A 57,235-nucleotide genomic window follows, 5' to 3' on the forward strand; every position below is an offset into this window, starting at 1 on the left:
AAGGCAGCAACCACTCCAGCAGAAGTAACAACAGCTCAAACCAATGGTGTGAACACCATTAAGGGTATTAAGGTTCCAACTGCTTTAGACAAAGCACAAAGCGATGCCAACGCTGCCATCGAAGAAGCTGCAACCAAGAAGAAGCAAGAAATTACTGATGCATTGAACGCCGGCAACATTGATCAAACTAAGGCAGATGCATTGAACGGTACTGTTGATTCAGATGTCACAGCAGCTAAGAACGCAGTAAAGGCAGCAACCACTCCAGCAGAAGTAACAACAGCTCAAACCAATGGTGTGAACACCATTAAGGGTATTAAGGTTCCGTCATCATCTACCTCAATTCCAGATAATTCTTCAGTTGATTCAGATATCACTGGTTCAGATTCAACAGCTACAACAACCACTCCTTCAACTGAAGTAGGTACGATTAAGCTCATCCTTACTCACAATGCTTACATCTACAACAAGGATTACCAAATTGCCTACAAGGATAATAAGCGGGTAGTTCTTAAGAAGGATACGCAAATCATTGCTCTTGATAATGGTAAGAAGTACTTGATTAAGGGCAAGGAATTCTACCGGATTGGTGATAATCAATACGTTAAGGTTTCTAACACGATTAGTTACTATTACCTTGTACATAATTCATTCTTGTACAACAAGCATGGTAAGGCTATCAAGCGTAACGGCAAACGTGTCCTTGTTAGAAAAGGTGTAAGACTTGAAGTTAACAAGGTAAAGGTAGTCAGGATTAATGGTAAGAAATTCTACAAGGTGGGCAAGAGTACTTACATTAAATTTAGAAATGTTAAATTGATTGTAAGTCCTAACAACTAGTTAGATTTTCTGAGCTATTAGAATAGATAAGAAAAAGATGTACGTAGTTTCGCGTACATCTTTTTTGCGTTGCTGATAATGTTATTCTTTAAGACTTTGCCGATATGGCTTAGGACTAAAGGCACTGTAACGTTTGAAAGCTTTCGAAAAAGTAAATTCATCACTATAACCAACTAATTGCGAAATGGATTGAATAGCTTCATCGGTGTTCGCTAAAATTTCTTTAGCTTGTTCCATGCGCAAATTAATCAGAAATTATTGCGGTGACACTCCTAGATTATTTTTAAACAAGGTATATAAATAACTGCGAGAGAGGTCTAGTTTATTGCAAAGATCAATAATTGAAAGATTAGAGTCATTATAATTTTGCCGCAAATAAGTAATTGCAGTTCATCTTTGCCGCTATTATCTGTACTATCGCATTTGTTTCTGCTTGGGGCGTAGGTCTCTTTACTCGCGAAGTTAACAGCGATATTCGTAAGAATAAAAAAGATACTAAAGGTATCGTTGGAATTTTTAAAGCTTTAGCAGGTAATGACCAATTAATGTGGGTTGCATGTGCTTACTTGTTCTCAGTGGCTGGCAGCAACTTGGCATTAGTTTTGTTAGCTGCATCAATCTTTGGTTTCCCACAACAAATGGTCTTCTTGATCGTTTTGATGGTAATTACTGACTCAGTTGAATATGGTCAACTTAAGTTGGGTCACCGTGACGAATCGTTAGCATTGTCAGTTCGTCCGTTAATTGATAAATTCGGGGGTGCCGTTTCTAACGGTGTTGTTAGTCAAATTGCTATTATGGCCGGAATGACTACCGGTGCAACTGCCGCTTCAATTACTGCTGCTGGTAAGATGAACTTCAAATGGACGAGTATTAGCACCATTTGATGCAACTGTTCGTCAGGTATTTACTGCGAAGCATGCAGTAGGATTAGTTGGTGATAACGGTTTAGTATTATTAATTCATATTGGTCTTGGCACTGTTAAATTAAAGGGCACAGGTTTTGTCTCATACGTTGAAGAAGGTCAAAAAGTTAAGAAGGGTCAAGAATTAATTGAATTCTGGGATCCAACTATTAAGAAGGCTGGCTTAGATGATACAGTAATTGTAGTTGTAACTAATTCCAAAGACTTTAAAGATATTAAATTAACTGCTACAGAGGGCAGTGAAGTTAAGGCTGAAGATGATGTCATGACTTTAGAAGCTAAAGAAAAGACGGAAGCAAAATAGGAGAATTACTATGACAAAAGAATTAATTACTTTTGATAAAAAGAACAAAATCTTTCACCTGCATAATGATCAAATTTCATATCTTCTTGCAGTAGAAGATGGTGGTACACTTTGCCATTTATACTTTGGTAAAAAAGTAAATAATTATCATGGCGAGCTTCGCTATCCTAGAGTCGATCGTGGCTTTTCAGGTAATTTACCAGGATCGTTAGATAGAACTTTTTCACGTGATTCCTTACCTAAAGAATACAGTACGGCAGGTGAGATGGATTATCATACTCCAGCTGCAGTTGTTCGCCAAAAAGATGGCTCTAATACATTATTTTTAACCTATAAAGATTATAAGATTGAAGATGGCAAGCCTGATTTAGAGGGATTGCCTCATTCATGGGTTGAAAATAAAGATGGGGCGGAAACTTTAATTGTTACGCTAGAGGATCAAAAGACTAAACTCAATTTTGAATTGATATACACCATCTATCGTGATCGTCCTGTAATTGTAAGATCTGTTAAGGTTAAAAATGCAGGCAACGAGACTGTAAATATTGAAAAAGTTGCATCTATGCAAATTGACTTTGTTGATCGTGATTTTGATTCGATTACTTTGCCAGGTGCTCATGCTCATGAAAGAAGAGTAGACCGTAATCACATAAATCAAGGCATTCATGTTTTTGCTAGTCATCGTGGTACTTCCAGTCATCAAATGAATCCATTTTTAGCTTTGGTTGATCCAGATACTAATGAATTTAATGGAGATGCATATGGTTTAGCCTTTGTTTATTCAGGTAATCATAAATTTGAGGTTGAAAAAGACCAGTTTGCACAGACTCATGTCAATGTGGGAATTAATGATTTTAACTTTAATTGGAAATTGCCTGCTGGTAATGAATTTCAAACTCCTGAAGTATTAATGGTTTATTCGGATCAAGGTTTGAATAAGATGAGTCAAGCTTTCCATAGCATTATTCATGATCGCATCATGCGCAGCAAGTATAAGGATCAAGTTCGGCCAATTGTTGTCAACAACTGGGAAGCTACTTACTTTGATTTTGATGAAGAAAAATTAAAGCCAATTGTTGATAAGGCTAAGGAATTAGGCATTGAAATGTTTGTACTTGATGATGGCTGGTTCGGTCATCGCGATGATGATAATTCTTCCTTAGGTGATTGGCAAGTTTATGAAAAGAAGTTTCCTCAAGGACTAGATCATTTTGCTGACTATGTTCATGGACAAGGGCTGAAATTTGGTCTTTGGTTTGAACCGGAAATGATTTCAATTGATTCTAATTTATATCAAAAGCATCCCGATTACTTAATGCATGTTCCAGGTAGAAAACCAAGTCCATCAAGAAATCAATACTTACTCGATTTAGGACGTAAAGAAGTGCGTGATAACATATTTAACCAGATGGAAAAGATTTTAGACTCAGGCAAGATTGACTACATTAAGTGGGACATGAATCGTCACTTGTCTGATATTTACCAAGTTGATTTACCAGCAGATCAACAAGGCGAAGTCTATCACCGCTATGTATTAGGTTTATATGACTTGCTTGAAAAAATTGTTGATCGTTATCCTGATCTTCTAATTGAAGGCTGCTCCGGCGGCGGTGGTAGATTTGACGCTGGTATGGCGTATTATAATTCGCAAATTTGGGCTAGTGATGATAGTGATGCAATCGATCGTTTAACCATTCAATATGGTACTAGCTTGGTTTACCCTCAATCAATGATGACATCTCATGTATCAGTTAGTCCTAATGAACAAAACGGCCGAATTACACCATTTAAGACGCGTGGTATTGTCGCAATGTGGGGTGATCTAGGGTACGAGCTTGATTTAACTAAATTAAGCGAATCAGATCAAAAGGCTGTTGCTGAGCAAGTGGCTGAATATAAGAAAATCAGAGCAGTTACCCAATATGGTACTTTTTATCGCTTGAAAAATGCGCAAGAAGGCAACCAATGTGCCTGGGAAACTGTTTCCCCTGATAAAAACGAAGTAGTTTTATCAACAGTTAAGGTCATGGCCAGTGCACAGCCATACTTTACTAAAACAAAATTAGTTGGTCTTGACACGAATAAGCAGTATGAAGATCAGGCAAGCCACCAAGTATATGGCGGTGATGAATTGATGAACCTAGGAATTTATGATCCGGTTGAACATGGCGATTTCATGGCTTATCGGTATTACTTTAAAGCAATTAACTGAGGAAATTTGTGATGGCAATTAAAAACAAAGTAATGTTGATTACTTATCCTGATAGTTTAGGTAAGAATCTAAAAGAATTAAACGAAGTTTTACATAAAGACTTAAAAGGCGCAGTTGGTGGCATCCACTTATTGCCATTTTTTCCATCAACTGGTGATCGTGGCTTTGCGCCAACTGACTACACTACTGTAGATCCTAAGTTTGGCGATTGGGCTGATGTCGAAAAATTAGGTGAAGAATATTACCTGATGTTTGACTTTATGATTAATCATATTTCTCGTCATTCTAAGTATTATCAAGATTTTCAAAAAAATAAGGATCAAAGCCCTTATGCTAATTTTATTCCTAAGCTGGGATAAATTTTGGCCTGCTGGTCGGCCAACTCAAGCTGATGTTGACTTAATTTATAAGCGTAAAGACAGGGTGCCATATCAAGAAATTACTTTTGCCGATGGCAGCAAAGAAAAGCTCTGGAATACCTTTGGACCAGAACAGATTGATCTTGATGGTTCAATTGAAGTCTCCACTCCTAATGAAAATGAAATCCAAATTATTCGTAAAAATAAAGAGCAAACCAGCCAAGCTGAATTAAAAGTTAATTTAAAAGATTTAACTTATCAAGTTGTAGTTAACGGTCAAGAAGTCAAATTTTGATCTTTTCCCCCTCTAGATGAAAAATTAAACAATATTAATATAAATAAGCAACCTTGCTCAATTTTAGTAATGGTTGCTTATTTTGGTTTCTTGTGACTTATCACAAAATAAATTAGCTTTATTCAAATAAAAATCAAATAATCTTGTTATGATTAAAAAGGGAAGAAGGGATAAACGTTGAATATTTATGGGAAATACGCCCCAACTTTAGATAAATTACTTGATCAAATGATGACGCGATTTGAGCAGTTAAATAAAAATTATGAAAAAGGACATGGAGAACGTCTCTATGAACATTTACGTGGTCGGGTAAAAAGTGAAGCCAGTATGGAAGGTAAGTGCAAGAGAAAAGATTTACCATTAACGCCACAATCAGCTTTGCGTGCTAATCGAGATAGTGTTGGATTGCGTGTTGTATGCAATTTTATTGACGATATTTATACCTGCATTGACTTTATTAAGCAGTGGGATAATGTTAGTGTTTATCAGGAAAAAGATTATATTACTAATGCTAAGCCTAATGGGTATCGCTCATATCATATGATTCTTGACGTGACTGTACCTGATGAAGATGTTGACGGAAATATACCGGGTCATTATTTTGTTGAAGTGCAATTAAGAACAATTGCGATGGATACTTGGGCTAGCCTGGAACATGAAATGAAATATAAACACCAGATTAAGAATCCTGAGATGATTGGTAATGAATTAAAGCGAGTAGCAGATGAATTAGCTTCTTGTGATGTGTCGATGCAAACGATTCGGCAGTTAATTAGGGAAGAGGATTAATGAGTTAATGAAGATTTTAGTAGCAGAAGATGAACCGCAACTATTGCGGGTTTTAACAGTGGCCATGGAACACGCGGGTTATGATGTGGATCCGGTAGATAATGGCTTAAAGGCAGTCGAGCATGCCAAAGAAAATTCTTATGACGTAATTATGCTGGATATCATGATGCCAGTCATGGATGGAATTACGGCTTTGAAAAAAATTCGTGAAAGTGGCGACAAGACTTATATTTTAATGTTAACAGCTAAGGCCGAGGTTGATGACCGAGTAACTGGTCTTGATAGTGGTGCTGATGATTATCTGACTAAGCCATTTTCACTTAAGGAATTGTTAGCGCGGCTGCGTTCAAAAGAGCGCCGTGAAGATGACTTTACTCCTAATAAGTTGGAATTAGGGGATGTAACTTTGAATGTGACTAAGCAGGAGTTGGCTAGTCATAATTCAATTCGTTTGAGCGGGACTGAAACTCAATTGATGAATTACTTTTTGTTAAATCAAAATAAGGAATTATCAACAGAAGAGTTGCTTAATCATGTTTGGAAAAATGATCTTGATGCCAATAGCGATGTAGTCTGGATCTATGTTTCATACTTGCGGCAAAAATTGCAATCAATTCAAAGCTCAGTTCGAATTGAAGGCGATAAAGGTGGTTCATATAAGCTAGTTAAGTAGGTGAGCAGATGATTCAAAAATTTCGGTGGAAGTTTATTGGTACCTCTGTTGCTGCCTTGTTTGTAGTTTTGTTGTTGACGTTAGGCGGCTTAGTTTGGGTGACTCATGTTCAAAGCCAAAATGAAGTCGATCGCGTGCTAACGGCTTTGGTCAAAAATGAAGGGCGCTTGTCGCCAAAAAATGCCAAACCAGCCTTTGGCGATCAACATGATCCAATTAATCGCAATTTTTTAGGTGGGCAGTATAATCCCGAAGCGGTTTATCAGTATCGCTATTTTGCGGTAACAATTGATGAAAGCCATCGGGTACATGTAGTTAATGATAATAACGTTTATAAAATTAATAATTCCAAGATTCAGACTATTACCAGATCAGCTTTAGAAAATGGCGATAAAAGTGGTGTAGTTGCCTTAGGACAAAATCAATATGCCTTTAGGGTTGTAAAAAATTCTACTGGTGAAATGATGATTGTTTTTTTGAATGAAACTCTGATTTTTAACCGTTTTTGGTTATTATTTAGAGTAGCGTTAGTTTTAGGCTCAGGCGCTTTGATTGTCTTTGCTTTAGTTTTGATTTTAGTTTCGGGCAAAGCAATTAAGCCAACGATTGATGCTTACCACAAGCAGCAGGAATTTATTACCAATGCCGGCCATGAATTAAAAACGCCTCTAGCAGTTATTTCCGCGAATACGGAAATGGAAGAAATGCTGGGCAATAATTCTGAATGGAATAAAAGCAATAAAGAGCAGGTGGCTAAACTAACTAAGTTAATCAATCGGCTGATTTCGCTGGCTCGAGCTGGCGAGACGGGTGAGCTTACCTTAAGCAAAGTTAGCTTTTCAGAAATCGTTGAAGAAACAACTAAAGATTTTAAATCAGTCATGAAGAAGAATGACTTAGTCTACCAAGTATCGGTGCGGGAAGGCTTAAATGTTTTAGCTGAAAAGCATACTTTAGCCGAAGTAGTTAATATTTTGCTAGATAATGCGCAAAAATATTGTGATCCTCATGGCAAGATTCAGGTGAAACTGACTAAGGGCGGAACTTTAAGCAAATATGCGGTCTTGCGGGTAGAAAATACCTATCGTGAAGGTAAAGGCAAAGATTACAGCCATTTCTTTGATCGTTTTTATCGCGATGATGAGTCGCATAATTCTAAGAAAGGTGGCTTTGGGATTGGCCTGGCTATGGCGCAAGAGTTAGTCGAAGCCTTTCATGGCAAAATTTTAGCCCACCACAAAGGTGAAGACATTGTTTTTACTGTTAGTTTAAAAATTGCTAAATGATCATTCTGTGATAGTTGTATAATTAGAGCAGAATTGGGGGATCATTTTGGCGAAGAGAGAATCAATTTATACCAAAGATGTTGTCCTAGTTATGGCAGCATCTTTCTTTTTTATGTTTAGTACAATGTTTGTTAATCCTTTGATCAATGGCTATGCCAAAGAATTAGGCGCTAGCAGTGCTTTTGCGGGGATCATTGTTGGGATTATGAGCTTAGCCGCCATGTCTTTGCGGCCGGTAGCCGGTAATTTGACTGATAAATTTTCTAAATACCGCTTATCATTTATTGGCGGCATTTTGATTTTTATCGGAGTTATGGGGTATGTTTTGACTCCATCAAGTGGCTGGCTTTTGCTTTTTCGGCTGATTAACGGTACTGGTTATGTCCTTTGCACAGTTTGCATGACTACTTGGCTAGCCTTTTTAGTGCCGCGCCAACACGTTGGTGAAGCAATGGGCTTTTATGGCTTAATGAATGCTTTGGCAATGGCGTTAGCGCCAGCAGTTTCGATTAATATTTATCAAAAAATAGGTTATCGCACAAGCTTGCTAGCATCAGCTGTTTCAGCTTTACTAATGATTGTGGCCATTCAGTTTGTAGGCGATCATGCTTTGCCTAAAAAACGAGTTCGAACGCAGAAGAAGAGTTTCAAAATTATTCAGTTTAATGTTTTACCGGTAGCAATTTTGACAACTTTATTTGCTATCCCGTATTTTGTGACGCAGGCAGATATTGTAACTTATGTAGAACAAAAACATTTAACCGTTGCTGTCGGGTCGTATTTTTTGATCTATGCGGTTGTTTTGTTGATTATTAGAGTAGGACTAAAAAGGTATTTTGATACAGTACGTTTTGGCGTCTGGTTTTGGCTAAGTCTAGTTTCAACGGCTGCTTACATTATCTTGCTTGCAGTAATGAACAATGATTGGCAGATGGCCTTAGCCGCAGCCTTAATGGCGTCAGGTTACGGCATTATTTATTCTGTTTTGCAATCAACGGCGCTTTTGTTAGCACCAATTGAAGAACAAGGCTTAGCTAGTGCTACCTTTTATTTGGGACTAGACATTGCGATGGCCTTTGGCCCGATGATCAGTGGTGTGATCGATTCAGTTTTACCGATTGAATGGTTTTATCCAGTAGAATTGGTTTTAGTTCCAGTGATCTTAGTAGTTTACTTTGTTTGGCGCAAACGCTTGAATGGTGCGATTGATCATCATTAAAAAATATGAAGAATTAGGAGAAATATAAATGAGTGAACCATACTATAGGCAACAATACCAAGGCCCGAGAAATGACGAGGCAATTCCTACTTCAGCTTTTGGGCAAATTGTGAAGGAAACCTTTTTGCGACCATTTACTTGGGATGCTCGAACTACGAGAAGAAACTTTTGGATTGGACTTGTAATTACGGAAATTATAATTTGGCTTGGTGGTATTATTACATTTTGTGCAACTATTATGCCAGTTGCTCATTATGAAAATAATACGGAAATTACTGGTTGGGCTTTTAGCAGTGTACCGACAATTTTAATTATTGGCCTGCTTATCTGGGGAATTATTTATATCTATTTAAAATTGTGTCAACTGGGTTTAGCAGTTAGAAGATTACATGATGTTGATTACACCGGTTATTGGCTATGGTTATTAGTTATTCCATTTGGTTGGATTTTCATCTTATATTTTGTGATTCAACCAAGTAAACAGCAGCCTGTACAATGGGGTACTTATCTTTATCTTGATGAGTAAAAAATAACTAGTTAAATATTCGCAATCGTTAGATACCAATTAAAATTTCTGATCGTTGTATAATTGAAGGGAAAACAAGGTAGTATCTTTCTTCTTGATGTTTAGCATAAATTAATAGCTAAATAAAAGAAGTTAGATGCTGGCGAAAGCTATCAATATTTCTATCCAGTAAAATTAGTCTTGATTCCGTTAATCCTGCTAGTTTATTTCATTTAGCGTAAGCGGGTGAATGAGACAATCGATTATCATTGATTTTTAAATAAGGAGTGGAAAAAGGATGAGTGAATATTTAGTTAAATCCAAGCTTGAAGATAAAGAATGGCAAATTAAGAACCAGGCACGTGACCACGTTTTTATTTGTGATGATGCAGGGGATGATCACAATGCTGGTCCTAACCCAGTAGAATATCTTTGCGGTAGTGTGAATTCATGTATTGTAATGTCAGCCGGCATGATTGCCAAATCTCACCAGCTTGATGTGAAGAACTTCCAGGTTGAAAATCATGCGCAAACAGAAAAGCTTGGTCATGGTAAATCTGTAGTTACCGAAATGGAAATTACGGTTTCATTTGATTCAAAGATGAATAAGGATGAAAGAGCCGACTTTTTAAGTCACGTTTTGCATGTTTCAACCGTTTATCAAACACTTAAGGAAGCAGTCAAGATTTATGTTGAATTAGCTTAAAGAGGTGGGAGCGATGACACTATTAGATGAAGCCGTCGTGCTAAATGATGGCAACTTGATGCCTAAAGTAGGAACGATTACTGCAGATGAATCTAGTATTAATCAAGCCATTAAGTCGGGGGTATTGTTTAATGGCTTGTCCAGCTGGTCAAAAAATTACTTGGCAAAGGACTAGTCCACAGGTTTATATGCAAATTGAAATTTTAGAAGGAATTAAGTTGCCTGCTCAGGTGCGGGCTAGCATTAAACGCATTAGAGAAGACCAGCCATGCTGATCTTTGTATGTTGAAGTTGACGACAGATATTGAACGCAACGGATAGATCTGATAAGAACTAGAGCAGCTCAAGATGCATGGCTGGATCAAGACTTTAGGCGTTGAGAGTCCTAGTAAAGAAGCTTTGACTAGTTTGTTAAAAGTGGCTAAGATTGTGCCTGGCGTAATTCAATTAGCTGATGAAAATCCCGCTTTGCTGGAAGTCGCCCGCAAATATAAGATTCAGGTTGAGATACCAGTGACAGAGGATATTGAAGCCTTAGGCGAGATTGCTGGTCACTACGGCAGTAGTCCTTTAGAATTAGTGATGCGCTATTTTAGTCAAAGAAAGATTGTACCGCTAATTATTGCGGAAGACATGCTTGAAAATCCGCAGACTGATTTTTTGATTAATCAAACTGATTTAGCTACGATTGATCAGTTGTTTGCCCAGAAGTAAATGTTATAATGAGGTTATAAAAGATTACGTTAGGAGATCATATTCATGAAAACTAAAAAATTATTTACTTCATTAGCTGCCGCAGTGATGCTTTCAGCTGGTTTAGCTGGCGTTGCCCAAACTGCTCAACCAGTTCAAGCTCAAATTACTAATCAAGCTAAGAAGGGGTCAGTTAGTGTTAAACGCAGAACTGTTTCAGTAACTGTAAACAGTGATAAACCAGTACTTTTTGGCTTAAAAGACGATAATAAATTTGAAAAGGTTGATTCTACTTACACTAAGGGTCAAGCAATTAATGTTTATTATTCAATAGATGTAACTGCAACTTCTCAAAGTGGACAAAGTCAAACCATTACTTTATATTATATTGAAAATCAAACAGTAAACGGAAAAGATACTCCCGTCTTTATTCCTTCAACTGATGTAACTACTTCTGCTTCTGTCCCAACTCAAGAAAATTGGGTAAAGCAAGCACAATCAGATCAAAAAGCTATTCAAGATGCATACAATAACAGAACTCTTGAATACATCGTGGTAACCCCTAAATCAAAGAAGGGTGCCAAGATTTACTATGCTTACAAGAAAACTAGAAAATCTAAGAAAGTTTACTTCAAGGCTACCAAGAAAAAGATCAAGCATGGCAAAAAATTTAAGACCAGCATGATTGTTAAGAACGGTAAGACAAGATATGTCTACATTGGCAAAAAGAGATACGTTAAGCAATCAGCTATGAAGATTACTAGTGCTAAGTACGCTCCAGTTCAATTGTCAGACGACTTAAAGAACTTAATAGTTGAAAACTAAAAATAGTTAATAATTAAGAAGTTCCTTGAAAACGAGATGTTTTTCAAGGAGCTTTTTTAATTTTTCCATTGATAAAAATTATGACTGACCTACAATAGACTTTGTGTTATTTTTAGGGAGTTAGAAGATTAGAATGAAAAAAGTAAAAGTTTATTTGGGATTAATATGTTTGACAATTTTATTGGGCTTGAAGTCACAGCCAGTTTTTTCAAGGGAGATAAATCCTTTTCAAACTAAAATGATCAAGCCGCAGACTTCTGCCAGAATTTATCAACGATTAACACGTAGAGGGCCGTCAAGAAGTTTATGCATGGCACAGACATTTAAGCACAGCAATGTGCAAACTAGCGCAGTAAGAAAAGTTCACGGCAGAAAATATTGCTATGTATGGATTGATGGGCATAAAGCTGGTTGGATTAATCAAGGAGCTTTTTTGAAGAGAAAAATTGCCGTTGTACCGCAAATTAGTCTGGTAAAAAATGCTCATTATAGTTTTCCAACTAGGGATGCAATTAATTATGCAGTGGATGCTGCTGGAAATGTGGTTGATCCAAGTAAAGTTAAGGTATCAAGAGCGGAAATTTCATCAGGAAAAAGTGGTAGTTATCGTGTAACTTATTCGTATGGTAAAGCACGAGCTCATACTATTGTTCACGTAAGAAGCAATGCTAAAGAAGGAATTGCATCAGCAAACAAGACACCACAGACAGGTAAGAGTGCGCGCAGCTGGTTTAAGCACTATAAAACTTCAGGCAACTGGGGTAGAAGTTTTGCTCCGGAAACTAAACCGCATCGTTTAAAAAGTGGTCCATTTAAGTTAAAGACCTATTTTTATCAACCAGCTACTTTGTGTCAAAGTAATTCGGTGACTGGGACTGTAGGCCCCGTTCCTGAAGGGATGACGGTTTCAAATGGCTCGATGTATGCCACCATGTATCACTCTCCTCATGATACGCGGGCGCACATTGTTTCTTATCAGTTAGGTCAGATACCTAACCGTTATATCATGCAAAAATTGCCATGGCTGCCTTGGTCACAATTTGTTAGTTTGGCATCCCACGTGAAGGTTAGTCCTTATCTTAAATTAGGACACGGTCAGGCAATTGGTTCAACTTCACATTATCTTTATGTGATTGCGAATAATCATTTATTACGCAAGACGCCGCAATCAGAAGAACTAATGCAGATTAGTAAAAAGAATTTGCAAATTAAGCGGATTTGGACTTTTAAGGTCTGGAATCATTCAGCTAGAACTGGTCGTTACTTCCATAATGCTACTTTTGTAAATGACCATCAATTTATTGCTGTTTACCATGATGCGACCGACCATCGCTTTGAATACTGGGAAGTTACTCGCAGCGGCAACAGCTGGTATCCTAAAGAAGTCGGCGCTACTAGAGGAGATTTTATGCGGAATGATTCTCCCGTTCAAGGGATTGCCTATGACAAGCATAAAAAGCAGATTTACTTGGCCTTTAATGACTATTTGTTTAAATTGAAACGTTCAGGACGCGTGCTGGCTAGTGGACATTTTCACACCGGTCGTGAATTTGAAGGGATTAGCGTAAATGGTCGCCATCTTTATGCGGAATTAGCTCAGCGACCAGAGTTATTGTGGCAGAGGATAAGATAGATCTTACTTAAGCAGACCGAACAGGCCTGCTTTTTTTATTCAAGACAACTTTTGAAAATGTTGCTCTAAAAGTTCATAATAGAAATTGTTTGTTTATGTTAAAGGAGTTGTTTTATTTTTTATGAAGAATGACGATCACGTTAAGATAAGTCCTAGTAGTCTTGTCTTGATGATTTTTTCTTCTATTTTTGGATTTAGTAATTCACTGACAGCTTTTTATCAAATGGGTTATTCAAGTATCATTTGGTATATTGTCACAGCTATTTTATTCTTCCTGCCATCAGCTTTAATTTTTGCTGAATATGGTGCTTCTTTTAAGGGAATTAAGGGCGGAATCTTTTCTTGGCTGGAAGGATCTACTAATGAAAAAGTAGCATTTATCGGAACTTTTATTTGGCTGGCAGCTTGGGTAATTTGGTTAGTTTCATCAACCCAATTTTTCTTAGTTTCAGTTTCAACGGCAATTTTTGGTCATGATACTACCCAAAGCTGGCATTTAGGGTCGCTGACTTCAACTCAGTTATTAGGTGTGTTGGAAGTTGTTTTCTTAGTAATTGTTACATTTTGTGCCGCAAAGGGAATTGATAAAATAAAGGCAATCAATAATATTGGTGGGGTCTTTACTTTAGGAATTGCCATCGGTTTTACTGCAGTTTCACTTTTTGTTTTTATTTTGAATCACGGACAATTGGCTGAACCAGTAACTGCACAAAACATGGTTCATTCACCTAATCCAGCGTTCCAGTCACCAATTGCGGTTATTTCATTTATTGTTTATGCTTTATTTGCTTATGGTGGTTTGGAAACAACCTCTGGGGTAATCGATTCAGTTGATAAACCGGAAAAAAATTATCCGAAGGCTTTGATTACTGCCATGATTTTGATGACCACACTTTATGTGGTCAATATCTTTATGTGTGGGGTGGCTGTCAACTGGAACAAGTCATTAGGCGGCAAAGGCGTTGACTTAGCTAACGTTGAATATGTTTTGATTAACAATTTAGGTATTGTTACTGGTCACAGCTTGGGCTTATCACATTCTGCTTCACTGGCAATTGGGACTGTCTTTTCTCGTTTATCAGGAATTGCCGACGTGTTATCAGGAATTGCCGCTGCCTTTTTGATGGTTTATTCACCAATTAAATCATTTATTGAAGGCTGTGATCCACGGTTATTGCCTAAGAAAATGGTTAAGCTGAATAAGCACAATATGCCTGAATTCTCAATGTGGGTGCAGGCAATTGTGGTTAGCGTTATTATCTTATTTATTTCATTTGGTGGTAATGGCGCGCAACAATTCTATACGATTTTAATGGACATGATGAACGTTTCATCATCAGCACCATACCTGTTTTTAATTGCTGCTTATCCTTTTTTTAAAGCTAAAAAGGACCTGGATCGTCCATTTGTCTTTATTGAAGGTAAGAAAAAGGTTTGGGCAACGACCATTGTTGTTTGGTTAGTGGTCGCAATTGGGATTATCTTCACTTGTATCGAACCACTCTTTACCGGCGATTGGCAAACCTCATTCTGGACAGCTATTGGTCCAGTAGCCTTTGGGATTATTGCCTGGATTTATTACGCATATAATGAACGAAAAGAAAAAGCAATAGCTTAATAAGACGAAAAAAGCGAAGGAACAAAATCCTTCGCTTCTTTGTTTGCATTGATTTTTACCTTAAACCAGCTACTCTGATAACATCACGTTCAATCATTAATTCTTCATTGGTTGGAATAACCATGCCGACAATAGCTGAGTCTGGCTTAGTAATGATGGTGGCATTTTCTTTATTAGCAGCTAAATCAGGCTTAAGGCCTAAAAGCTTGAGTGAAGTCATAACACGTTCACGGACGCCAAAGTCATGTTCACCAACACCAGCTGTGAAGGCGATACCGTCTAAGCCGCCCATTTCGAGGGTATAAGCACCAACATAGCGAATAATACGATTGATGAAAATGTTTCTAGCTAAGTCAGCACGCTTCTTCTTTTCACCTTCAAGCTTAGTCATATCGCCACGTAAATCACGCATATCTGGTGAAATGCCAGAAATACCTAACAAACCAGATTCATTGTTTAAGACCTTAAGCATTTGGTCAGCGTCAAGATTTTCCTTCTTCATGACAAAAGCAAGTAAAGAAGGATCGACATCACCAGAGCGAGAACTCATCGTAATTCCGGCCATTGGTGAAAAGCCCATTGAAGTATCGAATGATTTACCATCTTTAACAGCGGTAACTGAAGCACCTGATCCTAGGTGACAGATGATTAACTTCAAGTCTTTTAAGTCACGCTTCATAATTTCAGCAGCTTTTTGACTGACATATCTGACTGAAGTACCGTGGGCACCATATTTTCTAGCGCCATATTTTTCATAGTATTTATATGGAAGTGAGTACAAGTAGTGTACTGGGTCCAAAGTTTGGTGGAATGAAGTATCGAAGACAGCAACTTCAGGAACATTAGGCAACACTTTCATGAAAGCCTTAATAACATCAGCTTCAGCGGTATTATGAAGTGGTGCATATTGCTTCAAATCATAAATCTTTTGTAATGACTTGTCATCAATTAAAGTGGAGTCCTTAAATTCTTCACCACCAGCAACAATTCGATGGCCGATTCCGATAATTTCCTTAGGATCGTCAATTAAATCGTACTTCTTTAAATTTTCAAGTAAGATTGTAACTGCAGTTTCGGAATCAGGAATGTCAACTTTTTCTTGGTGTTTTTCACCTTTAACCTTGATAGTAAAGGTTGAACCATCTAGGCCAACTCGATCAGCCATCCCTTCGCTGATAACTTTTTCATCAGGAAAGGTGAAAAGCTTAAACTTAAAAGAAGAGCTACCCGAATTAATTGCTAAAATTTTTTTCATAAATCATGCCTCTTTTTCTTGTTTTTTGTAGTGCGCGAACCTATCCAGTAAGGGAAGGCAACAAAGAAGATACCGCCGATCATGTTGCCGATAGTTACCCATAACAAGTTGTAGCAGAGGCCGCTAATTGAAACAGCTCCGGCAGCTTTAATCAGGTTTAATAAAGCTACGACTAGCGTGGTCATGTTGGCTACTGAGTGCTCAAACCCACTTGAAAAGAAGGCGAGCAAACACCACCAAACCATAATTAATTTTGCAGTATCATCTTTGCTTTGGAAAGTTGACCAAACGGCTAAACAAACCAAAATATTACATAAGATAGCGCGTAGAACTAATTGAAATGCTGGGGCTGACATTTTAGCAGCAGCGGCTTTAGTAAAGACAGCTGCAACAGCAGGTAAATCTAACCCTGAAGCAGTAAAAATCCAAGCGAGTAAGCTAGCACCAAGTAAATTACCGATCCAGCAAACTACCCAAAGAATAATTGCTTAAACAATAGTTATTTTTTTTAATAAACCAGCCTCCATGACGAAATTATTTCCCGTAAATAATTCCGCACCAGGAATGATTACTAAACTAAGAGCAATACCAAAGATTAATCCTTTGATCAGCTTGGCAAAAGGATTGGTTCCTAACTGACTGCCTACAGTAAAGGCTAATAGGACTTCGAACCCAATGTACATTCTGGCGAACATTGAAAGCAATACGTAACCAAGCGGATTGTTTCTTAAAAGATTAAATTTTTTCTTTGATGCACTAGCTGCATTGTCAAAAGCTTCTGCATACATATGTCATACCTCCTAAATTATACAACTTTTGCTGTAAGCTCTTACAGATATTTTTAGAATATAAAAAATTTTATATAAATCCAAACTGAATTTATATAGTTTTGGAATATGCATTTGCGATGAGACCGCTGTACGCTGCTTCTGCGCAAAAGATTGGTCCTGAAGATGTTGAAAGAATTAAGAAAGAATCAGGCTTGCGGTTTTTGTTAAAGGTGTAATGTGTACTGAAGATGCCTACAAGGCAATTGGCACAGGTGCTGACGGAATTTACGTAACTAATCACGGCGGTCGTGAAGTTGACGGTGCTCCTGCTACAATTGACGTTTTGCCAGAAATTGCCCAAGCAGTAAACCAGCGGGTACCAATTATCTTTGATTCTGGCGTTCGTCGCGGTTCCCATGTCTTTAAAGCTTTGGCTTTAGGTGTCGACGTTGTTGGAATTGGTCGTCCATATCTTTACGGTTTAGCCTTAGGTGGTGCTCATGGTGTTGCTTCTGTTATTGAACAATTAAATGATGAGTTAAAGATTGATATGCAATTAACTGGCTGCAAGACAATTGATGACGTTAAGCATGCTAAATTGACGCATATTGCTTATACTGCTGATAATTTACCATCTAATGCTGATCCAAGCAGACGCAAGCCGTATCCAGTAACTGACGAAAATCAAATTAAGCAAACTGATGCCGTTTCAGGCGCTTCTAAGTTGGAAGGAAAGCCAGCTCCTGAACTAGAAGCAGATACTACAACTGGTGCATCAGTAAGATAATTAAAAATAGTAATTAATATTTTCAATATGATTGTCATTGAATAAATGATAGTCGTATTTTTTTACTATCAGAACCTTAGAGGCTACAATCAAAGTGAAAACGGTTCGATTTTTGAGAGGAAAATTAATTATGGAAGAGAATAATGTTTTAACTGATACTGAAGAACTTAAAATCTTGAGTGATCTGGTTGCAATAAAATCTGTTAATGATAATGAAATTTTGGTCGCAAAATATTTACAAAAATTGTTAGGGGAACACGGAATTAGTTCACGCTTACTTGAATATTCCGCAACTCGGGCAGATTTGTTTGCGGAAATTGGGGCAGGGCATCCTGTGTTAGCAATCTGTGGGCACATGGATGTCGTTTCACCAGGTGAATTAGATCAATGGCATACGGATCCCTTTAAACTAACCAATAAAGATGGTAAATTATATGGCCGCGGAGCGACTGATATGAAGTCTGGCTTAGCTGCTCTGGTTATTGCGATGATTAATATTCATGAACATCATTTGCTTAAACACGGTAGTATTAAATTATTGGCTACTTTTGGTGAAGAAGTTGGTGAAAAAGGTTCAGCACTCTTTAAAAAAGAAGGTTATATGAATGATGTTGATGCTCTTTTAGTTGGTGAACCTTCTGGCTACAGTATTGCTATTGCTCATAAAGGCTCGATGGATATTAAGTTAACTTCTCAAGGCAAAGAAGCTCACAGCTCAATGCCTAAAGAAGGTTATAATGCAATCGATCCTTTAATGGATCTGTTGGTTAAAGCCAATAAAGTTTTTAGAGAAACAGATCAGAGCAATGTAGATTTAGGCAAGTTGACCTTCAATACCACTGTCTTTAATGGTGGGGAACAGGTAAATATGATCCCAGGGGAAGCTACGGCGCAAATTAACGTGCGGACTATTCCTGAATTTAATAATAGTTTAGTTGAAGAAAAGTTAACTGAATTGGTTAAGGCAGAAAATAAGCAAGGCGCTAAGATTAAAATGGATATTTATATGTCGGAGCCTTCAATTAAAACTGACGGCAAGTCAGAATTTGTTAAATTAGCCCAAAAAATTGGGGCAAAATATGCAGGTCAGCCAATTCCGACCGTTGCTATTAAACCAGTAACTGACGCTTCTAACTTAATTGCCGATAAAGGTCCTAGCTATCCCTTTGCCATGTTTGGTCCTGGTAATGATACACCGCACCAGGTTAACGAATATGTTGATGAAAAGATGTATTTGAAGTTTGTTAAAATTTATACTGAGTTGTTTGTGACCTATTTGAATAAATAGTTTGGACAAATAAAGAGCCTAGGCAAGATTTTAGCCTAGACTCTTTTATTGTATCTTGAAATATTTCTTAGCTGCATCGCTCATCCGTTCTGGTGTCCAAACCGGGTACCAGACAAATTCTACATCGACATTTTTTACTTCAGGGACTTTTTTAACAGTTGCTGTAATTTCTTTAATCAAATAATCGGTCAAAGGACAAGCAGGCGTTGTTAAAGTCATATTGATGAGACAGATGCCATCTTGATCAAGGTCAATTTCATAAATCAGCCCCAAGTTGACGACATCAACGTTTAATTCCGGATCAATGACTTGGGCCAAATGTTCAATAATATCGTTTTTAATTGTTTTACTATCACGCATTTTATTACCTATGCATCTTTACCAAAAATTTTTGCTTTAATTGCCTGACCTGTTGGTGTGCCAGCAAGTCCGCCAATTCCGGTTTCACGCAGGGATGCTGGCATTTGATGACCAACTTTTTTCATCGCTTCAATACATTCATCAGCAGGAATCACGCTCGTGCATCCCGCTAGCGCCATATCAGCTGCAATCAGGGCATTACCTGCACCGATGCCATTTCTTTTAACGCAGGGCACTTCAACTAAGCCGGCAATCGGATCGCAGACTAATCCTAATAAGTTGGACATGGCAATCGATAGGGCTTGGGCACTTTGCTCAGCACTGCCACCAGCTGCCTCTACCGCCGCTGCAGCACCCATGGCTGAGGCACTACCGACTTCTGCTTGACAGCCGCCAGTTGCTCCGGCAATTTCGGCATTATTGGCGATTACCATGCCAAATCCGCCAGCCGTGAAAAGAAAACGAATCATCTGCTTTTCGCTGAGTTTTAATCTTTTTTCTAATAAAAATAATACGCCAGGCAAAGTGCCAGAAGAGCCGGCAGTTGGAGTAGCACAGACCACGCCCATTGCCGCATTGACCTCATTAGTGGCGATGGCGTTTTCTACTGCGGCCATCATGGTGTCACCAGAAAGGGTGTGGCCCTTGGCGCGATATTTCTTTAATTTAACTGCTTCGCCGCCAGTTAAGCCCGTTTTTGAAAAAACGCCGCGATTTGTTTCACCTTTTTTGACTGCGGCACGCATGGTTTGCAGATTATACTTCATTCGCTGCCAAATTTTTTCACGAGATAAGCCAGATAGTTGACATTCTTGTTCAATAATTAGTTCAGAAATAGATTTGTGCGTTTTTTCTGACGCAGCTACAATTTCTTTGATGTGGTTATACATAATTTTGCCCTATGTTATAAACAAATAATATTCTCAAATTTAGTCTTTAATTCTTGCAATACATCAGGATGAAGATAATTTTTAACATCGTATTCGTAGATATTGCAATCCTTATTATGAAAAATCCGCTTCCGGTTAAAGGGTGCTTTTGTTTGCAAAAGCGCGGTCAATTCTTGTTCAACCCGGATATCTTTTTGCGAGTCAACTAAAATAATAATTGGTAAAGCACCAGCAGGGGTAATTTCGGTATCTTGCAAAACAATCTTGCGAATCTCAATCGCGCCGCCACCAATTGAACAACCAGCCAGCTCAATTTTTTTCTGACCATCAGACATATCTAAAATGGCAGTATTGGGATGACCAATTGGGCTAGGTCCGTCTTCTTCGACAAAACGTAGATCTACTCCTTGCTGACGGGCAATTTCTGGTGATTTTGGTACCTGCAAGTCATCGGAATCAAAGCCTAAAATTCCGGCCGCAATGGCATAATCAGTGCCATGCCCGCGGTGGGTTTGGGCAAAAGAGTCATAATAATGGACGGTTATTTTATTTGGAATTTTGCCAAAAAGTTTATAGCCTGCCTGACCAATAGCGACTGCTCCTGCTGTATGTGAACTTGATGGGCCAACCATTACGGGGCCAATAATGTCAAAGACGCTTTTATACCGATTAGTCATTTTAATCCCTGCTTTGTAAGTATTCTGCTTTTAATTATAACGAATAATGGATAAATAATAAGAAAAGTTAAGCAAGATTTTGCATTTTTTACTGCAATTTTGTCATAATGTAAGAAAAAGGAAAAGGAATAGTTAAATGACTAAAGAAAAATCAGAATTAAAAGAAAACTTAAAGCATCTAGCTGATGAAAAAGGCAGTCAACAAGCAGTTTCTTATCAAGATTTATTTACTCCGCAATTTATGCAAAAGTACACTAGTTTTACAACGATTGAAGTTTTTGTGCAGGCATTAGATGTTAAAGATTTTACGCAAATTGATCAACTAGCAGCGGACAAAATTGATCAATTTGTTAAAAAAGAGACTAAATTTGCTAGCTGGGCCGAAATGCAACAAAAAGCGGTTAGCGAATACATGATAAGTTTATTTTAGGCAAAGAAAAAAAGCGAGCTTTTACTCGCTTTTTTACTTCTCATGATAAATTGCTTTAACTGTCACAATATCGCAAGGCTGGATGAGGTAGGCACGGTCAGGACTGATCGCTGAATTCATGACTGACGGTTGACTATCATCGTGCATTAGACCAATGGCATGACCTAATTCGTGTTCCGCAATTGCTAAGCCAACTTGCGGAGCAGTTTGATGCATAAAGTAGTCATTGAGGTAAATACTTGAACCATATCGGTAACCATCTGGCACGTTAGGCATCTCAGTTAAGCCGCCCCAGCTTGTAGCTCCGTAGTTATTATTGTTGACGCGGATATTAGCCTGAGTAGGATTTTGTGTTTACTTAAATTCAAAGACATTAGTGTCATTCCAAGCTTGCATTGCCGCTAAAACTGTCGCGTAATCAGGTTTGCTCGTACTAATCTTGATGAAGACATTGGCCGCCGGTTTTTGTAATTTCCTGACCTTGCTCTTGATGTCGTCATCAACTTTTAGTTTGCAAGCGGCTTTTTTCTTCTTATTATTTTTCTTAGTATTCTGCTTATTCTTTTTAACTTTTTTAGTGGTCTTTTTGTTTTTACTAGCTGCTTGAACTGGTGCTGGCGTAAAGGCTTCAGTGATTGTAACGGCACTGGTTAAAAGCATTAATAGAACAACTAATTTTTTCAAAAAATTATATAAGTGAGCCATCTACTTTCGTTTTAATTGTTAATCTTCTTGCTTTTCTGCATCTTTAGGATAATTCATTTGTAGACGCAAAGCTTCATAGATCGGTTTGCCACCAAGTAAGTCAAGCACGTAGTAGGCGATAAAAGTGGCAATAATCATTGGCAAGACTTGTTGGACAGTCCCGATCATTTCTGTTAAAAGCATGATTGCGGTAAAAGGCGCTTTTTCAATTGCCCCAAAATAGGCCGCCATGGAGATAACTAAGATGTGTGGGAAGTAAGTTGGCGCAATAATTTGTCCTTTAATCAATAAATTAGCGCAAATTATTCCTAAAAGCGCACCTAGTACCAAAATCGGCATAAAGATACCACCAGGTACAGATGAGCCGTAGGAAAGCATTGAAAAGATAAAGCGAATAACGAAAAATAAAACTGGAAGCAGTAGGAAATCCCAGCCACTATAAATTTTAACGTTCCAGTTAAGGTTGAATATATTGTCAATTAAAACGTGTGACCCGCCAAGTAAGTGAGCATTGAATAACCCAACTGGAATGATCAAAATGAATGGAATAATGCTGTGGTAAGCAGCTGGTAATTTCTTTATTTTGCTAAACCAAGGCTTTAAATTAAGCAAAGTATATTGGTAAAGGTAGGCTAGTAAACCTAAAAAGATACCGATTATCGGTAAAGTCCAATATGCCTTAACCGGTAAGTAGCCGTTTACGGGCAAGTATAAACAAGGCCGGTTGCCAAAGAAGAGAATGGTGACGAAGTCGGCTGAAAACGTTGCTGCTAAGACAGCAACAACGTTCTTCGGCTTAAAGCTAAAAGTGATTTCTTCTACTAAAAAGAGCGCACCAGCAATCGGGGCACTAAAAGCTGCAGCTAAACCGGCAGCGACGCCACATTCTTGCAAGGTTCTGATATTTTCGCGTTTAAATGCTGTTTCTGCTAGACCTTGACCAACCATCGCACCCATTTCAATACATGGACCTTCACGACCTAGCATTAAGCCAGGGCAGATGGCAAGTAATCCGCCAATAAATTTCCGCCATAAAATGGACCACCAAGGCATTTTGTTTTCGTCTAAAAGAACAGCCTCAATTTGCGGAACCCCAGAGCCGATTACCTGGTCGAGGTAAGGGGCGATGATTTTGCCTAGCACAATCGTGATGACGACCATTAATATAATATAAGGCAGAATTAAAATTGGCTTGGCTGCCATTTGCGGATAAATATGGTAGAGTAGCTGCATCGTCTGATCGATGATCCAGCGAAACACACTCACAATTAAGCCGGTCACTAAGCCAACTGCAATTGCCTGAATTAATAACTTAGTAATATTGCTAGAAAAAGGTTTAGCTAAAATTTGTTTTGCATCTTTAATCATTCTCGCATCTCTTTCCCTTATTGCTGATGATACATCCTTTCTTATCCTAACAGAAGAAAATACAAAAAACAGTTATAATTTTGCTAAAACAGCCATTATTTTTGTAAAAATTGAACTTCCCAATCATAAACGTGGCGGATGTGAGCTTTTAAGGCGTTGGAAGCAGCTAAAATGTCTCTTTTTTCAATCGCGGTAATAATATTCATGATCTCCTTAACTGATGATTTCATGCAGCGATCGTTGTCAACAATTGCATAGCGCATGCGATTAGTTTGGGTTCGCAGAAGATCCAACGTTTTCTGAATAGTGGGATTGCCTGTATTTTCAGTCAAAAAAACGTGAAATAACTCGTCAAGTTTAAGATAAGCCTGCCAATCTTGCTTTTGTAAAATTAATTGGAATTTTTGCCCATATTCCTGCACTAATTGTTGATCAAGGTTAGGAAAGTTTTTCTCTAAAGCATAGCTCTCCAGTAGCGAGCGCAGGTCATAATTGTCTTTTAATTCAGCTAAAGTAATTTGACACACGCTCGTTTTTTGACCTTGTCTGGTTAGTAGACCTTCAGTCTCAAGTTGCTTAATTGCTTCTCTAATTGGGGTACGGGACATCTGCAATTTGATACACATTTGATTTTCTGATAATGAGTGTCCTGGCTTGAAATGACCGTTGATAATTTGCTCTTTAAGATATTGGTAGGCTTTTTCTTGATTGTTCATTACTTTCTCCCTTAGTTTCATACTTGATTTTACAATACTTTTTTAGAAAAAACTTGGATACAGGTTCTTCTTACTAGTCCATTGACTTACAAAATATAAGCGTTACTATTTAATTGTAAGTTAAAATGAATGTTAAAAAATTAAGGAGGTTCATCATGACTAAAATTACAGTACTTGGAGCCAGTGGGCAAATTGCTCAATTAGCAGAAAAATTATTTTTAAAAGATAACAATAATGAATTAGTTTTATTCTTGCGTCACCCACAGAAATTGAACCAGAGTGAGCTTGATAAAAGACGGGAAAAGATCATTGTCGGGGATGCCAGCAAGCTTGCTGAATTGTTGCCAGCCATTCAAGGCGCGGATATAGTTTATGCCAATTTAGCAGGATCAAATATTGAAGATCAAGCAAAAACTGTCGTTAAAGCAATGGATGAAGCGGGTGTTAAGCGATTGATCTGGATTTCATCATTAGGCGTTTATGATGAAGTTCCCGGTAAATTCGGCGAATGGAATAAAAATATTTTGGGTTCATACCTAACTACTTATCGAGCTGCTGCGGACCAAGTTACAACAAGTAATTTAGACTACACGATTATTCGTCCTGCTTGGTTAACCAATAAAGATGAAGTTGATTATGAGATGACTAAAGGCGCTAATACACCGTTTAAGGGCACTGAAGTATCGCGTTTGAGCGTAGCCAGTTATGTCAATGATTTGGTCGAAAATCCAAGTAAGGATATTCAAGCAAATGTTGGTTTGAACAAACCAAATACAGATGGTGACAAGCCAGCTTGGTATTAAAGCAAAATAAGACTAGTTTCGTAGGTGAAACTAATCTTATTTTTTCTTTTATTAGTATTTTTTATTTAGCAAACTTTTTGCCCCAAGCCCAAGGATCTTCGTGCCAGGTCTTCAGTACATCATACTGGACAGCAGAAAGATGGCCTGACTCTTTTTCTTTTTGGAGTAGTTCTGGATAAGAGAGAAGCGGAGCGTATTTTACATTCGCTTTAGCAAAGTTTTCTTTAGCATCTGGTAAATAATAGGTAAAAATTGATGAAACACCGATGACCTGACCACCATCTTTTTCGGTAGCTTTGACTGCATTTAAAACAGAACCACCGGTCGTAATTAGGTCGTCAATTAAGACAATTTGATCATTTTTGCTAAAACGGCCTTCAATTTGGCGGCCTTTGCCGTGATCTTTCGGCTTAGGACGGACGTAGATCATTGGCAGGTGCAATTTATCAGCGACCCAGGCAGCGTGGGGAATTCCTGCCGTGGCAACCCCGCCAATGATTGTCGCATTAGGAAATTCTTTAGCAATTAAATTAGCTAGGTCACTAGCGATTATCTCGCGCAATTCTGGGTAAGAAACTGTTAGTCTAAGATCAGTGTAGATTGGTGAAAGCATCCCACTAGCATAGGTAAAAGGCTGATCAGGTGAGATTGTAATAATTTTTTCTTGGATAAGTTGGTTAATAATTTGATTTTGATGCATTTTAGTTAAACTCTTTCTTAATTGCTTCATATGCTGTTTGGGGGTCAGTAGCTAAGGTAATGGGGCGACCAACCACGATGGCACTTGAACCCCATTTTTTAGCCTGGGCTGGTGTAGCAACCCGAGATTGATCATCTTTAGCATTGCCAGCAGGGCGGATACCCGGTGTAACGTATAAAAAATCATCGCCGATTTGCTCATGTAATTCTTTTACTTCAAGTGGAGAACAGATAACGCCATCTGCCCCAGAATTCTTCGCCATTTGCGCTAGCGCCAGCACTTGCTTTTTCATCGGCAGGGCACAATTTTGTTCATGAAGCAGGACCTCATCAGAAATTGAAGTTAATTCAGTTACCGCCAATAATTTAGGCACACTTTTGCCAATCGGCGTACCAGCAATTAGTCCATCTTTAGCGGCTTTAATCATTTGACTGCCACCTAAAGCATGTACCGTAGTAAAAGTAATTCCTAAACCAGCCAAGGCTTTAGCGCCGTTATAAACAGTATTGGGAATGTCATGCAATTTTAAATCTAAAAAGATCTTGTAGCCTTGGTCGGCTAATTGCTTAACTAATTGACTGCCAGTGTGATAGAACAACTCCATGCCGACTTTGATAAAGACATCTTTTGGCTGGCCTAATTTAGGCAAAAGCCGCTGCAATTGCGCTTGGTTATCAATGTCTAAGGCAACTATTACTGGTCTCATAATTTTCCTCCGTCAAAAAAAGTCTATACCCAGCGCAGAGAGACACCAGGTATAGACTTTCCCTAGATAATTTAAGCCAATATTTTGTACTTGCGGTCTCTCTGTACCGTTTAAAGTCTGATCAAAGTGAAGTTTAACATCTCAAAAACAAAAAAACAAATAAATTTTTTGCTTGGAAAAAATAAAAATCGCGTGTAAAATCATTTTTTGAAAAAATAAAGAATGTCCGTGAGCATTCATTTTGGAGGAAAAAATGGTTAATACACATGTTAAATTACCCGGTTTAGATTTGAAAAATCCGATTATGCCTGCAAGTGGTACTTTTGGCTTCGGCGATGTAGCAGCTAAAGAATTTGATTTAAATGAATTAGGAGCAATGGTGATCAAAACAACTACACCACGTGCTACCATGGGTAATCCGCAACCGCAAATTGCGGTGTTAAACGATGGCGTTTTAAATTCAGTAGGCCTGACTAATCCTGGCGTTGATCAGGTGATCAGTGAAAAATTAACTCCATTAAGGCAGCAGTATCCAGCTTTACCGATTATGGCTAGCGTTGGCGGCGAAAGTAGGGCAGACTATGTTGAAGTGGCGCAGAAGTTGTCAAATTCTGGCTTGGTTAACGCCTTAGAAATTAATGTTTCTTGCCCTAATGTGGCCCAAGGCGGCATGAGTTTTGGGGTGCATCCCGAGGTAGTTGAGGAATTGACTAAGCAGATTAAAGCAGTCGTTGATGTGCCAATTTATGTCAAATTAACGCCTAATGTGACTGATATAACATCGATTGCGCAAGCTGCCGAAAAAGGCGGCGCGGATGGGCTCTCCATGATTAACACTGTTTTGGGGATGCGCATTGATGTGAAAGCCAGAAGGCCTTTGTTAGGACACAACTTGGGCGGTCTTTCTGGTGAAGCAGTTAAGCCAATTGCAATTAGAATGATTAATCAAGTTTATCAAGCAACACACCTGCCAATTATTGGCATGGGCGGAATTGGTTCAATCCAAGATGTAGTTGAATTTATGCTGGCTGGTGCTAGTGCCGTAGCAGTAGGAACGGCGCATTTTCAAGACCATCTTGCCGCTAAGGATCTGGCAGAGGATTTACCCCAAGAGCTTGAAAAATTAGGTATTCAAGATATCAATGAATTAGTTGGTCAAGTAAAATTTAATTAACGCTTGACAATCATTGTCAATTACAGTAACTTTAAAGCAATGAATGTCCTTTAAAATTAGTCCCGTGAGGCTAGCAAGGTAGGCTTAAATTTAAGTTTTGACTTTTATGGTGAGCTCCTAGTCTCAAGTGGATTAGGAGCTTTTTTTATGGGCAGATTAGGAGAGAAAAATGGCAAAAGAAATTTGGGATGCAATGGCAATGAAGCGTGCCTTAACCCGGATCACTTACGAAATTATTGAACAAAATAAAGGAACCGATGATTTAGTTTTGGTCGGGATTAAGACTCGCGGCGTTTACTTGGCACAGCGAATTCATGATCGAATCCAAAAACTAGAAGGCGTTGATGTACCGGTTGGTGAATTGGACATCACTTTGTACCGTGATGACCGTCATGATGCTAGTTTGAAGCAAGATCCAGTGGTCAACTCTGATCAAGTTGGTGTAGACATTGACGATAAACGCGTTGTGTTAGTCGATGACGTGATCTACACCGGCCGAACAATTAGAGCAGCCATGGATGCTTTGATGCATGTGGGACGGCCAGCGTCAATTAGAGTAGCAATTCTAGTTGATCGCGGTCACCGTGAATTACCAATCCGCGCTGATTTTGTTGGTAAAAATATTCCAACTTCTGCTGATGAACAAGTTGCAGTTAACGTAATTGAAAAAGACGGCAAAGATTCAGTTGAATTGAAGGCTTTGCCAAAATAAAAAAGAAAATAGTTAAATATCCAACCATTTAATTGACTCCAGAGAGGGCCAGAAGGGTTGATTTCTTTTCGCATACGCAAAAAGACTAGCCTGGAGCAATTAAATGCTTCAGGCTTTTTTGTATAGAAAGAACAAACAATGGAAAATTTAAATCTTGTCAGTTTACCACATTTTGTTAGTGTTGAAGATCTTACTAATGAAGAAGTTGCCGCTTTAATTAAGCGGGCTGAATACTTCAAACAAGGCGGCGCAACACCACGTTTAACTAAGTCAGTTTATGTTACTAATATGTTTTTTGAAGATTCATCTAGAACACATACTAGCTTTGAAATGGCAGAAAGAAAATTAGGTTTGACAGTCATTCCTTTTGATCCAGCACATTCATCAGTTAATAAAGGCGAAACCTTATATGATACTTCATTAGTCATGAATGCCTTGGGCGTTGATCTAGAAGTAATCCGTCATTCACAAAATGAATACTACGACGATTTGATTAACTTAAAGCCTCACCAACATTTAAACATTGGCGTTATTAATGCTGGTGACGGCAGCGGACAGCACCCTAGTCAATGCATGTTAGACATGATGACTATTCATGAACATTTTGGTCATTTTAAAGGCTTGAAAGTGGCTATCGTCGGCGACATTACCAATTCGCGCGTAGCTAAAAGTGATATGGAGCTTTTGACTAAGTTAGGGGCAAAAGTTTACTTCTCTGGTCCTGACTACTGGTATGACCGAGAATTTGACCAATATGGCAAATACGAAGAACTTGATCAATTAGTCCCAGAAATGGATGTGATGATGCTTTTGCGGGTGCAACATGAACGCCATTTGGGTGATCCGAATGAAAAAACTTTTGATGCCAAGGCCTACCATGAAAAATACGGAATTAATCACCAGCGCTATGACCAATTAAAAAAGGACACAATTATCATGCATCCCGGTCCAATTAACCATGACGTTGAACTTAGTGGTGACTTAGTTGAAAGCGACAAGTGCATGTTTGTCCAGCAAATGCAAAATGGCGTCTTCATGCGCATGGCAATGATTGAAGCAGTCTTGCGTGGTAGAAAGCTTGGAGGTTTAGCATAATGACGACAGCAATCAAGAATGGGATAGTTTACCAGAATGGTCGCTTAATTAAAGCGGATGTTTTGCTTGAAGCAGGAAAAATTAAGGCTATCGGGACTAATTTAACTGGGGAGCAAACAATTGATGCAACTGGCAAGTTGGTCAGCCCCGGTTTAGTGGATGTGCATGTTCATTACCGGGACCCGGGTCAAACATATAAGGAAGATATCAGAACAGGAAGCGAAGCTGCAGCTCATGGCGGCTTTACCACAGTTGGGGCAATGCCAAATGTGACACCAGTGCCGAATACGCCAGCTTTAATGAAAAAGATGGTACAAGAAAATCAGGCTAAGGGAATTGTTCATATTTTTCAGTATGGCCCAATTACTAATGGTGAAACCACCGACATCATCCCTGATTATGCCGCCTTGAAAAAAGCTGGAGCTTTTGCCCTCAGCAATGATGGTCACGGCGTGCAGACGGCGCAAACCATGTACTTGGCCATGCAAAAAGCTAAGAAAAATGATTTGATTATTGCTACCCACGCCCAAGATGATTCGCTTTTTAACCACGGCATTGTGAACGAAGGAAGCAAAGCTCAAGAATTAAATTTGCCACCAGTAACTGAACTAGCAGAAACTACGCAAATTGCGCGCGATTTATTATTAGCACAAAAAACAGGCGTCCATTATCACATTTGTCATGTTTCAACTAAGACCAGCGTCGAATTGGTGCGCATGGCTAAAGCGCGCGGAATCAATGTTACTTGTGAAGTTGCGCCGCACCATCTTCTGTTAACCGATGAGGACATTCCTAAGGACAACGGCTATTACAAGATGAATCCGCCATTAAGAAGCAAAGAAGATCAAGCGGCCCTCTTGGTTGGCCTGCTAGACGACACAATTGATTTGATTGCGACTGATCATGCCCCACATGCTAAGAATGAAAAAGAGGGTGGCATGAAAGAAGCAGCCTTTGGCATTACCGGCAGTGAAACAGCTTTTTCTAACTTATATACTAAGTTTGTCAAAGAAGAAAAAGTATTTACCTTGGAGCAGTTGTTATCATGGCTAACTGATCAACCAGCTAAAGTCTTTAATTTGCAAAAAGCTGGAGTACTTGAACCTGGTCGGCCCGCTGACATTGCGGTCTTTGATCTTGATCATGAAACAGAATTAAAAGAAAAAGACTATAAGTCAAAGGGCGTTAATACCCCATTTACCGGTAGCAAAGTTTACGGGGCGACAGTGATGACAATGGTTGATGGTCAAGTTGTCTATAGAAGAGAGGAAGAATAATGCGGTACTTAATCTTAGAAGATGGCAGCGTTTATGCTGGTGAAGGCTTTGGGGCTGACTGCGAGAGTAGTGGTGAAGTTGTTTTTACCACGGGGATGACCGGTTATCAAGAAGCGATTACTGATCAATCTTATGCCGACCAAATTTTGGTTTTTACTAATCCTTTAATCGGCAACTATGGTATTACTTTAGCAGATTATGAATCGCTTGAACCTAGAATTAAGGGCGTGATCTGCCATCAAGTTACCCGCCATCCTGATAATTGGCGCATGCAGACAAGCTTGCCGAAATTTTTGCAACATTTAAATATTCCTGGCATTCAAGGAATTGATACCCGTGAATTAGTCAAAAAATTGCGGGTTCATGGCACCTTAAGAGGAAAGATTGCTAATTCAAAGCAAAATGCTGAAAAGATTGTCGCTGAATTGAAGACTAAGAATGTAACTCAAGGCGTGATTAGTCGCGTATCAACGAAAACACCTTATCCAGTTCCTGGTTCAAAGCGCAATATTGTGGTGATCGACTTTGGCATTAAGCACAGCATTTTACGTGAATTAGCCCAGCGGGACTGTAACTGCATTGTTTTGCCTTATACTGCTACAGCAAAAGAAGTATTAAATCTTCATCCCGATGGCGTGCTTTTAAGCAACGGCCCTGGTGATCCGGCAGAAATGGTAGAAGCAACTAAGATGGTCCGTGAAGTAGAAAAGCAAGTGCCACTCATGGGAATTTGTATGGGCCACCAAGTCTTTGCCTTAGCTAACGGGGCTAAAACTTATAAGATGAAGTTTGGTCACCGCGGTTTTAATCATCCTGTGCGTGAAATTGCGACCGGTAATATTGGTTTCACCTCGCAAAATCATGGTTATGCCGTTGCCGCAGACTCAATTGATAAGGATAATTTGATGATTACCCACGTTGAAGTTAATGATGGCACTGTTGAAGGATTGCGGCACAAAAAGTATCCAGCCTTTTCAGTCCAGTTTCACCCGGATGCTACGCCAGGGCCTCATGATGAGGTTTCATTATTTGATGACTTTATGTCAATGATCGATCAAAGAAAGGAAGAAAAGCGTCATGCCTAAAAGAACAGATATTCATAAAATTATGGTGATTGGTTCTGGTCCCATTATTATTGGTCAAGCTGCAGAGTTTGATTATTCTGGGACACAAGCATGTTTAGCTTTGCGCGAAGAAGGCTATGAGGTGGTTTTGGTTAACTCGAACCCAGCTACGATCATGACAGATACGACGATTGCGGATAAGGTCTATCTTGAGCCCTTGACGGTTGAATCAATCTCGAGAATTATTCGCCAAGAATACCCCGACGCAATTCTGCCAACTTTAGGTGGTCAAGTGGGTCTGAATATGGCCTTAGCTTTAGCAAAAACAGGAATCTTGGATGAATTGCAGATTGAGCTGTTAGGTACGAAGCTTTCTTCGATTGAACAAGCAGAAGACCGGGAAAAGTTTAAAGAACTTTGTCAAAAATTGGGTGAACCAATTCCACCATCTAAGACAGTTAAGACAGTGGAAGATGCCTTAGCCTTTGGGGATAAAATTGGCTATCCGATCATTGTTCGGCCTGCTTTTACCATGGGCGGTACTGGCGGCGGTATTTGTCATAATCATGATGAATTAGCCGAGATTGCTAAAAATGGCTTGGAGTTATCGCCAGTAACGGAATGTCTGATTGAAAAATCAATCGCTGGTTATAAAGAAATTGAATTTGAAGTAATGCGCGACCGTGATGACAACGCGATGATCGTTTGTTGTATGGAAAACTTTGATCCTGTTGGGATTCATACGGGTGATTCGATTGTCTTTTCACCAAGTCAAACTCTGTCAGATAAAGAATATCAAATGTTGCGCGATTGCTCCTTGCGTTTGATTCGGGCATTAAAGATTGAAGGGGGATGCAATGTGCAGCTGGCCCTTGATCCTAATAGCTTCAACTATGATGTAATTGAAGTTAACCCCAGAGTATCACGCTCATCTGCCTTGGCTTCAAAGGCAACGGGTTATCCGATTGCCAAAATGGCCGCTAAGATTGCGGTAGGAATGACTTTAGATGAGATCAAGAATCCCGTTACAGGGACAACTTATGCGGAATTTGAGCCAGCCTTAGATTATGTTGTCTGCAAGATTCCACGCTGGCCATTTGACAAGTTCCCTAAGGCCAACCGCGTTTTGGGTACGCAAATGAAGGCGACGGGTGAAGTAATGGCTATTGGTCGAACTGCCGAAGAAGCCATGCAAAAAGCAGTGCGGTCACTAGAAATCGATGAAAAGGATTTGTACTCACCAATTGCCCATCAGGCTAGCGATGACCAATTAGAGCAAAAGCTGGTTAAGGCTCAAGATGATCGTCTCTTTTATTTGGCAGAAGCCTTTAGACGGGGTTACAGTTTAGAAGATTTACACGAATTAACTAAGATTAATTTCTATTTCTTGGATATTGTGCAACACCTAGTTGAATTAGAAAAAGAACTTAAAGAAAATAAAGACGATGTTGATACTTTGCGCCTAGCTAAAAAATACGGCATTAGCGATCCAACGATTGCTTCTTTGTGGGATGAAACTCCCGATCAAGTTCGCGCTTTACGTAAAAAGCAGGGCATTATTCCGGTCTATAAAATGGTTGATACTTGTGCGGCTGAATTTGAATCGCAGACACCATACTTTTATTCAACTTATGATGCGGAAAATGAATCCCACCGAACTGGCAAAAAGTCAGTCATCGTCATTGGCTCAGGTCCAATTAGAATTGGTCAAGGGGTAGAATTCGACTACGCTACCGTACATTGCGTTAAAGCTTTACAAAAAATGGGTTATGAAGCTATTGTTATCAACTCTAATCCAGAAACGGTCTCAACCGACTTCTCAATTTCCGATAAGCTATACTTTGAACCTCTAACACTAGAAGATGTCTTGAATGTTTGCGATTTGGAAAAGCCAGAGGGTGTGATTGTCCAATTTGGTGGGCAGACTTCAATTAACTTAGCTCACGGTCTAGAAGAACATGGTGTTAAAATTCTCGGTACAAAAGTAGCTGATCTTAACCGGGCTGAAGACCGCGAACTTTTTGATCAGATTATTAAACAAATGCACTTGCATCAGCCACAAGGATTAACGGCTATCATCCATGAAGGCGTGCTAGAAGCTGCCGAGCAATTGGGGTATCCTGTCTTAGTTCGGCCAAGTTATGTCTTAGGTGGTAAAGCCATGGAAATTGTTTATAATAAGGTCGAACTAGAGGAATACTTGCACGACCACGTTGATATTGCAGCCGATCACCCGATCTTAGTTGATGATTATCTTGATGGGCGTGAATGTGATGTCGACGCAATTAGTGACGGCAAAGAAGTACTTTTGCCAGGAATTATGGAACATATTGAACATGCCGGAGTGCACTCAGGCGACTCGATGGCGGTTTATCCGCCACAAACCTTCTCTGATGAAGTTAAGGAAAAGATTACGGAAGTTACCAGAAAATTAGCCTTAGCTTTGAACTGCGTCGGGATTATGAACATTCAATTTATTGTCAGAGAGGGTGAAGTCTATGTGATTGAAGTTAATCCAAGAGCCAGCAGAACCGTGCCTTTCTTGAGCAAGATTACTGGTATTGAAATGGCACAAGTTGCTACGCGAGTGATTATGGGTGAAAGCTTAGCTGAGCAAGGCTATAGCGATGGTTTAGCGCCAGAGCCAGAACTGATTTCAGTCAAGGCGCCAGTCTTCTCCTTCAGTAAATTAGCTGATGTCGATTCTTACTTAGGCCCAGAAATGAAGTCTACTGGCGAGGTAATGGGCAGTGACCATACTTTTGCTAAGGCCCTTTATAAAGCTTTTGCCGGTGCTAAAATGCAATTGCCAGAAAATGGTAATGTTCTTTTGACTATTGAAGACCGCGACAAGGAAAAGATTTTACCAATTGCCAAAAGATTTGCACGGATTGGTTACCGAATTTTTGCGACTAAGGGAACGGCTGATTTCTTAAAAAAGAACGACTTGCATGTAGAACTGGTAACTAAAGTGCACGAAGCTGAGCAAGCTGATAATAACATCTTGAATGAATTGCGTGATGATCAGATTGATTTGGTAATTAACACAATGGGGCATGATCTGGAAAAGAATTCCGATGGCTTCATTATTAGACAGATGGCGATTCAGCAAAATGTGCCGCTTTTGACAGCGCTAGACACTGCCGATGCACTTCTGACGGCACTAGAAAATAGATCATTTGCGACCGATGCCTTGCAATAGAAATAAAAAAGTGAATATCTAAATGAAATAAACTCCGAGATTTTGATGATCCGTACCGTGTCAAGTAGACAGTTAAAATATATAAATAATCAGTTTAATCAGATCGCTATATTATGCGAGCTGATTTTTCTTTTCATCGATCCTTTTCCAAAAATCTTTATATCGTTTATCTTATTTTATTGGATATGAAATTATATTCCCTGAATTATTCTTAGTTTCCAGTCTTACTTGACCTGCGGTCTTACCTTTGAAACGTTCTTGAGGATCATAATTAACATAGTATTCAATCGTTGCTTTAAAAGCTGCTTCCATATCTTCATAATTATTTACATTTGGATAAAGAATTGCTCTCATTTCTTTGATTAAACCTTGCCAGCCTTCCTTGGTCCATTATCAATACAGCGGCTTACTCGTGACATTGATTGTGACATGCCATGTTCTTTTAGTTCTTGCAGGAAAGCAGCTCTAGTAAATTGAAATCCTCGATCACTATGAAGCATTGCATGACTATCTGGTTCTCTTTTCCAAGCAGCTGTTAAGGCAGCGTTAACTAAAGCCACATCATTACGCTTACTTAGAGCATATCCAACAAGAAATCTGTCATATAGATCAAAGATAGTACAGAGATAAATCTTTTGATCTGTTCCTGGAACCTTTTCTTCGGTAGTATCAGTACACCATTTTTCATTAGGTTTAGTGGCATTGAAGTCTCTGTGTAGTATATTTTCGGCGGTTTCTTCCGGTCTAGCTGCTTTATAGCGATAAATCTAGCCTTACTAGTATAGATGCCATTCACACACATCAAGCGAGCCACCGTCCTGCGGTATATTTTGGCTTTACCGTCTGTTAGCTCATTGTTTAATGCTAAAGTCATCTTAGGAGAACCGAAGAGACTATTATTACTCTTAGTTATTTCTTTAATACGTTTAAGAAGCTCTTGATCTCTTAATTCACGTTTACTTGGCTTATGTTTGAGCTATTTGTAGTAGGCCGAACGAGCAGTATGAGTTTGCTTACACATCCATTCAATCGACCACTTGTATTCCTGATGACATTCTTTGATCAAATTATAAAGAGAGTATCGCTGTTTTGGTATAAGTGCTATTTGTCTTTGTTTTGGCTGTCCAGCAAACACATCCTTTCTAATTCCTTCACTTTTTTAAGAAGGATATTTGTTGGTCTTTGAGTTTCAGACAGTTCAGATTCTTTTAATCGATGACCACGTTTATCTTCTAAACTATTAGCTCCTTGTTCTCTGTGTTTCTTGGACTAGTTATATACTTGCGCATAGCCGCAGTCAAATTTAAGAGCTGTTTCTTTATAGTTCCATTCATGATTCTTACAGTATTCTACTATCTGCTTTCGTTCTTCTAGGGTTGTCTTTTTTCTCTTAGTCATATAAGCCTCCGGAATAGGATTGTAGTCCTTGAGTTCTTGATGACTATTATACTTGATAACCCATTGCTTTAAATTGGTAGGAACTTTGTAGTCCAAACTTATTTGCCAGCTGATTATATGAACCTTCACCATTTAAATATTGTTTAACTGCTTTAAGCTTAGCTTCATAGCTAAATTTACTTTTTTCTAGACATATAAAAGGTCCTACTTTCATAGATAGTACAGTTTATATATTTGTACTGTCTACTAAAGTAGGACTATATCATTTCGAGGGTCACTACATTTGAATGATTTTTTAATTCCGCTGGCAAAACCTCGTTTTTTCTTTTTGCTAGCAAGTAACTGCCTTGTTTGCAAAATATTAAAGTTCATGTCCGAATTTTGGGTTCCATATACCTTCATCGTGCTTTTTCTAAACTTTGCTTACTAGCTATAGTTAACCACTTGGTAACTTTAGTTTAATAATATTTTTTTCCTGAATTGTCAAATTAGAAATATATTGCTTGAAGAGTTCTTCTGCTGTTTGATATTGGAGGATTCGACGATGTTTACGGTTAATGGCATCAGTTGCCTGTTGAACATAAGCAGCTGACTTATCTTTCATGCTTTTGTCCTTAGGGAAAAATTGACGCAGAAGTCCATTGCAGTTATCATTTGTGTCTCTTTCCCAAGGAGAATATAGATGAGCAAAGTAGATCTGACAGTGTTTGATTTTAGTCATATCTGCAAACTCAGAACCACTGTCAAACGTAATTGAAGGATGCCGATCTATTTCCTTTTGAAGCAATCTTTGACAAGTGTTGGCTCGATAATCAGGTATTTTGATAACAACCTCAAAATGAGTGGTTCTTTCAGTCAGTGCTATTAAGGCAGGTTGATTTTTGCGTCTAACGCCTTTGACTAAATCGCCTGATATTGCATATCCAGCAATCCTTGATCAATATAACGATGTACAGTGGGCGTGCTAGGACATGGATAACTTGGCATAATCCTGTGAAATTCATCGATGCTGGTGGCATCAAATTTGGCTTTAAAGCGTCTGCTTAGCATTCTGAAAAAGACGGCATAATGCTTTAGTGGATTACGCTTATAGCAGTTTCTGCGGCGCTTTTCATGATAAATTTGTGCAGTATCAGCGTAATAGTGCTCATACAAGACATAGCTGCTATTTCTTTGCAGGATACTGCCTCGTCTAATTTCACGGCTGATAGTTGATTTATGACAGCCTACTTCTTGAGCGATAGCAGTGCAGGAGGTTATACCAGAATCAAGCAGAGCTTGAATTTGTCCACGTCGTTCGCTGTTCAATTGATGATAATGCCTGGAAATGCTAGAATTTGAGTTGGTCAGGAAGATCTTCCTTTCTTGATTTTTTGGTCACTTCAAGTTTAGGTCTTCATGGCTTTTTTGTTTAACACTTAGTGTTGCACTTCAATTTTAAATCCGGGAATTTCTTACATTAAAAAATAAAGAATGAAAATTATGGATAACGTGTGTTATACTAAACTGTAGAAATTGATTGAAATTTGTTTAGAGTTGAAAAGAGTGACTTAAGATGTTATCAAAGAATAATACGCAAGAGAAATTAAGAAAATTAGAAGAAAAGAAAAATCATTTTGCAATTAGAAAGTTAACAGTTGGAGCAGCTTCTGTTTTAATTGGTTTGACCTTTATGGGTGTGTCAAATAATCACGTTGAAGCGGCTCCTAATGATCAGTCTATAGCAACTACAAATATTAATCAAAAAGCTCAAGTTGAATCGTCAAGTCCACAAAAAGATGATACTCAGACTAGTTCAAATACTCCAGTTAGTTCTAAAAACCCTGCAACAGAATCTAACAAATCTACTCAAGTTCAAGATACAAATAAAGCACAAGTACCTAATACTCCATCAAATGAAGCAGTAGAGAATGCTCCTGCAGTTAAAGGAGTTAGTGCTGAAAGCAACGGTGAACAAATTGATAACATTCACAGTACCATCAGTGTGACTGCTACCAACAAGTACACTGGTCAAACTTCATCTTCAAGCGCTAATACAGTACAAGTCAATGAACCTACTGCCGAAGATTTGAACATGGTGCTTACTTTAACTAATGATACTGACCAAGAACAGCAGATTAATACTGCTTATCCAAATAATTCTTATGCTCTTCCTGCTTATGGTGGAACAGGTGCTCAAATTGTAGTCGATCCTTCTAGAGTTAAAGTAGTTAATGGCGAAGTTACTTTTGGTGGTAATTACACTGATAGTAATGTTTCAATTGGTTCTTGGGACTATGCCACAGGTAACAATACTTCAAGTGGTTTTAATAATAGTTCAGAAACTAAAGCTATTATTGCTAAAAAACCTGAATTAATTGGTGGATTCTCAACTATAGGAACTCTTAAAGCAAAAGAAATTGTTACAATCATTGTGCCACTAAAAGTACTTGATACTCAAAAACAAGTTATTGGCGGTGTCCAAAGACAATGGGGGCAAGCTATCACTATTCAAGCAAGTCCTGAAAACTTCCGTGATGCAAATGATTACACTGATACTAATTTAACAGTTGATGGCTTAACTGATGGTAATATTTCCAACTTGGCTGATAATAATGGTAATTTAATTGTTTCTGGTCAAATTACTAATAACGGTTTTATCTCTCATGATGAAAGTTTAGTCTTCAACTTATCAAGTGTTGGCAGTGCTAATAACCATAAGGTACAAACTGTTTTAGACCATGATAAAGCTATTCAGTTAGATTGGAATAATGCCACAAACGATAATATTTCTTATTATGTTAACGGTACTTATAAGACTGCCGCTCAAATGACAGATTCTGATTGGAATCATGTAACTATGGTTAAAGTTGATGCATCTCTTCAATCAGGTCAAACTGGAAAAGTAACTATTCCGGTAAGACTTAGCAACTTAGACCAAATTGAATCTGACTTGCAAAATGTAAGTGATATGGGTCCATCTAACAATCGTTTAAATACCATTTCTTTATCTGCAAAATCAGACAATAGTGATCTTAAAGTTACTAACGGTTCAGTTAGTTATTATTCTGAATTACCAGCTTATGCTGCAATGAAGGCCATTGAAGATGAAATTAATGGTAAAGGTTCAATTACCCCAATGTACTTAGTAATTGATAAAGATGGTAATCGTAGCTACAAACCAATTGCTGGTATCACTATTCCACAATTAGGTAAAGACTGCTTTACTTACTTAAATATTGGCCACAAAGATCCAAGTAGCACTTTATTTACTGATGGTGATTACACTATTAAACTAGATAAGGTTTTTGACGCTGCTAAAGATCATGGCTTCTCTGTAAATATCAGTAAGAACAACGGTCAAGAAGCTGCTTGGCCAACATATTATTATCAAGCATCTAGTGCTAATAAGGCTGATAAAATCGATCTTTATATGCAACTCCAACAAATTTTTAATACTAAAGACTTAACTTTAATGGTTGGAGATAGCTGGAATTCTAATGATAGTCTCGTATCGGCTAATGTTAATTTCTATACTTTAAACTTCTCAGATTACTTTGGCACTGCCTACGATGGTAATAAAGATCTTAAGGCTACTGGTGATTACACTTATGATCTATATGACGCAAAGGGCAAACAAATTGCTAAAGATGTTCCAGTGGGTCAAAATGTACCAACTTTAGCAATGGGAACTTATAAAGTCGTTTACCATTATCAAATTAATAAAAACGAAACTGTTTCAAAAACTGCCACAATTATTGTAAATGGTAGTACTTCAAGTGATCCTTTGACACAACCTGATAAGCCTGAATTCGAAGGTGGCGTTTCTGGTACTCCTTTGACTCAACCTGATCTTCCAAAATATACTGGTCCTATCTCTAATAATCCTGATAATTCTGAAACTCAACCAGAAAGTTCAGTCGCTCCCCTTCCACAAGAACCGGAAGCTCTAACTGATAACAATAATGTTCCAAGTGAACCGGCTACTAATGAAGATACAGTTGCGCCTCACTCAACTAAGAACACAGATACCCAAGAAAGTGCAGAGAAGAAGACTAGCCCTGAAGTAACTGCTTCAGTACATGCAACTAAGCTTGCTACAATAAGTCATCATGCACAAGTAACAAACAATAACCAAAAGAAAGAAAATACTTTACCACAAACCGGTGACCAAAAGAATAATTCAGCAATTGCTGGCCTCTTAGCAATTGGCTTAGGTATCTTAGGTTTGGTTGTTAGAAGACGCGAAAATTAATTAATATTATTCTTTAAAAAAGTTAGAACCAAGCAATTATTAAATTGCTTGGTTCTTTTTCTTTTACTTTGTTTTCTTCAAGTCTGATGCGAGTTAAGAGGTTGATGTAATTAGAGTAGCCATAGACTGTTCTTTCAATTTGTTTGATTTTGCGGTTAAAGCCCTCTAAACAACCATTGGAATAAGTTAGAGCAGCTCCATTTAAGATAGCCAGCTATTTTTTATAGAATGTCATTAGTGTCTTATGCATTAATTCATAAGAAGCACTTAAGACTTTTAACTTAGAAGCATTGGAAATAGAACAATACTTCTTAACGGGATCAGTTTGAGCCATTGATCTACGATTGCAGTCCCTGTATAAAACCCGCTGCTTAAACAAACGGATAATTACAGGAAAGCTAGCGTTAGCTGTAAGATAACGATTATCAGATTTGTAACGGCCATTGTGAAGAAGATTAAAAGAACCACAAAAAGGACAAGCAGATTGAATTAAGACCGCTTTGATTTTTTATTGAAGAGGACTGTGTCCTATTTTTTTGTTGCCAAATTTTGTATTTAATAAAAGCGTTTTATATTTTCCTTACTTTTCGTTTGCACAGTAAGCGATTTCATTGATAGAATGCTTTTTGTAACTTTTTAATATACAGGGGAGACAATTTGATGAATTATTTATTTCTATTCATCCCGGCAATCGGCTGGGGACTTATGCCGATGTTCGTTGCTGGGGTCAAGAAGAGTAACATCTATCACCAAATTTTAGGGACTGTGTTTGGTGCATTTATCTTTGGTGCGGTTGTTACTTTAATTAAGCATCCCGCCTTTAATGCGACTACTTTCATGTTAGCGATGCTTGCTGGTGCTGCTTGGGTTATTGGTCAGGTTGGTCAATACTACAGTTATTCTAAGGTCGGCGTTTCCGAAACTATGCCAATCTCAACTGGTTTGCAGCTGATCGGTGTGCCGCTTGTTGGGGTATTAATCTTTGGCGAATGGGCAAGCACTCAAGCTAAGCTCTTTGGTTTCTTGGGAATTATTGCCTTGATCATTGGGGTGGCCTTCACTTCATTAACTGACAAGGGTACTGCTGAAGGCGATAAGAAGGACCAGACCACAACCATGATTGTCTTGGTTTTGACTACTTTGGGTTACATCACTTCAAGTTCCATTCCTAAGGCCTTGAAGGGAGACAGTGTGATGATCTTCTTTGCTGAAACTATCGGAATGCTAGTTGCAGCAGTGATTTACTTGATTGCTTCTAAGCAAACTCAAGTATTCAAGCAAAAGGAAAGCTACCAAGTAATTCCAGCCGGAATTATTTATGCAATCGCTGCTCTTGCTTACATCGTTTCAGTTAAAATGAACGGGGTAAACTTAGCCTTCGTTATGTCGCAGCTTTGCGTAGTTATTTCTACGCTTGGTGGGATTGTCTTTTTACACGAAGAGAAGACCAAGAAGGGTTACATCTACACTGGTATTGGTTTAGTATTGATCGTAGCTGGTGCAGTGCTTACTTCAATTTTTTAAAAAGAATAATATTCAAGTCTTGAAAGCAAATTTGTTTTCAGGGCTTTTTCTTTGCCTTTATTAACATGAGGCGATATCATACTTATTTACTAATGGAATATAGTTAACAATTGTAGGGAGCTTAGAGATGACTTTTAGCAAAGAAGAAAAAGAACAAGCTTTAAAGAATTTAACTGCTGAAGAATACAAGGTAACTCAAGAAGCGGCTACTGAATATCCTTTTAGTGGCAAATACGATGATTTCTACGAGCAGGGTATTTACGTTGATGTGTTGTCTGGCGAGCCGCTTTTTTCAAGCAATGACAAGTATGATGCAGGTTGCGGCTGGCCTAGTTTTACCAAGCCGATTAAGAAGTTAACCTATCATCGTGATCAGTCACATGGTATGGAGCGCACAGAAGTTAAGAGTCCGGAAGCTGATTCACATTTGGGTCATGTTTTTACCAATGGGCCCATTGACAAAGGCGGGTTGCGCTATTGCATCAATTCTGCGGCTTTGAAGTTTATTCCGTTTGCTGAGTTAGATGAAGCCGGCTATGAGGAATATAAGAATTTGTTTTAGTGAAGCCAAAAATGGATAGAAAAGATCAGCGTGCAAATACTTTTATTAGTAAAAAATGTCATATTGTTTAAGGCACAATCCAGATAAATATGGTTTGAAGCTTGATGAATATGGCTTTGTCGATTTGCAAGAATTTTTAAAAGCAGAAATAATAAAATCTGTGCTCTGTATGGTCATTCAATTCCTGGAATTATTAAACGCCGACAGGCAGTGCCGCCTCTTATCAAGATGGGATTGATTTTTATGTAGGTAATAATGAAGTATGGCTGTGTTATGAAGTACCAAGCAAGTATTTACGATTAGGATGAAATTAAAGCAACAAAAAGAAAATGGTAAGAGCATAAATTTTAGCTCTTACCATTTTTTTATTAATCATTATCTTTTTGTTTAAACCAATTTTTGGCAAAATCAGTTAAGGCAACTGCATTAATTACCTTAATAGTACCATTATTTAGTTGAACTGTTTTCCAATCATTAGGACAAGTTTTTTCGAAAGCAGCTCCCAATTCGTTAAAGTCATCATAAGAATCCATATCAATATTTTGATATTTGGTCCAAATCGTTTTACCGTTTTGATCAATGTCGGTTGCAGCTAAGCAAGTCTCACTTTTACGACCAATTGTTGATTCTGCATAATGAAGCATGGTGCAAGTCTCGTAGTCTGTGCCTAAGAAAATTATTTTACCATGATTTTGATAAAGATAATCTAGTGGACTATTAACCCCATAGGGTATATTCAAAGGTTGCTTTTGAGCAATCTTTTCTTTATTTTTACCCCAAATTGTGAGCGGTAAATAAGGATGATTGCTTCGAACAACGTTAGGTAATCTTCTAAAGTACTCAGGAGTAACTCCTAGACCTACGGTGACCGAGGTGCCCGGATTATAGGGCGGCATAGTATCGCGAATAAGTTGAATTAAATCTTTACTAATGGGTGGATATTTCCAAGTTGCCGGATCACAATTTGTGGTAACTTGGGACGGCATCATCAATGTGCCTTCTGATAAAATTTCTTCCAAAGCTTGGACAATAGTTTCAGGTCCACCTGGAACGTAGTTGAACTTGCTCATTGCTGTATGAACGAGACAAGCATCGGCCGAATTAATTCCGACTTCGGTTAATGCTTGTTTAAAATTAATCTTGGTTGTAACCGTGTTAATAAAATTTTCAGACATAATCATTTTCCTTTTTCAAATAGTAACGTTATTGACTGGGTCTGAAAAATGCTACTCTCGTTTTAATTTCTGCATTGTTAATCTTATTCTTTTTGTTACTCATAATAATAATCTCCATATCAAGAATATAGTTTACATTCTAGCACATTAAATAAGCACTAATTCTAAATTCAGAAAAAACTAGTGCTTATTAATATCATTTTAAATTATTTACTTTTCATAAAACTTGATCTCAGTATTAGCCAAGTCTACAGTATAAGTTTCTTCCTCAAGCGGACGCATGGTCATCCCTTCATCGGTTGAATAGATGATCAAGGCTAATTTGCTACCAGATGGGATCGTGTAGTATGTTGGCTGCAACAAGAAGTCTAAGTCATAGAATTTATCAGCGTCAATTTCTTCTGGCTTCTTCATGTCCTTGTAGTTTTGCAAGTTCATGTGAGCCTTGGTAATTAACTTAGCCTTGGTCTTCTTGTCTGGTACAAATTCTTGTAAAGTGTCAGTACCAAAGCGATAACCTAATTCTTGACCGCCACGCATTAAGAGTTTAGGTGTTGCAGTCAGGCGTTGTCTTTCACCTAATTCAACCAAGGCAACAGAGATTTGTCCCTTAGGTAAGCTGCCTTTAATTCTAACTTTTACTTCAGGACGACCGACGATGGTAGTAGGGTGGATAAATTCATCCGTTTCAAAACGCAAGCTTGGTTTAGCCCACTTTTTATCGCCGCAGATGAACTTGTATTGCCAGTCGCTTTCAGAAATGCCGGCCTTCTTAAATTCAATGCCGCCTTCATCAACAAAAGAAGGTTGCCCCTTGCCATTACCATTTTCAAACAATTCGCCCTCATCAGTAGGGTAGTAGGTCTTTTCACGGCCCAAGTCATCTGACCAATCTGCTTCTTCATGCCACTTGTCAGCTTGCAAGTTGTCTTGAATCATGACTGTTGGCCATTGCTCGTAAGCATTGTTTTCAACACCCAATAATTCATGAACAAACCAAAGATTCATTAAGTCTGTGAAGTCGATGGAAACAAAGTTGTTCATGTTGTAGTGTGGTCCTTGGTGCAAGAAGAGGTGGTGCTTCATTGGCATCTTTTTAACTAGTTGCCAAATCTTGTAGACGTTCTTTGGCTTAACGTTCCAGTCGTTTAAACCGTGAACGGAAATCCAAGAACATTTAATGCCATCGGCGTGGTGACGATAGTTTCTAGCTTCCCAGAAGTCTGAGTATTGCCCAGTCTTGCGGTCTTCTTTTTCACGGAGCTCTTTTTGCATCTTGTCATATTCTGGCTTGATCTTAAGATATGAGCCGGCATCCCACAAGTTGGATTGACATGTTTCGGCCAAGAGATCAAGGTCCTCACCTTGACAAGCTTCAGGGGCAATCACCAAGCCGTGTTCACGATAGTAGTCATACCAAGAAGAAATGGCTGCTTCTGAAACGACAGTTTTAAGACCAGCAACGCCGGTGGTGGCAATGGCGATTTGCAAAGTACCTAAGTATGAACGGCCAGTCATCCCGATGTTGCCATTGCACCAATCAGCTTTAGTTTGGACCTTGCGTGTACGGTCGGTGTAAGCAACACGGTCACCGTGCAGCCATTCAATGACGGCAGCAGCTGATTCAGTTTCTTCGGGTGTACCGGTAATTCGGACACCATCGCTGCCACGAGTACCAATTCCCCCGGCAAAGACACTAGCAAAACCTCGGGCAAGCATGTATTCGTTTAATGGGTAAGATGACTTGTGGACTGCTTCTTCAGTAGCCGGACGGCTGGAACCATCGGAGTTAGCGGCCTTAACAATTGGTGAGTGAACGTATTGAGGATCGTTCCAGTCAGCGGCATCAGACAAGTTTTCGTCAACGTTGTGATTACGCATTTCGTTAGCGATAATACCGCCAAAGTATGGAGATGCCGTATAAAGAGCAGGCACCTGCAAGCCTTGTTCAGTTTCAGCAGGGCGGAAGATAGTAACTTGAATCAAGTCGCTCTTGCCATCATGATCCGTATCAAGGTCAGTTTCAACATAAACCACTTCACGAATTACCTTATTGGTATCAAAAACTGGAATGGATTTGCCGTTGAAAAACTTGAATTCATTTTGACCCCAGAATTGGGTGAAGTAGCCTTTGCCAGCCATTACGTCAAGTAGAATTTGCCCATTCTTAGTACGAGTATTAAGCAAACGGTAGAAGGCTGAGATCAACTTTTTAGTATCAGAAATATCTTGCACGAATGGCAGAGCATTTCTTTGCATAAAAGCAGTTGGATCAACTAAATCATAGTCGTAATGAACGTGGTAGCCGAGCAGTTGTAAAGCAACGTTGTAGAATTGTTCAGTGCCGATTGAAGTTGGCTTTTCCTGCAAAAAGTCGGCGAGTGTTTGCTCATTGGAAACAGCAAATTCGACCAATTTAGCAGTCTTAGCAGCGTCAGTTTTTGCTTCGGCGATCGTCATTTTAATGAGCTTGGCTAATAAGTCACTGAAGCTCCAGTCGGCGTAGTTTTTAGGTAAGAAATTAATATCAGTTAATTCTTTAACTTGGTGATCGAAGTCAGTCTCGACATAAGCGTATTGATTATATTTCATAATTTTCTCCTTTATAGTTTAATTACCTTCTATTTTACTTTTAATTTGAACTAGAACCAATAGATATGACAACTTATCAACAAAATATTATTGTTTCAGTAATCGTTACCAGTAGATTACTTTGAATTTTAGCTTATATTGACTAAAAAGCGAACAATGTGCTTATTCAGTAAAATTGACCAAATTTGCTTTTTGAAGGCAAAGTTCATCTTTTAAATATTACTCAAAATTTTATAGTTAAAATGATATGGAAGTGCTAAAATGCTGGTTTTGTCTAATTTAGAAAAATGGTGAATTTATAAGCTAAATACTTGAATTAAAAACTAAAATGTGTACAATACTAAGCTAATTACTAAAGAAAGGGCATGGTTTTATGAAGCTATTAAAGACTAAAATCTTAACAATTCTGTGTGGCTTGCTAACATTGAACGGCTTAGCCATGTTGTTTTCAGGATTGATTATCCAAATGGACGAAGTAGCTGATTTCAATTCAGCTAAAAGTTTAGCTGTAACTAATTCAACTAATGTCATTATTTTATTGGGCATTATCATGATTCTGGTTTTCGGAGTATTGTTCTTCGATAGCTGGGCTAAATTAAAAAATAAACATGCTAGATGGGTTAAGCTAGTTTAATGAAGAAGAGGCTGTTTCAAAAGGAAGCAACCTCTTTTTTGCACAAAATTAAAAGCTTCTTTACTATTTTTTTACTTCTGCTTGGAATAATAAAGAAAAACTAGCAGGGGGATCACGATGGGATTTTGGTATTTTTATGTTTTGCCTCTTTTGGCAGCCATTTTATTGGTTTTACTGGGAAACAAAGTTGCAGTTAAGCAGCAAGCTGTTAGCCTGATCCTTTACTTTTTGTCGGGAGTTGGATATTTACTAGCCGCAGTTTATGCTGTTTTTTATATTTATGCCATGATTGAAGAAATAGCGACACCAGCTGCTTTAACCAAAATTGGCTGGCACTATTTTTGGAGTGATAATTTTATTTTCATTATTACCAGCATCATTTTGTTAACGATTAGCTACTTTATATTTAAACGTGGTCGAATGCGCAGGTTACGGATGAAATAGCAGGGTAAAAAATGATAAGATTATTTAGTAACTAAGTTAGATTAATGATGGGGTGATGAAATGACTTTACCATTTAAAGCGGTTGCCGTAGATATGGACGGTACTTTTTTGGATGACCGTAAGCAATTTAACCACGAGGAATTTGATCAACTTTTGACGGAGTTTGAACAAAGAGGCGTGCATTTTATCGTGGCTTCCGGACGACCTTATGTCAGATTGAAGGAAGACTTTGGCAAGTTTGCCAGCAGAATGGATTTTGTAACCTTAAACGGTTCAAGATTGATCATTAAGGGCAAAGAAGCAGCAAGCTACTTGCTTAACCGGGATGATGTCTTGCAATTGATTCGTGATGTACACGCTAAGTACGGCGAGATGGCTACGATGGTATTTGGCCGCGACATTGCATATTTGCACAGCAATGTTGAAAAGAATGAGCGCGACTTTTTAGCTTATTTTGCAGGCAAGAGTACGGTAATTGATGACTGGAATGACCTGCCAGAAAATCTTTATCAAATTACTTTTGGCATGGATAGTTCTAAGGCTGCAGAGATTGAACACGATTTTAATCAAAAACATGACCGCAAAATCTCAGCCTTTGGGTCAGCTACTTTTGCCATTGACGTTAATACCCAAGGGGTAAACAAGGGTACCGGCTTAAAGCACCTTCTAGAAAAAATGGGCATGACTGGTGACGACTTAATCGCCTTTGGTGATGGCGGTAATGATATTGACATGCTAGAATTTGCCAAATATTCTTATGCCATGGCAAATGGGATGGACAAGGTTAAAAAGCATGCTAAATACATTGCACCAGCCAATACCGAAAATGGTGTTTTCAAGGTCTTGCAAAAATATTTAGCTGAAGATAAAAATTAGCTTGAAATATTAAATCAATATGATATAGTTTTAATTAACTTATAGAAATAGAGGAAATTGCCATATGATTCGTTTATTGAATCTCTAATATTTGATTTGTTGTTTAGCAAAAATTACTGTCTTTGCACCTTATTTAGTGTACCCATTTTTTGCCCGCATACCAAGTATTAGCAGTAAACGGATTAGAGGCGATTTTCTTTGTTAAAATCGACCTTTATTTGTTGCACTGTTATTTGGATGTGAGCACCCAAGAGCAGTGCTTTTTCTTTGCGACAAATCAGACGTTAGAGATATTTTGTTGACCAACGTTACTGTCAAAAAGAATGAGGAAAATAAATAATGGGTTTAAAAGATTATTTTAAAGCTAACCGTCAGCGGGCACTGCTTGTTTTGTTTTTAGTTACCTTAACGCAAGCGGCAACTACTATTTACACTTACTTGACTAGTCCTGAGTTAAATGCGATTGCACAGGGGAAGTTTAGCTTCTTTTTAGAATTAATTTTAGTGCAGTTTTTAATTGGGCAAGTCTGCAATATTAGCTTTAATTTGGGTAGTGTACAGAATACTAAGCAAACGCAGGCCTTGTTTCATCAAGTACGCCAGAAAATGATTCGCCATTTTTATCAAAAGCCAGCCAAGGTATCTGAGATGGAAAATCATTTAGGCAATGACTTGCAGTTGATTCAAGAAAATTACTACAATATTTATTTCTATTTTGTCTGTGATTTAATCTATATTATTTTGACCATCGGCACTTTGTTTACCTTTCACTGGATCTTAGTTGCTTATACTTTAACAATTACTGCCTTAGCAATCATCGTGCCTAAATTAATGGAAAATTATACAAATCCGGCAACTGAAGCAGTTTCTTTACAAAATAAGCGTTTTTTACAAGTATTAGAAAAATGGTTTGCTGGGTTGGAGGAACTTAGGCGCTACCAAAATAAATTAGTTTTGAAAAAGGTGGTTGGCTCGCAAAGTCGGCAGCTAGAAGATAGTGAATACCGCCGCGATAAATTGATGTGCTATACCGGCATGGTAGCTGCAGTTTTTAATATTGCGGGACGAGTGGGTGTACCGCTCATCGCCGGAATCTTATATTTTAAAGGTCAAGTGAATTTAGGCGCAATTTTGACTGCTGGTTATTTTGCTAATGGGATTTTCTACAGTGTTGATAGCTGCGTGAATAAATATACGCAATTGAAGTCGACTAAAACATTAAGAAATAATCTGGCTAATTTGCAAAAGAATTTACCTGAAGATAACTATGATAGTGCGGCCGATATTGCTTCAATTCAAGTGAAAAATCTAGTGGTAAAGTATCCGCATGGAGAAAAGATTACTTATCCTGATTTTATTTTGAAAAAGGGTGAGAAAGTTCTGCTCACCGGTGATTCAGGCACAGGTAAATCGACCTTGTTTAAAGTTTTGCTGGGACAAATTAAGCCAGTCAGTGGAGCGGTGATTTATCGCAACAGAGCCGGTGAAGCGATTCAGCCAGATCTAAGATATTTGGGTTATCTGGCTCAAGATTTAAGATTGTTCCCTGGCAGCATTCAGGAGAATGTCACGATGTTTAAGCCAAAATTAAATGAAAAAGTTGCAAGTTTAGTTGACCAAATGGCTTTTACTGCTGATCAGGCGCGTTTGAAAGATGGGATAAAAACGCAGCTAGAAATGGAGCAGAATTTGTTGTCAGGTGGACAAAAGCAAAAGGTAGTTTTGATGCGGGCATTATTGCATAATACGCCAGTGCTTTATTTAGATGAAGCAACTAGTGCAATTGATCAAGTGGGGACAACCACAATTTTGCAAAATTTGGTTCAAACGCAGGCGATAGTTTTAGCGATTGCGCATAATTTAACACCGAAGCAAAAAGCACTTTTCGATCGTGAAATTCACTTGGAGGAAAAATAATGAGCGGAAAAGAACTATTTAAATTAAGTCCGATTAAGTTTTGTTTAGCACTGGGCTTACAAATTATTGCAGCTTGGGGCGAAGTCAGCGTAGCTTATATTTTAACTATGCAGTTTGATGCAGCCAAAAATAAAAATGTAAGTTTATTTTTAATATGGAGTTTATTGCAACTAGTTGGTTATTTGATCGCTTTTGGCTCATATAATTTTGCTGGAATTCTTTGGCAAAAAGTAGTCCAAAAGTATTTGCACTTGATTCGGCAAGAAGTGACGGATCATTGTTTTGCAGATGGTCAAAAGCACGAGGTCAGCGCAGTGCAGAATCGTTTGACGAATGATCTGGAACTGCTGCATACAGATTATTTAAACTCTTTTCGTTATGTAGCAGGGATGCTGGCTAATATTTTGGGTGTAGCTTTTAGTTTAGTAACTTTTCAATGGAGTTTGTTAATTGCTTGTTTAATTTTTGCAGCAGTCCAAATTTATTTGCCTAAGTTATTGGACAAACCACTACAAAGAGCAACTAAAAAAGTGTCTAATGCAAATCAAAAATATTTAAAAACTTTAGGTGATTGGCTAATTGGCTTAACTGAGATTCGGCGCTATTTTGCGAGCGAGAAACTATTTAAGACAATTGCTAAGAATTCAGGTCGACTAGAGGCGGCTAAGATTGAAAAAGAAAAGGTCGATCAGGAGCTAGATTATCTGAATCAACTGGCTTATTCGCTAGGGGATGCTTTAATTTTTCTATTGACGGCATTTTTAGTAGTAAATAATTGGGCCGCCTTTGGTTTAATTGCCAGCATAGGTAACTTTAGTAGTTCTTTGTTTGGTTCTTTGCAAGGAATTGCCAATTATGGTGGCCGGATGCGGGCAACCAAGGAGTTGCGAGAAAATATTTTTGCGGCTAGAAAGAAGCTCCCAGCAAAGACAAAAACTAATTCAGCACCAGCAGCTGGCTTAGCGATTCATGATTTGGCTGTTGATTTTGCCAATGGTAGCGGAGTTACTTTCCCAGATTTTCAAATTAAAGCCGGCGAAAAAGTTTTACTAACAGGTGAATCTGGAAGTGGCAAGTCGACTTTGTTTAAGCTAATCTTAGGTGAATTGTCGGCCAGTCGCGGTAAGATTCAATATTTTGATCCAAAGGGTGAGGAAATTCAACCGGATTTAACGCAAATTGGTTATCTACCGCAAAGCCCAGTGCTGTTTCCGGTGACAATTGCCGAGAATATTACGATGTTTAATCAAAAATTGTTGGATGAAATGGAATCAGCAATTGAAAAGGTCCAGTTTGCGCCAGATATTGCTAAATTTCCGGCTGGAACTGAGACTAAGATTGACCTTGATCAGTTGAATATTTCCGGTGGTCAGCGGCAGAAGATTATTTTGGCTAGAAGCATGGTGTACCAGAGTAAATTGCTTTTGATTGACGAGGCAACCAGTGCTATTGATCAGGCGGCAACGATGAAAATTTTGCGTCAATTTGTTAAAACCGATGCTACAATTGTTTTCATCGCCCACAATTTTAATGATGAAATGCGGCAATTATTTGATCGCGAGATTAATTTGACGAGATAGAAAAATAGCACATAACCAATTAAATAAGGTTATGTGCTATTTCTTTACAGCCAAGTTTTAGCAAAAATATCTTCTTTAAAGCCGCAGGTTAACTTGTCATCGCCAACGATTAAGGGCCGCTTGATTAGCTTGCCATTTTTAGACATCATTTCGGCAGCTGTTTCAATGGTCATGGTTGAAATCTGTTCTTTCAGATTTTCTTTACGGTAATCCTGACCATGAGTATTGAAAAAATACTTTAAGCCGCGGTCTTGATACTGGGTTAGCCACTTAATCAAATCTTCTTTTTTCGGTGGTTCTTCAACTAAATCTTGGAATTCATATTTTACTTGATGGTCGTCCATCCATTTGCGGGCTTTGCGTGAAGTAGAACAGCGTTTATAGCCATAAAATTTAATCATGATTTTTTCTTCCTTTATTATTTTTGCAAAAAGCTTCTGAAGAATTCAATTTCTTCATCGTTAGCTAGGTCAGCTAGTTCATCTTTTTGATCAACAAAGAAGACATGACCACGTGGATTATCTGCATCACCATATGATTTACAAATGGCGTGAACACCGCGTCCTAGCAAAAAGCCGAAGAGGGTAAATTGCATGTCATGTAAAAAGTCCTTATTGGCAGTGATCAAAAAAGTTGGTAGAAAATTGTGATTGATGTATTTTTCAACGTCAAGTTGTTCGTGATATTTATTAACTGCCTTTTTGGTAAAGTAGGCACTAGCCATGCCGTTTAAATTGCTTGGCGTCAGCATGAAGGAAGCGGCACAATTTAAGCCAACTGCTCTAAATTTTAAGTTTAGTGGCTTGTAGGGAAACAACTTAGCGTAATCTGAATTGGTTAAAATGGTTACGTATTGTTCCGCCATTTGCCCGCCAGCACTATCGCCAACGATGAAGACATTGTTACGATCAAGGCGATATTCCTCGGCATGATCGTCAACCCAATGCAGGTAGCGGTCAACATCATCTAGTTCATCTGGAAATTCCGCATTTTCGGGTGCTAAGCGGTAATTAGGATTGATGAAGGCAAAGCCACGTTTAGCTAAGCCCATGCCATAATATTGGTAGGTTTCCTTAGTGCCGTAGACCCAGCCACCACCGTGGATATTAATAATAACGGGGAAGGGTGCCTCATGGTTTTTCGGTAAATAAACATCCAAGGTGTGCCATTTTTTGTCAGGACCATAAGGCAGATTATCAAGTCGTTCAACTTCGGGGATGTCATGGGCCAAGCCACTATCACGTTCAGTATCATGCTTGTATGCACCGTCTCTAAAATCAGTCACAAATTTTTTGATTTTATCTTTAAGTTCCATAATTTATGCTCTTTTCTAGTAATACTGGTATTTACTTCAATTATACTTTAATTAATTTTGGAAAAATAAAAACTTTTTTGAAAAATACTCTTGCATTTTGAAATATCTTTACCTATAATAGTTTATGTTCTGTTGAGGACATACAAACATACAAGATGGTCTGGTAGCTCAGCTGGATAGAGCAACAGTCTTCTAAACTGTGGGTCGTGGGTTCGAATCTCACCCGGATCATAATTATAGGGTTTTACGATGATTTAAAAGTCGTAAAACCCTATTTTTATGCGATTTGATGTTTTAGGAAATCATAGAAATTTTAACCGTGTTGCACAAATGATGCACAACTTTTTACAGCTTAGATAAGGATTGAATAATTTTATCATTTTGTTTATTTTTATATTCTTCAAGTAAGTAAGCGTATGTTTTTAAAGTGATGCTAATATCTGAGTGTCCTAATCTTTTAGAAATTGCATAAATATCAATACCTTGTGAAATAAGATAAGCAACATGACTATGTCTTAAGCTATGGAAATGAAAAGTAGGTTTATCAATTTCGTCTTTTTTAAGTAAGCTTCTTAACGTATGATTTACACCATTGCTAGAAGGTGGATATTTTGTCGTAGGAGAAGCAAAAACAAAATCAGTATGATTATGTTCAAGCTGTTTCAAAACCTGTAAGAGCTTTGAATTTACAGGAATAATCCTATTAGAAGATTCTGTTTTAGGCTTATTCATTTCGCGTCTATTTTGGTTCCATGATTTTGTAATCGAAATCGTATGGTTTTCAAAATCTATATCATTCCAGTGCAGGGCAGATAATTCACCTAATCTTGCACCGGTGTAAATAGCGGCTAAAATTAAATATTTACTAGTATATTTAGTATTTAAACTCTCAATACAGGATTGAGTTAATAATTCAATTTCATTTAGATTTAAGTAATCCACATGTCTATCTTTAGTAGGATCACCGGATAATGCCACACGGCTAGCAAAACTTCGATTAAGCAAGCCATCATCTATAGCATATTGAACGCAAGCTTTAATTGAAATATTTATTTTTCTAACTGTAATAATAGCGTGGTCTTTGCCAAAATCATTGATAAATTTTTGATATTGCTCACGAGTAATATCTTTGATTTTAGTATTACCAAAAAATTGCTTGATAAATTTATGATTAATTTTGTAACGCTTTTTGGTTGATGAACGAACGGAAGGAAACTTATAAGTTTCATACCACTTCTGATAGTAATCAGCGAATATAGAATTTTTAATCACATCTACACCTGATATAGAAGCAGCTTCCATTTTTATTCCGTATTGTTGGGCTTCAGCCTTAGTTTTAAATCCACCTTTGGATTTTTGCTTTAAAACAGAAACCATTTCCTGTTTTTCAGGATCCCATTCTTGAACTCTTTTTGAAAATCTAACATACCAAGTTTTACCGCGTTTTTTAATTGAAGCCATAAAAATACTCCTATTCTAGCCAAAACTCTGCTAAAATAGGGTATAGCAAAGCCTTGGCGGGTTTTGTTTAATTCAAATACATTTATTTTTAAAAGCTATTGGCGTAGCTTTTTACCGATCCCATCACTGTTGGCGCAGTGGTGGGATTTTTTTATTCTATTTAAGATCTGTTTGGGTCTTATCGGTTAATTTGTTGTTGGTGAAGGTTAATACTGCATTAGCACCAGTATCACCTTTAACACCGGTTAACCATGTGGCTGAAACTGTCTTTTTACCCATGATTAAAGATTCATCTAAGCCATCAGGTTCACCATATTTCTTGATGACTGATTCATATGTTGAACCATCTGCAATAGAATCAAAGGATTTTTTGTCTAACTTGGCAGGTCTACCAGTCCATTTGAAACCGGTAATCATCTTAGAAATGGCACGTTTATTAACGTATGCTACTGTAATAGTTACTTTACCTTTAGTCCAAGAAGTACCTGAAGTTTTAATTCCTTCAGTTTTAGAAGATGTGGTTGAATTAGGACTACCTAATAAAGCTTTAACTTGCTTTTCAGTATCTCCACCTTTACCGTTACTCATTAAATCTCCAACCTTGATTTGGTCGAATTTACTTCTAAGCTCTTTATTCTGAGAAATAATTTTATCTACAGAACTAGATTTCTTCTTAGAAGTTTGAGTGGATTTAGCAGAACTACTTTCATTATTAGAACTGCTACATGCACTTAGACTTAAACCAGCTGCTATAACTACACTGATTAGCGCCGCTTTCTTTAGTTTCATAATTAGCCTCCATAAAAACAAAATGACGTTGACAACAGCTTTTAAAGTCTTCAGTTATTGGACTTTATATCACGATTCATTAGAAAACGGATAGCATCGATGTACTTTTGTGGTACTGGATAACCACAATACACAAAATTTAAATCATCTTCTAAATGAATTGATTCTTGTACGTGAGGTACAGGATCATCAGTAATACCGCTTAAGTAGTCCGTAGAAGTATGCAAAACTTTAGCCACCGCACTTAGTGCCATAATACCTGGCTTTCTATTTTTCCAGTTGTAAATACTTCTTTTACCTAATTCTGCTTTGTCGTTTACTTCTAGTAGCGACATTTTTCTTTTTCTAGCTAATTCTTTTGTTCGCTCAAATTCGATCATAATAAATTAATTCCTTAATATATTTTTAGGCTTGTTCTTCTAGTAAATAATAGCAATCTTTAGGAATGCCGAAAGCATGTGCAAATGTGTATTTATCATAAAAATAAATCTCATGTAAATCACAATATTCAGTTAGTAGATAAAGACTGTATTCATTTGCGGCACGCTCCATTAGAATGCGTTTAGTTGGGCTTTCATCAAATTCTTTTCGCTTGTGTCCTAGCATTAAATGACCTAATTCATGGCCAATGATAAATGGTATTTCATCAATATTTTTCCAATTGGCATTAATTACAGCCGAACTATATTCAGGAAAAGCTTCAGATGGGTCATCATCATTAGCTTTATATGAAAAAGTTATACCAAATTGATGATCTAAAGCGTAATTCATAAGCCATTTTATTACTTCATTTCGTGCTTCTACTTTTTGTTCTGGCGTTTGATACATATTTATGCATCCCTCTTAGGTAAGTTATGTTTTTCAGCGTACTGCTTAGCAATCGCACGGTACATGTCATTAACATCTTCAGGAATTACGCCTTTATAAGGTAACCCTAAATCTTCGAATGTAGTAGGCGCATTGCTTTTAGTTGGTGGGGTAGGATCATCTGTAAGACCATTTAAATAGTCGGTGGTGGTGCCTAAAATTTTAGCTACGGCTGTTAAAGCTTCGGTACCTGGTTTATTAGTTTTCCATTTATAAATAGAATTTTTACCTAATTTGGCTTTGTCATTCACTTCACGCAATGACATTTTCTTTTGTTTTGCTAAATTTTTAGTTCTCTCAAATTCAATCATATCAAGGGTTCTCCAATCCTTGACAAAATTATTTAGAAAATCTTCTAAATATCTATTGCATTTTTAGAAGATTTGGTTAATAATAGTTTTGTCAACAAGTTAAGAAATAAGTTTTAAAACAAGTTAGAAACAAGCAAATAGCCAATTTTAAAAGTATGGGGATACTTGATAACTGTTTATTTGCTGTACCTTGATATTAGTGAATTTTCTAAATAATGTCAACAATTTTCTAAATTATTTTTACAACAAATTTTACAACAAGTTGAACAACATAAAAAAGAGGTGATTATATGCCGATTGAAGAAAAGCTAGAAACAGCTAAAAAAATGGTTGAACGAGAAATTAAGCTTTCGTTGATCGAACAAAATATGACTCAAGCCGATTTAGCAAAAATTACTGGTGAAAGTCGTTCTGAGATTAACAAAGCAGTCAAAGGTAACACTAGTCCGCGCTCTACTGAAATTCGTAAAAAGATTTACAAGATTTTAGGAATGGAGTGATCAACATGGTTAAACAAAAAAAGCCATCAAATGATGACATAGATGAAAAAGTTAAACAGTTTGATCGAAAAGTAATTGGTGATTACCTAATTCCATTTGTTGTTAGTTTAGTTACCACATTACTCACTTTGGCAGCATTGTATGCAAGATAAATGGAATTAGTTGAGTTGTTAAGAGGGTAGTTATAACTGAAA

57 protein-coding genes, 1 tRNA gene and 8 pseudogenes (1 of these 66 cut by a window edge) are annotated in these 57,235 nt (G+C 38.0%); 37 read left to right on the plus strand and 29 right to left on the minus strand.

The window, feature by feature from the left end; all coding sequences use genetic code 11:
• Positions 1–840 (plus strand): SLAP domain-containing protein (locus tag Q0Y84_RS00005; RefSeq protein ID WP_297949513.1); only part of this gene is annotated, 840 nt, incomplete at its 5' end.
• Positions 841–921: 81 nt separating this feature from the next.
• Here the strand turns inward: Q0Y84_RS00005 and Q0Y84_RS00010 are convergent.
• Both Q0Y84_RS00010 and Q0Y84_RS00015 read right to left on the minus strand, forming a co-directional pair.
• Complete coding sequence (locus Q0Y84_RS00010; protein WP_297949515.1) at positions 922–1,077, minus strand: AraC family transcriptional regulator; 156 nt, start codon at positions 1,075–1,077, stop codon at positions 922–924.
• Between the two features lie 18 nt (positions 1,078–1,095).
• Entirely contained in the window at positions 1,096–1,215 is a 120-nt protein-coding gene (locus Q0Y84_RS00015; RefSeq protein ID WP_297949517.1) for a helix-turn-helix transcriptional regulator, read from the minus strand.
• 14 nt (positions 1,216–1,229) lie between these two features.
• Between Q0Y84_RS00015 and Q0Y84_RS00020 the strand changes: the two are divergent.
• The 14 genes and pseudogenes from Q0Y84_RS00020 to yjeM form a co-directional block, all read left to right on the plus strand.
• Positions 1,230–2,070, plus strand: a pseudogene (locus tag Q0Y84_RS00020) (PTS glucose transporter subunit IIA); the annotation flags it as partial.
• A 10-nt stretch (positions 2,071–2,080) separates the two neighbouring features.
• The gene (locus Q0Y84_RS00025; protein ID WP_297949519.1) at positions 2,081–4,282 is read left to right on the plus strand and encodes an alpha-galactosidase; all 2,202 of its coding nucleotides are present in this window, start codon (positions 2,081–2,083) and stop codon (positions 4,280–4,282) included.
• 11 nt (positions 4,283–4,293) lie between these two features.
• Positions 4,294–4,789 (plus strand): annotated as a pseudogene (locus Q0Y84_RS00030) (alpha-amylase family glycosyl hydrolase); the annotation flags it as partial.
• Positions 4,790–5,113: 324 nt separating this feature from the next.
• The gene (locus tag Q0Y84_RS00035) at positions 5,114–5,725 is read left to right on the plus strand and encodes a GTP pyrophosphokinase family protein (RefSeq protein ID WP_297949521.1); all 612 of its coding nucleotides are present in this window, start codon (positions 5,114–5,116) and stop codon (positions 5,723–5,725) included.
• Between the two features lie 7 nt (positions 5,726–5,732).
• Positions 5,733–6,398, plus strand: a complete 666-nt coding sequence (locus Q0Y84_RS00040) for a response regulator transcription factor (RefSeq protein ID WP_297949523.1) — start codon at positions 5,733–5,735, stop codon at positions 6,396–6,398.
• Positions 6,399–6,406: 8 nt separating this feature from the next.
• A complete protein-coding gene (locus tag Q0Y84_RS00045) occupies positions 6,407–7,684 on the plus strand; it encodes a HAMP domain-containing sensor histidine kinase (protein ID WP_297949525.1) in 1,278 nt (425 codons plus the stop codon).
• Between the two features lie 46 nt (positions 7,685–7,730).
• The gene (locus Q0Y84_RS00050; protein WP_297949527.1) at positions 7,731–8,903 is read left to right on the plus strand and encodes an MFS transporter; all 1,173 of its coding nucleotides are present in this window, start codon (positions 7,731–7,733) and stop codon (positions 8,901–8,903) included.
• A gap of 28 nt (positions 8,904–8,931) precedes the next feature.
• Complete coding sequence (locus tag Q0Y84_RS00055; protein WP_297949529.1) at positions 8,932–9,429, plus strand: DUF805 domain-containing protein; 498 nt, start codon at positions 8,932–8,934, stop codon at positions 9,427–9,429.
• 277 nt (positions 9,430–9,706) lie between these two features.
• Positions 9,707–10,114 carry an OsmC family protein gene (locus tag Q0Y84_RS00060; protein WP_297949531.1) on the plus strand — a complete coding sequence of 136 codons (408 nt, stop codon included), beginning with the start codon at positions 9,707–9,709 and terminating at the stop codon, positions 10,112–10,114.
• Between the two features lie 13 nt (positions 10,115–10,127).
• Complete coding sequence (locus Q0Y84_RS00065) at positions 10,128–10,289, plus strand: hypothetical protein (RefSeq protein WP_297949533.1); 162 nt, start codon at positions 10,128–10,130, stop codon at positions 10,287–10,289.
• Between the two features lie 173 nt (positions 10,290–10,462).
• Positions 10,463–10,828 carry a hypothetical protein gene (locus Q0Y84_RS00070; RefSeq protein WP_297949535.1) on the plus strand — a complete coding sequence of 122 codons (366 nt, stop codon included), beginning with the start codon at positions 10,463–10,465 and terminating at the stop codon, positions 10,826–10,828.
• A 45-nt stretch (positions 10,829–10,873) separates the two neighbouring features.
• The gene (locus tag Q0Y84_RS00075; RefSeq protein ID WP_297949537.1) at positions 10,874–11,632 is read left to right on the plus strand and encodes a hypothetical protein; all 759 of its coding nucleotides are present in this window, start codon (positions 10,874–10,876) and stop codon (positions 11,630–11,632) included.
• A gap of 133 nt (positions 11,633–11,765) precedes the next feature.
• Complete coding sequence (locus tag Q0Y84_RS00080; protein WP_366791147.1) at positions 11,766–13,265, plus strand: GW dipeptide domain-containing protein; 1,500 nt, start codon at positions 11,766–11,768, stop codon at positions 13,263–13,265.
• A 121-nt stretch (positions 13,266–13,386) separates the two neighbouring features.
• On the plus strand, positions 13,387–14,883 hold the full coding sequence (gene yjeM, locus Q0Y84_RS00085; protein WP_297949539.1) for a glutamate/gamma-aminobutyrate family transporter YjeM: 1,497 nt from the start codon (positions 13,387–13,389) through the stop codon (positions 14,881–14,883).
• A gap of 55 nt (positions 14,884–14,938) precedes the next feature.
• Here yjeM and Q0Y84_RS00090 read toward each other — a convergent pair whose 3' ends face one another.
• Complete coding sequence (locus Q0Y84_RS00090) at positions 14,939–16,138, minus strand: acetate kinase (RefSeq protein WP_297949541.1); 1,200 nt, start codon at positions 16,136–16,138, stop codon at positions 14,939–14,941.
• Positions 16,135–16,926: pseudogene (locus Q0Y84_RS00095) on the minus strand (formate/nitrite transporter family protein). Before Q0Y84_RS00095 ends, Q0Y84_RS00090 begins: the two are co-directional and overlap by 4 nt.
• A gap of 128 nt (positions 16,927–17,054) precedes the next feature.
• On the opposite strand from Q0Y84_RS00095, the pseudogene Q0Y84_RS00100 reads away from it, so the two are divergent.
• A pseudogene (locus Q0Y84_RS00100) lies at positions 17,055–17,695 on the plus strand (alpha-hydroxy-acid oxidizing protein); the annotation flags it as partial.
• Positions 17,696–17,825: 130 nt separating this feature from the next.
• The gene (locus tag Q0Y84_RS00105; RefSeq protein ID WP_297949543.1) at positions 17,826–18,983 is read left to right on the plus strand and encodes an ArgE/DapE family deacylase; all 1,158 of its coding nucleotides are present in this window, start codon (positions 17,826–17,828) and stop codon (positions 18,981–18,983) included.
• A gap of 45 nt (positions 18,984–19,028) precedes the next feature.
• Here the strand turns inward: Q0Y84_RS00105 and Q0Y84_RS00110 are convergent, their stop codons facing one another.
• The 3 genes from Q0Y84_RS00110 to Q0Y84_RS00120 are packed head-to-tail and all read right to left on the minus strand — an operon-like array spanning position 19,029 to position 20,910.
• Positions 19,029–19,343 carry a metal-sulfur cluster assembly factor gene (locus Q0Y84_RS00110; protein WP_297949546.1) on the minus strand — a complete coding sequence of 105 codons (315 nt, stop codon included), beginning with the start codon at positions 19,341–19,343 and terminating at the stop codon, positions 19,029–19,031.
• A gap of 8 nt (positions 19,344–19,351) precedes the next feature.
• Entirely contained in the window at positions 19,352–20,233 is an 882-nt protein-coding gene (gene sdaAA / locus Q0Y84_RS00115) for an L-serine ammonia-lyase, iron-sulfur-dependent, subunit alpha (protein ID WP_297949548.1), read from the minus strand.
• Between the two features lie 14 nt (positions 20,234–20,247).
• Positions 20,248–20,910 (minus strand): serine dehydratase beta chain, encoded by a 663-nt coding sequence (locus tag Q0Y84_RS00120; protein WP_297949550.1) that lies wholly within the window; start codon positions 20,908–20,910, stop codon positions 20,248–20,250.
• A 136-nt stretch (positions 20,911–21,046) separates the two neighbouring features.
• On the opposite strand from Q0Y84_RS00120, the gene Q0Y84_RS00125 reads away from it, so the two are divergent.
• Positions 21,047–21,340 carry a hypothetical protein gene (locus tag Q0Y84_RS00125; RefSeq protein ID WP_297949552.1) on the plus strand — a complete coding sequence of 98 codons (294 nt, stop codon included), beginning with the start codon at positions 21,047–21,049 and terminating at the stop codon, positions 21,338–21,340.
• Positions 21,341–21,373: 33 nt separating this feature from the next.
• Here the strand turns inward: Q0Y84_RS00125 and Q0Y84_RS00130 are convergent, their stop codons facing one another.
• The 4 genes from Q0Y84_RS00130 to Q0Y84_RS00145 form a co-directional block, all read right to left on the minus strand.
• On the minus strand, positions 21,374–21,616 hold the full coding sequence (locus tag Q0Y84_RS00130) for a matrixin family metalloprotease (RefSeq protein WP_297949554.1): 243 nt from the start codon (positions 21,614–21,616) through the stop codon (positions 21,374–21,376).
• A gap of 78 nt (positions 21,617–21,694) precedes the next feature.
• Positions 21,695–22,045, minus strand: coding sequence for a hypothetical protein (locus Q0Y84_RS00135; RefSeq protein ID WP_297949556.1), 351 nt, complete (start codon positions 22,043–22,045; stop codon positions 21,695–21,697).
• A gap of 18 nt (positions 22,046–22,063) precedes the next feature.
• Complete coding sequence (locus Q0Y84_RS00140) at positions 22,064–23,413, minus strand: ClC family H(+)/Cl(-) exchange transporter (protein WP_297949557.1); 1,350 nt, start codon at positions 23,411–23,413, stop codon at positions 22,064–22,066.
• A gap of 95 nt (positions 23,414–23,508) precedes the next feature.
• Entirely contained in the window at positions 23,509–24,129 is a 621-nt protein-coding gene (locus Q0Y84_RS00145; RefSeq protein WP_297949559.1) for a GntR family transcriptional regulator, read from the minus strand.
• A gap of 155 nt (positions 24,130–24,284) precedes the next feature.
• On the opposite strand from Q0Y84_RS00145, the gene Q0Y84_RS00150 reads away from it, so the two are divergent.
• Entirely contained in the window at positions 24,285–24,932 is a 648-nt protein-coding gene (locus Q0Y84_RS00150) for an NAD(P)H-binding protein (RefSeq protein ID WP_297949561.1), read from the plus strand.
• Between the two features lie 61 nt (positions 24,933–24,993).
• Here the strand turns inward: Q0Y84_RS00150 and pyrE are convergent, their stop codons facing one another.
• Positions 24,994–25,632, minus strand: a complete 639-nt coding sequence (gene pyrE / locus Q0Y84_RS00155; RefSeq protein WP_297949563.1) for an orotate phosphoribosyltransferase — start codon at positions 25,630–25,632, stop codon at positions 24,994–24,996.
• Position 25,633: 1 nt separating this feature from the next.
• Positions 25,634–26,341, minus strand: coding sequence for an orotidine-5'-phosphate decarboxylase (pyrF, locus tag Q0Y84_RS00160; protein WP_297949922.1), 708 nt, complete (start codon positions 26,339–26,341; stop codon positions 25,634–25,636).
• A 250-nt stretch (positions 26,342–26,591) separates the two neighbouring features.
• On the opposite strand from pyrF, the gene Q0Y84_RS00165 reads away from it, so the two are divergent.
• The 6 genes from Q0Y84_RS00165 (at position 26,592) to carB (ending at position 34,862) form a co-directional block, all read left to right on the plus strand.
• A complete protein-coding gene (locus tag Q0Y84_RS00165) occupies positions 26,592–27,512 on the plus strand; it encodes a dihydroorotate dehydrogenase (RefSeq protein WP_297949565.1) in 921 nt (306 codons plus the stop codon).
• Positions 27,513–27,681: 169 nt separating this feature from the next.
• On the plus strand, positions 27,682–28,224 hold the full coding sequence (gene pyrR, locus Q0Y84_RS00170; RefSeq protein WP_297949567.1) for a bifunctional pyr operon transcriptional regulator/uracil phosphoribosyltransferase PyrR: 543 nt from the start codon (positions 27,682–27,684) through the stop codon (positions 28,222–28,224).
• Positions 28,225–28,362: 138 nt separating this feature from the next.
• A complete protein-coding gene (locus Q0Y84_RS00175; protein WP_297949569.1) occupies positions 28,363–29,319 on the plus strand; it encodes an aspartate carbamoyltransferase catalytic subunit in 957 nt (318 codons plus the stop codon).
• Complete coding sequence (locus Q0Y84_RS00180; protein WP_297949571.1) at positions 29,319–30,596, plus strand: dihydroorotase; 1,278 nt, start codon at positions 29,319–29,321, stop codon at positions 30,594–30,596. The genes Q0Y84_RS00175 and Q0Y84_RS00180 overlap by 1 nt, the downstream gene beginning before the upstream one ends.
• Positions 30,596–31,681 carry a carbamoyl phosphate synthase small subunit gene (locus Q0Y84_RS00185; RefSeq protein WP_297949573.1) on the plus strand — a complete coding sequence of 362 codons (1,086 nt, stop codon included), beginning with the start codon at positions 30,596–30,598 and terminating at the stop codon, positions 31,679–31,681. Before Q0Y84_RS00180 ends, Q0Y84_RS00185 begins: the two co-directional genes overlap by 1 nt.
• Entirely contained in the window at positions 31,674–34,862 is a 3,189-nt protein-coding gene (gene carB / locus Q0Y84_RS00190; RefSeq protein ID WP_297949575.1) for a carbamoyl-phosphate synthase large subunit, read from the plus strand. The genes Q0Y84_RS00185 and carB overlap by 8 nt, the downstream gene beginning before the upstream one ends.
• A gap of 171 nt (positions 34,863–35,033) precedes the next feature.
• On the opposite strand, the gene Q0Y84_RS00195 is transcribed toward carB, so the two are convergent.
• The 5 genes and pseudogenes from Q0Y84_RS00195 to Q0Y84_RS00215 all read right to left on the minus strand — a co-directional run bounded on the left by Q0Y84_RS00195 (position 35,034) and on the right by Q0Y84_RS00215 (position 37,610).
• Entirely contained in the window at positions 35,034–35,216 is a 183-nt protein-coding gene (locus Q0Y84_RS00195) for a hypothetical protein (RefSeq protein WP_297949577.1), read from the minus strand.
• A gap of 8 nt (positions 35,217–35,224) precedes the next feature.
• Entirely contained in the window at positions 35,225–35,629 is a 405-nt protein-coding gene (locus tag Q0Y84_RS00200; RefSeq protein ID WP_366791206.1) for a DDE-type integrase/transposase/recombinase, read from the minus strand.
• 71 nt (positions 35,630–35,700) lie between these two features.
• Positions 35,701–35,784, minus strand: a pseudogene (locus tag Q0Y84_RS00205) (transposase); the annotation flags it as partial.
• A gap of 347 nt (positions 35,785–36,131) precedes the next feature.
• Entirely contained in the window at positions 36,132–36,356 is a 225-nt protein-coding gene (locus tag Q0Y84_RS00210; protein WP_297949579.1) for a hypothetical protein, read from the minus strand.
• Positions 36,357–36,696: 340 nt separating this feature from the next.
• Positions 36,697–37,610, minus strand: a pseudogene (locus Q0Y84_RS00215) (IS30 family transposase).
• 205 nt (positions 37,611–37,815) lie between these two features.
• On the opposite strand from Q0Y84_RS00215, the gene Q0Y84_RS00220 reads away from it, so the two are divergent.
• Positions 37,816–40,494 carry a YSIRK-type signal peptide-containing protein gene (locus Q0Y84_RS00220; RefSeq protein WP_297949581.1) on the plus strand — a complete coding sequence of 893 codons (2,679 nt, stop codon included), beginning with the start codon at positions 37,816–37,818 and terminating at the stop codon, positions 40,492–40,494.
• 22 nt (positions 40,495–40,516) lie between these two features.
• Here Q0Y84_RS00220 and Q0Y84_RS00225 read toward each other — a convergent pair.
• A pseudogene (locus Q0Y84_RS00225) lies at positions 40,517–40,996 on the minus strand (transposase); the annotation flags it as partial.
• A gap of 158 nt (positions 40,997–41,154) precedes the next feature.
• Between Q0Y84_RS00225 and Q0Y84_RS00230 the strand changes: the two are divergent.
• From Q0Y84_RS00230 to Q0Y84_RS00240, 3 genes and pseudogenes are all read left to right on the plus strand, one after another.
• On the plus strand, positions 41,155–42,018 hold the full coding sequence (locus Q0Y84_RS00230) for a GRP family sugar transporter (protein WP_297949582.1): 864 nt from the start codon (positions 41,155–41,157) through the stop codon (positions 42,016–42,018).
• Positions 42,019–42,145: 127 nt separating this feature from the next.
• Entirely contained in the window at positions 42,146–42,580 is a 435-nt protein-coding gene (gene msrB / locus Q0Y84_RS00235) for a peptide-methionine (R)-S-oxide reductase MsrB (protein WP_297949584.1), read from the plus strand.
• 11 nt (positions 42,581–42,591) lie between these two features.
• Positions 42,592–42,888 (plus strand): annotated as a pseudogene (locus Q0Y84_RS00240) (RNA 2'-phosphotransferase).
• A 60-nt stretch (positions 42,889–42,948) separates the two neighbouring features.
• On the opposite strand, the gene Q0Y84_RS00245 reads toward Q0Y84_RS00240, so the two are convergent.
• Positions 42,949–43,755, minus strand: a complete 807-nt coding sequence (locus tag Q0Y84_RS00245) for an aminoglycoside N(3)-acetyltransferase (protein ID WP_297949586.1) — start codon at positions 43,753–43,755, stop codon at positions 42,949–42,951.
• 210 nt (positions 43,756–43,965) lie between these two features.
• Positions 43,966–46,347, minus strand: coding sequence for a Xaa-Pro dipeptidyl-peptidase (locus Q0Y84_RS00250; RefSeq protein ID WP_297949588.1), 2,382 nt, complete (start codon positions 46,345–46,347; stop codon positions 43,966–43,968).
• Positions 46,348–46,720: 373 nt separating this feature from the next.
• Between Q0Y84_RS00250 and Q0Y84_RS00255 the strand changes: the two genes are divergently transcribed.
• The 5 genes from Q0Y84_RS00255 (at position 46,721) to Q0Y84_RS00275 (ending at position 51,798) form a co-directional block, all read left to right on the plus strand.
• On the plus strand, positions 46,721–46,981 hold the full coding sequence (locus Q0Y84_RS00255; protein ID WP_297949590.1) for a hypothetical protein: 261 nt from the start codon (positions 46,721–46,723) through the stop codon (positions 46,979–46,981).
• A gap of 117 nt (positions 46,982–47,098) precedes the next feature.
• A complete protein-coding gene (locus tag Q0Y84_RS00260; RefSeq protein WP_297949592.1) occupies positions 47,099–47,425 on the plus strand; it encodes a hypothetical protein in 327 nt (108 codons plus the stop codon).
• 60 nt (positions 47,426–47,485) lie between these two features.
• Positions 47,486–48,301: a Cof-type HAD-IIB family hydrolase gene (locus tag Q0Y84_RS00265; protein ID WP_297949594.1), complete on the plus strand. Its 816-nt coding sequence runs from the start codon at positions 47,486–47,488 to the stop codon at positions 48,299–48,301.
• 339 nt (positions 48,302–48,640) lie between these two features.
• On the plus strand, positions 48,641–50,218 hold the full coding sequence (locus Q0Y84_RS00270; RefSeq protein WP_297949596.1) for an ABC transporter ATP-binding protein: 1,578 nt from the start codon (positions 48,641–48,643) through the stop codon (positions 50,216–50,218).
• Positions 50,218–51,798, plus strand: coding sequence for an ABC transporter ATP-binding protein (locus Q0Y84_RS00275; RefSeq protein WP_297949598.1), 1,581 nt, complete (start codon positions 50,218–50,220; stop codon positions 51,796–51,798). The genes Q0Y84_RS00270 and Q0Y84_RS00275 overlap by 1 nt, the downstream gene beginning before the upstream one ends.
• Before the next feature lie 44 nt (positions 51,799–51,842).
• Here Q0Y84_RS00275 and Q0Y84_RS00280 read toward each other — a convergent pair whose 3' ends face one another.
• A complete protein-coding gene (locus Q0Y84_RS00280; protein ID WP_297949600.1) occupies positions 51,843–52,199 on the minus strand; it encodes an arsenate reductase family protein in 357 nt (118 codons plus the stop codon).
• Positions 52,200–52,216: 17 nt separating this feature from the next.
• The gene (locus Q0Y84_RS00285) at positions 52,217–53,113 is read right to left on the minus strand and encodes an alpha/beta hydrolase (protein ID WP_297949602.1); all 897 of its coding nucleotides are present in this window, start codon (positions 53,111–53,113) and stop codon (positions 52,217–52,219) included.
• Between the two features lie 157 nt (positions 53,114–53,270).
• Here Q0Y84_RS00285 and Q0Y84_RS00290 point away from each other — a divergent pair.
• A tRNA-Arg gene (locus Q0Y84_RS00290) sits at positions 53,271–53,344 on the plus strand.
• A 114-nt stretch (positions 53,345–53,458) separates the two neighbouring features.
• On the opposite strand, the gene Q0Y84_RS00295 is transcribed toward Q0Y84_RS00290, so the two are convergent.
• From Q0Y84_RS00295 to Q0Y84_RS00315, 5 genes are all read right to left on the minus strand, one after another.
• On the minus strand, positions 53,459–54,574 hold the full coding sequence (locus tag Q0Y84_RS00295) for a site-specific integrase (protein ID WP_297949604.1): 1,116 nt from the start codon (positions 54,572–54,574) through the stop codon (positions 53,459–53,461).
• Between the two features lie 156 nt (positions 54,575–54,730).
• Positions 54,731–55,363, minus strand: coding sequence for a DUF3862 domain-containing protein (locus tag Q0Y84_RS00300; RefSeq protein WP_297949606.1), 633 nt, complete (start codon positions 55,361–55,363; stop codon positions 54,731–54,733).
• Between the two features lie 50 nt (positions 55,364–55,413).
• Positions 55,414–55,743 carry a helix-turn-helix transcriptional regulator gene (locus Q0Y84_RS00305; protein WP_297949608.1) on the minus strand — a complete coding sequence of 110 codons (330 nt, stop codon included), beginning with the start codon at positions 55,741–55,743 and terminating at the stop codon, positions 55,414–55,416.
• A gap of 25 nt (positions 55,744–55,768) precedes the next feature.
• Complete coding sequence (locus tag Q0Y84_RS00310) at positions 55,769–56,191, minus strand: ImmA/IrrE family metallo-endopeptidase (protein ID WP_297949610.1); 423 nt, start codon at positions 56,189–56,191, stop codon at positions 55,769–55,771.
• A gap of 2 nt (positions 56,192–56,193) precedes the next feature.
• Entirely contained in the window at positions 56,194–56,541 is a 348-nt protein-coding gene (locus Q0Y84_RS00315; RefSeq protein WP_297949613.1) for an XRE family transcriptional regulator, read from the minus strand.
• 290 nt (positions 56,542–56,831) lie between these two features.
• Between Q0Y84_RS00315 and Q0Y84_RS00320 the strand changes: the two genes are divergently transcribed.
• Both Q0Y84_RS00320 and Q0Y84_RS00325 read left to right on the plus strand, forming a co-directional pair.
• Entirely contained in the window at positions 56,832–57,041 is a 210-nt protein-coding gene (locus tag Q0Y84_RS00320) for a helix-turn-helix transcriptional regulator (protein ID WP_297949615.1), read from the plus strand.
• A gap of 5 nt (positions 57,042–57,046) precedes the next feature.
• The gene (locus tag Q0Y84_RS00325) at positions 57,047–57,193 is read left to right on the plus strand and encodes a hypothetical protein (RefSeq protein ID WP_162260494.1); all 147 of its coding nucleotides are present in this window, start codon (positions 57,047–57,049) and stop codon (positions 57,191–57,193) included.
• On the opposite strand, the gene Q0Y84_RS00330 is transcribed toward Q0Y84_RS00325, so the two are convergent.
• Positions 57,165–57,235, minus strand: partial view of a hypothetical protein gene (locus tag Q0Y84_RS00330; protein ID WP_297949618.1) — the final stretch only. 283 nt of this gene lie beyond the right edge of the window; the window shows 71 of its 354 coding nt (coding positions 284–354); its start codon lies off the right edge, out of view; it ends in the stop codon at positions 57,165–57,167. The genes Q0Y84_RS00325 and Q0Y84_RS00330 overlap by 29 nt on opposite strands.

This window comes from uncultured Lactobacillus sp. (assembly GCF_947367125.1).
Lineage (GTDB): Bacteria > Bacillota > Bacilli > Lactobacillales > Lactobacillaceae > Lactobacillus.

Coding starts and splice junctions, on each gene's coding strand:
- pyrR (WP_297949567.1), top strand. CDS start 27,682: ATGGCAAAAGAAATTTGGGATGCAATGGCAATGAAGCGTGCCTTAACC.
- Q0Y84_RS00130 (WP_297949554.1), bottom strand. CDS start 21,616: ATGCCTAACGTGCCAGATGGTTACCGATATGGTTCAAGTATTTACCTC.
- Q0Y84_RS00195 (WP_297949577.1), bottom strand. CDS start 35,216: ATGAGAGCAATTCTTTATCCAAATGTAAATAATTATGAAGATATGGAA.
- Q0Y84_RS00080 (WP_366791147.1), top strand. CDS start 11,766: ATGAAAAAAGTAAAAGTTTATTTGGGATTAATATGTTTGACAATTTTA.
- Q0Y84_RS00185 (WP_297949573.1), top strand. CDS start 30,596: ATGCGGTACTTAATCTTAGAAGATGGCAGCGTTTATGCTGGTGAAGGC.
- Q0Y84_RS00245 (WP_297949586.1), bottom strand. CDS start 43,755: ATGTCTGAAAATTTTATTAACACGGTTACAACCAAGATTAATTTTAAA.
- Q0Y84_RS00255 (WP_297949590.1), top strand. CDS start 46,721: ATGAAGCTATTAAAGACTAAAATCTTAACAATTCTGTGTGGCTTGCTA.
- Q0Y84_RS00315 (WP_297949613.1), bottom strand. CDS start 56,541: ATGATTGAATTTGAGAGAACTAAAAATTTAGCAAAACAAAAGAAAATG.
- Q0Y84_RS00070 (WP_297949535.1), top strand. CDS start 10,463: ATGCATGGCTGGATCAAGACTTTAGGCGTTGAGAGTCCTAGTAAAGAA.
- msrB (WP_297949584.1), top strand. CDS start 42,146: ATGACTTTTAGCAAAGAAGAAAAAGAACAAGCTTTAAAGAATTTAACT.
- Q0Y84_RS00320 (WP_297949615.1), top strand. CDS start 56,832: ATGCCGATTGAAGAAAAGCTAGAAACAGCTAAAAAAATGGTTGAACGA.
- Q0Y84_RS00175 (WP_297949569.1), top strand. CDS start 28,363: ATGGAAAATTTAAATCTTGTCAGTTTACCACATTTTGTTAGTGTTGAA.
- carB (WP_297949575.1), top strand. CDS start 31,674: ATGCCTAAAAGAACAGATATTCATAAAATTATGGTGATTGGTTCTGGT.
- Q0Y84_RS00065 (WP_297949533.1), top strand. CDS start 10,128: ATGACACTATTAGATGAAGCCGTCGTGCTAAATGATGGCAACTTGATG.
- Q0Y84_RS00260 (WP_297949592.1), top strand. CDS start 47,099: ATGGGATTTTGGTATTTTTATGTTTTGCCTCTTTTGGCAGCCATTTTA.
- Q0Y84_RS00265 (WP_297949594.1), top strand. CDS start 47,486: ATGACTTTACCATTTAAAGCGGTTGCCGTAGATATGGACGGTACTTTT.
- Q0Y84_RS00025 (WP_297949519.1), top strand. CDS start 2,081: ATGACAAAAGAATTAATTACTTTTGATAAAAAGAACAAAATCTTTCAC.
- Q0Y84_RS00090 (WP_297949541.1), bottom strand. CDS start 16,138: ATGAAAAAAATTTTAGCAATTAATTCGGGTAGCTCTTCTTTTAAGTTT.
- Q0Y84_RS00220 (WP_297949581.1), top strand. CDS start 37,816: ATGTTATCAAAGAATAATACGCAAGAGAAATTAAGAAAATTAGAAGAA.
- Q0Y84_RS00110 (WP_297949546.1), bottom strand. CDS start 19,343: ATGCGTGATAGTAAAACAATTAAAAACGATATTATTGAACATTTGGCC.
- yjeM (WP_297949539.1), top strand. CDS start 13,387: ATGAAGAATGACGATCACGTTAAGATAAGTCCTAGTAGTCTTGTCTTG.
- Q0Y84_RS00010 (WP_297949515.1), bottom strand. CDS start 1,077: ATGGAACAAGCTAAAGAAATTTTAGCGAACACCGATGAAGCTATTCAA.
- Q0Y84_RS00310 (WP_297949610.1), bottom strand. CDS start 56,191: ATGTATCAAACGCCAGAACAAAAAGTAGAAGCACGAAATGAAGTAATA.
- Q0Y84_RS00280 (WP_297949600.1), bottom strand. CDS start 52,199: ATGATTAAATTTTATGGCTATAAACGCTGTTCTACTTCACGCAAAGCC.
- Q0Y84_RS00180 (WP_297949571.1), top strand. CDS start 29,319: ATGACGACAGCAATCAAGAATGGGATAGTTTACCAGAATGGTCGCTTA.
- Q0Y84_RS00135 (WP_297949556.1), bottom strand. CDS start 22,045: ATGGCTCACTTATATAATTTTTTGAAAAAATTAGTTGTTCTATTAATG.
- Q0Y84_RS00145 (WP_297949559.1), bottom strand. CDS start 24,129: ATGAACAATCAAGAAAAAGCCTACCAATATCTTAAAGAGCAAATTATC.
- Q0Y84_RS00300 (WP_297949606.1), bottom strand. CDS start 55,363: ATGAAACTAAAGAAAGCGGCGCTAATCAGTGTAGTTATAGCAGCTGGT.
- sdaAA (WP_297949548.1), bottom strand. CDS start 20,233: ATGTATAACCACATCAAAGAAATTGTAGCTGCGTCAGAAAAAACGCAC.
- Q0Y84_RS00305 (WP_297949608.1), bottom strand. CDS start 55,743: ATGATCGAATTTGAGCGAACAAAAGAATTAGCTAGAAAAAGAAAAATG.
- Q0Y84_RS00230 (WP_297949582.1), top strand. CDS start 41,155: ATGAATTATTTATTTCTATTCATCCCGGCAATCGGCTGGGGACTTATG.
- Q0Y84_RS00055 (WP_297949529.1), top strand. CDS start 8,932: ATGAGTGAACCATACTATAGGCAACAATACCAAGGCCCGAGAAATGAC.
- Q0Y84_RS00060 (WP_297949531.1), top strand. CDS start 9,707: ATGAGTGAATATTTAGTTAAATCCAAGCTTGAAGATAAAGAATGGCAA.
- Q0Y84_RS00075 (WP_297949537.1), top strand. CDS start 10,874: ATGAAAACTAAAAAATTATTTACTTCATTAGCTGCCGCAGTGATGCTT.
- Q0Y84_RS00040 (WP_297949523.1), top strand. CDS start 5,733: ATGAAGATTTTAGTAGCAGAAGATGAACCGCAACTATTGCGGGTTTTA.
- Q0Y84_RS00285 (WP_297949602.1), bottom strand. CDS start 53,113: ATGGAACTTAAAGATAAAATCAAAAAATTTGTGACTGATTTTAGAGAC.
- Q0Y84_RS00295 (WP_297949604.1), bottom strand. CDS start 54,574: ATGGCTTCAATTAAAAAACGCGGTAAAACTTGGTATGTTAGATTTTCA.
- Q0Y84_RS00125 (WP_297949552.1), top strand. CDS start 21,047: ATGACTAAAGAAAAATCAGAATTAAAAGAAAACTTAAAGCATCTAGCT.
- Q0Y84_RS00140 (WP_297949557.1), bottom strand. CDS start 23,413: ATGATTAAAGATGCAAAACAAATTTTAGCTAAACCTTTTTCTAGCAAT.
- Q0Y84_RS00325 (WP_162260494.1), top strand. CDS start 57,047: ATGGTTAAACAAAAAAAGCCATCAAATGATGACATAGATGAAAAAGTT.
- Q0Y84_RS00150 (WP_297949561.1), top strand. CDS start 24,285: ATGACTAAAATTACAGTACTTGGAGCCAGTGGGCAAATTGCTCAATTA.
- Q0Y84_RS00120 (WP_297949550.1), bottom strand. CDS start 20,910: ATGACTAATCGGTATAAAAGCGTCTTTGACATTATTGGCCCCGTAATG.
- Q0Y84_RS00270 (WP_297949596.1), top strand. CDS start 48,641: ATGGGTTTAAAAGATTATTTTAAAGCTAACCGTCAGCGGGCACTGCTT.
- Q0Y84_RS00045 (WP_297949525.1), top strand. CDS start 6,407: ATGATTCAAAAATTTCGGTGGAAGTTTATTGGTACCTCTGTTGCTGCC.
- Q0Y84_RS00275 (WP_297949598.1), top strand. CDS start 50,218: ATGAGCGGAAAAGAACTATTTAAATTAAGTCCGATTAAGTTTTGTTTA.
- Q0Y84_RS00250 (WP_297949588.1), bottom strand. CDS start 46,347: ATGAAATATAATCAATACGCTTATGTCGAGACTGACTTCGATCACCAA.
- Q0Y84_RS00165 (WP_297949565.1), top strand. CDS start 26,592: ATGGTTAATACACATGTTAAATTACCCGGTTTAGATTTGAAAAATCCG.
- pyrE (WP_297949563.1), bottom strand. CDS start 25,632: ATGCATCAAAATCAAATTATTAACCAACTTATCCAAGAAAAAATTATT.
- Q0Y84_RS00105 (WP_297949543.1), top strand. CDS start 17,826: ATGGAAGAGAATAATGTTTTAACTGATACTGAAGAACTTAAAATCTTG.